The organism is Sphingomonas sp. 67-41, assembly GCF_001899725.1.
Taxonomy (GTDB): Bacteria; Pseudomonadota; Alphaproteobacteria; order Sphingomonadales; family Sphingomonadaceae; genus Sphingomonas; species Sphingomonas leidyi.
In genome coordinates this window covers 113,301-166,928 of record NZ_MKWJ01000022.1, presented here as the reverse complement: position 1 = coordinate 166,928, position 53,628 = coordinate 113,301, and the positions used below count along the sequence as shown (strand labels likewise).

Sequence of the window (53,628 nt, the reverse complement as noted above, 5' to 3'; positions counted from 1 at the left end):
GCGAGGAAGGCCGCCAGCGCAGTCGCCGGGACGAGCAGCGAATGCGTGCCGTCGGCACGGCTCCGCCAGGCCAGGCCGAACACCGCGGCTGCAGCCGCCAGCTCGATCCATCCCCATTGCATGGCGGATAGCAGCTCCGGCGCGCGCAAATGGCCGATGAGGAGCGGACCGGCGGTGCCGAGCAGCGCGATCCCCGCCCAGAGCGGATGGCGCCGTGCCAGTGCATGGCCGGGCATGGCGAACAGCCCGGTGGCGAGAATGGCGGCGACCGGCGTGAAATTGGGCGCGCGCAGGTCGATCGCGAGCATTTCCAGCACGAGCAGCAAGGCACAGGCGGCGAGCGCGCCGGGAAGATAGACCGTATCGCGCCAGGCGAGGAAAAGCGCGGCGGCGGCGAGAGTGAGGTAGAGGCTCCAGGCGAGCCAGCCGAAATCGAGCGCGGGGGCGAGTATGGCGAGTTGCAGGCATCCTGCCACCAACGGGGCCAGACGAAGCCAGCGATTGCCCGCGCCGGTCGCCGGCAGCGCCGCGCTGGCGCCGATCGCGAGCAGCATGGTGAAGGCGCCGACGGCGGAAAGATCGCCTTCGCGCGCCACCAGCATCGTGATCAGGAAGTTGACCCAGGCAAAGCCCGACGCACAGGCGGCCAGCGCCAGCCAGACCCAGCCGCGATGGATGGCCAGGCCGAACAGGGCGGCAGTGAACAGCGCGAGATAGACGAGCAACGGGCCGATCCCCGCGGCGTCGAACCCGGCGACCAGGGGTGCGGCGAACCCGCCGATCAGCGCCATCGCCGCGGTGGGCGGTCCGTGGCGCAGCGCCAGGGCGAGCGCGCCGCCGGTGATCAGCAGCACGAACAGGAAAGCGGCGGGCGGTGCGATCAGATGGTAGAGCGCCGCCGCCATGTAGAGCGTGCCGTAGAGGCTCGCGATGCCCGCCCCGGCCAGTGTCTGGGCCACGCGTGGATCGTCGGCGGTGGCGCGCAGGCGCCGCACGACCTCGCTGCCCGCGATCAGTGCCGCGCCGAACAGCGCTGCGAGCACGGTTCGCGTTCCCGGCCCGAGCAATCCGCTCTCGATGGAATAGCGGACGAGGAAGAAGCCGGCGAGCACCAGGGCGGCGCCGCCGATCCAGATCGGCAATCGCCCGCCGATCAGCGTCTCGAGGCTGAACTGGGGCAGGGGGCGCGGCTCGACTCCCGTCCGTGCGGGCTCGTGCTCCGGCTGGGCTTCGGCGACCCGGCTCGGCGCTTCGATCGCAGGGGCGGGCGGCGTCGAGAATTCAGGCCGGCGCGCCGGTGTCTCGGGCGCGGCATGGTCGCGCGCGGCGATCAGCGATTCGACACGGCGCAGTTCTTCCTCCAGAAAGGCGATGCGCCGCAGCACGACATAAAAGGCCGCAGCCGCGCCCAATATGAGGAAGAGAGTGAGAGCAATCACGCATCCCCTCTTCGCATAGTGGAGCGCACCTGTCGCGCATTAACCAGTTGCAAATGGCAACTGATTTGATAGCCTGATGCCCAAGCCGAGGAGAGGTTGGCATGATCGTGTTTGGTTCGACGCTTTCGCCCTATGTGCGCAAGGTAATGGTGTTCGGTGCCGAGAAGGGGCTGGATCTCGAGCTGCAGGCCGCCGGCATGGGCCGGGGCGGGCCGGAATTCATGGCGGCGAGCCCGTTCGGCAAGATGCCGGGCTTCAAGGACGGCGATTTCCTGATCTCGGACAGTTCGGCGATCGTCGCCTATCTCGATGCCAAATATCCCGAGCCGAGCCTGATCCCGGCCGAGCCCCGCGCGCGCGCGCGGGCGATCTGGTTCGACGAGCTTGCCGACACGATCATGATGGCAGCCGGCGGCGCGATCTTCGGCCAGCGCTTCGTGCGCCCGCGGGTGCTCAAGATGGAGTGCGACCATGCCGCGGCGGACGCCGCCGAGCGCGATCTGATGCCGCCGATCCTCGCCTATCTGGAAACCGCGATCCCCGAGAGCGGCTTCCTTGTCGAAGATCGGCTGACCCTGGCGGACATCGCGGTGGCGAGCCCGCTCGCGACGCTGGGCTGCATCGGCGTGACCGTGGATGCCACGATCTATCCGCGACTGGCGGAATGGGTTGCGGCGATGCACGCGCGGCCGAGCTTCGCCGCCATCATCACCCGCGACCGCGCGATGATCGATGCGATGGGTGGCCCGGTGCAGCGCGAGGTGCTTGCCGGCTAGCCAGCGCGGCCCGGCGTGCCTAGATGGGCGCCATGCGGCTCGCCTTCATCAAATGTCACGGCTCGGGGAATGATTTTCCCCTGATCGACGCGCGTGCGCTCGATCTGCCCGATGCGGATTGGGCGGGTGTGGCGCGCGCGCTCGCCGATCGTGCCGGGCCGGTCGGTGGCGACGGCCTGTTGCTGCTCACCGCGGGGGACGATGCGGGCCATGATTTCGGCATGCGCATGTTCAATTCGGACGGTTCGGAAGCGGAGACCTGCCTCAATGGCTTGCGCTGCGTCGCGCGGCTGGGATTCGAACTGCTCGGCGTCGATGCGGCGCGGGTGCGGCTGAAGACGAGCAGTGCCGAAGTGGCCCGTGCCGAACCGCTCGCGCCGGGCGTGGTGACCATTTGCGAGACTGCCGGCCCGGCTTCCACCCGCACCGGTGCCGTCGGCCTGCGCATCGCGGCGGAGACGGTGATCGATGCAGCCATCCCCGGCCTGCCCAGCACGCGGGCCTTCACGGCGGTCGCGATGCCCAACCCGCATCTCGTCGCGTTCGTGGACGCGGTGGACGAAGCCGAGCTGACAGCGCTGGGCGACTGGTGCGAGGCCGGGCCCGGCCTGATCCCGGCGCGCGCCAATGTCTCCTTCGTCGAGCTGCGCGGGCAGGATTTGTTCGTGCGCACCTATGAACGCGGCGTCGGCCTGACCGACAGTTGCGGCAGCGCCATGGCCTCGGCGGTCTATGCCGCCGGCCGCACGGGCCGCGTGCCGTTCGGCACGACGATGAAGGTGTTCAACAAGGGCGGGCTGGTGATGGGATCGTCGGACGCTGCCGGCATGGTCACGATCCTCGGCAACGCGACCTTCCTCTACGATGCGAGCATCGAAGTCGACCCGGCATTGGCGACGGCCGAGCCACCGCTCGTGCATGCCCGGCGCGAGGACGAAGCCGCCGCCTGGGCCGCCGCCATCCCGGCCTAGCCGCCCCGGCTATCCGCCAACGAACGCCGCAAGATTGGCGAGCGACGACTTCAATCCCTGGAGGTGATCCTGCTTGCGGATGCCCTGCGGCACGTCCTCGCAGGTGATCGCGACGCGCGTGCCGCCTTCGGCCGGCTCGAAGGTCCAGGTCATCCGCATCGTCCCGGCAAAGGCCGGATCCTCCGAATCGAACACCGCCGACTGGACGATGCCCCTGCCCGGGTTCAGCGAGACGAAGCGCGTCTCGACGACATCGCTATGCTCGGAAGTCTTGCCCGGCGTCGCATGTTCGGCGTCCTCATGGTGCAGCGCCATCCGATAGCCGCCGCCCGGTCGCGCGTCGAACGCTAGCATCTCGCCGGTCATCCCCTCCGGGGGCAGCCAGCGCACCAGCGCCGCGGGATCGATAAAGGCGCGATAGACCTGGCTCGCCGGCGCCTTGATCAGCCGCGACGCGCGATCGGTGCGGGAGACTGTCCTCACCCGAACTCGACTGCCTCGAAGCGGACCGGCCTGCCGATCGCCTGGTTGGCCAGTTCGGCTTCCCACATGACCCGGTTGCCGCGCACGATCGTGCCGATGGGCCTGCCGGTCAGCTGCATTCCGGTGAAGGGCGACCAGCCGCACCGCGAGGCGAGCCAGCTCTCCTCCACCGTCCAGCGTGCCTTGAGGTCCACCACGGTGAAGTCCGCGTCATAGCCCACGGCGATCCGGCCCTTGCCGGCGATGCCGAAGATGCGCTGCGGACCCGCGCTGGTCAGGTCGATCACGCGCTGCAGCGTCGTCCGCCCCTCGGCGACATGGTTGAGCATCAGCGGCAACAGGGTCTGCACGCCCGGCATGCCGCTGGGGCTGTCGGGATAGGGCCTGGCCTTTTCCTCGCGCGTGTGCGGCGCATGGTCGGAGCCCAGCACATCGGGCACGCCCTGGTTGAGCCAGTGCCACAGCCCGGCGCGGTGCGCGGCCGAACGGATTGGCGGGTTCATTTGCGCGAAGGTGCCGATCCTGGGATAGGCTTCCTCGCCGGCCAGCGTCAGGTGCTGCGGGGTGACCTCGCAGGTCGCGATGTCCTTGTGCCGGCCGAGCAGTTCCAGCTCGGCCGGAGTCGTCACATGGAGGACGTGGATCCGCCGCCGCGCCGCGCGCGCCAGGCCCAGGATACGGCGCGTCGCCAGCATCGCGCTCTCGTCGTCGCGCCAGACCGGGTGGCTGGACGGGTCGCCCGGCACGCGCTCGCCGAGCCGATCCTGCATGCGGAACTCGTCCTCGGCATGGATCGCGACGCGGCGATGGCCCGAAGCGAGCACGCGCGCCAGATTCGCGTCATCGGAGACCAGCAGGTCGCCGGTGGAGGCACCCATGAAGATCTTCACGCCTGCCGTGCCCGGCAGGCGTTCCAGCTCGGCAAGATGCTCGGCATTGTGATTGGTCGCGCCGACATAGAAGGCGTGGTCGCACCACATCCGGTCGCGCGCGCGGGCGAGCTTGTCCTGTACGGCTTCGGCCGAATCGGTGTTGGGCTTGGTGTTCGGCATCTCGAACACCGCGGTCACCCCGCCGAGCACCGCGGCACGGGCGCCGCTCTCCAGGTCCTCCTTGGCTTCCAGCCCGGGCTCGCGGAAATGGACCTGGCTGTCGATCACGCCGGGCAGCACGTCCAGCCCGGTGCAGTCGATCGTCTCGCCCGCTTCCAGCGCGCCGCCGATCGCGACGATGCGCCCATCGGCGACGCCGATATCCGTTTCGGCCGGACCGCCGGGCAGATGCACGCGCCCGCCCTTGAGCTTCAGATCGACATTCATATCCGCGCCTCTTCCGTCGCCCCCGGCTACCCCCTACCTGTTCGGCATGACCGATACCAGCACCGCGCTAGCCGACCGCGCCTTGATCCGCATTGCGGGAGACGATGTTCGCGGATTTCTTCAGGGATTGGTGACGCAGGATATGGGCCTTGTCACGCCCGCATCCCCGCAATGGGCAGCGCTGCTGACGCCGCAGGGCAAGGTGCTGTTCGATTTCATCCTGTGGGATGACGGCAAGGATATCCTGATCGACGGTGAGGAGGCGCAGGCAGGGGCGCTGATGCGTCGCCTCATGCTGTATCGCCTGCGTCGGCAGATTCATATCGGCCTGGAGCCTGGTGTCGCTGTACACTGGTCGCCTGTATCGCGCGCGCATGCAGTTGCCGATCCGCGTCTCGCCGCGCTTGGCTGGCGGTGGCTCAGTGAAGATTCCGGCGGCGATGCCAGCACGGCCTGGCGTGCCCATCGCCTGTCGCTCGGCGTCACCGAAGGCACGGCCGAGCTCGGCCAGGACAAGACATTGTGGCTGGAATGCAACGCCGCCGAGCTGAACGGCGTCAGCTTCGCCAAGGGCTGCTATGTCGGCCAGGAGAATACGGCGCGCATGCACTACCGGGCCAAGGTCAATCGCCGGCTGGTGGTGGCGCCGATCGGCGAGGCGGGCGATCGCACCCGCGCCAGCTATCCGGAACTGGGCCTGATGGTGGAGCTGCGCCGCGTGGAGGCGCTGGGCGATGCGCTGGTGCCGGAATGGATGCAAAGCTTGTCGTGAACCTTCACCGCCGATGGCGCCCAAGGGGCGTGCTCGCGGGGAAGAGCATGCGATCGCTGATTTCGGAATTCTCCCTTGGATTCGCGCTGACGAGAGCGTTGGCGGACAGTCTGGGAAGCCTGTCGGCCGCGCGATATCGGTGCCGTTGGCGACGACAAGGCCCATCATGTCTCCTTCGATGGCGCGACATATTGCGGAATGTCGGAACCGGAGGAGATCGAAGGACTGGGGCTATCCGAACTGGAAGCCATGCTGAGCCGGCGGTCGCGGCAGGAAGGGCGCCGCTGCGCGCCACGCGACCCGAGGCATTGACAGAGGCGGAGGCCGGCAATTGCACGAGCGCGGGGGGTGACGCCCCTCAGATCGATCTGCCTCATATCCTCCAGGGGCTGGTGTCCCGAGAAATGACGTCCATCGAGGAATTTCGCCGCCGCCAGAGCGCGGCATTGCCTTCCTTGCCGGAATCGAAGCCGGATTCCGATCCGGCGCTGGGGGAGTCGCCGCGCCTGGAGGATATCGGGATTCGCGATTTCAGCTCCCAGCTGTTTGTCGTGCAAGCGGGCGACATTTGGCCTTAGCCCGCTGCGCGAAGGCTCCGCAGCCGAGGGAAAGGGCGATTGTGTGGATTGCCAGCTCCGGCGATCTACCCCGTTCGGCCTTTACCTGGGACAGGCCCGGGGTGAGGATGGCATTGCGGCAAACGCTGCCATAATCGGCGGGCGCGTTCGCAATCGAGATTATCATCAAGGAAAAGGCCCAAAGAAAAAGGGAGGCCGGTTTCCCGACCTCCCCAATTGTCAGTCCTTGCGGACGGGTCTGGCTTAGTTGCCCGAACCCGGACCGTAGGTGACTTCCACGCGACGGTTCTGCAGCTCGCGAACGCCGTCGGCGGTTTCGACGCGCGGCTTGCTCTCGCCGAAGGCCTCGGTCGAGATCACACCGGCGGCGATGCCACGGGCAGTCATATAGGCCTTCACCGAGTCAGCACGACGCTGCGAGAGGCCGACATTGTAGCTGGCCGAACCCGAGCGATCGGCGTGGCCAGCCAGCATCACCTGCGCGTTACCGCAGTTCTGATAGTTGCTGATGGCGTTGTCGAGGATGCTCGCGGCTTCCGGCGTGATGTCCGACTTATCCCAGTCGAAGAACACGATGTACGGTCCCGGGGTGCAGACGACGGTCGGCGTCGGGGTCGGCTCCGGAGTCGGCGTCCAGGTCGGCGTCGGAGTGGGCTCCGGCGTCGGAACCGGCGTCGGGGCCGGGGCCGGGGCGCCGAAGTTGAAGATCAGGCCGCCCAGGATCGAGTGCGAACGGAAGCGACCGTCCCACACGCGACCCGAAACGTCGGTGATCTTCACATTGTCGGCGTTGAAGAAGCGATACTTCAGCGAGACGTCGATCGAGTCCGTCAGCGGCGCGCGGATGCCCGCGATCGCCTGCCAGGCGAACACCGTGTCCGAATCGTCGATCGCATCCTGATAGGTGTTCAGGCCGAGCTTCGTCTTAACGCGCGCCACGCCGACGCCGCCGCCGACAAAGCCCTGCACGCCGGTGTCTTCACCGAAGTCGAGCAGGCCATTGACCATGAAGCTCAGCGCCGAGGAACGACCGCCGGCATAGCCATAGCTGCCGGGAGGTGCATTGAACGCGGCACCGGCCGAATTGCGGTACGGCATGGTGACCGTGCTGGTGAGCCGGTTGATCGAAGCCTGACGATAGCCGACTTCGGCTTCCGCGCGGAACGGACCGAAATCGTAACCGACCACAGCGTCGGCATCCCAGCCGGCCTTGTGATGCACGGTCGCGGCGTCCTTAGCCGCGCCAATGTCAAACTTGATGTCCTCGACGAGCATCGCGCCGCCTTCGACACCCACGTACCACGCATCGTCGCGGGCGAGGGCGGGCGTGCTGAGCGCGGTCGTCGCGAGTGCCAGAGTAACGGCAAGCTTCCGCATCTTAATCCCCTTTCATGATTGTCACTACGGACAGCGAAAAACTCAGTACCGAAACGAAAGTTTCTGCGCAAGCGCACAAATCCGGGTACTGTTGCATGAACGTCACAGTCCGCCTTCTTCGATCAGACCATGGGCGCGCAACGCAACCAGTACCGCGGAGATTGCGGCCCGCGCTGCGGCATCAACCACCGTCCCGCCTTCTGGTTCCGGGATCGCGGTGGCGCGAGCGCCGATGACCTGTTGCCCCTCGACGATCAGCCGCCCATGGACCTCGCCCGCACGCCAGCCGCCGTTGGTGAAGAGGGCATGGCCCGCGCCCCGGCCGAGCCACAGGCGCATGCCCTCGAGCGGAGTCACGAAGCGCCAGCCGCCTTCGGTCCAGCCGGCCACCTCGCCGGCACGCCCCCGCCAGGCGCCTTCGGGCGCATCGCCGATGATCCAGCAGCGGCCGGGCTGCGGATCGATGGGAGGGGTGTTCGCGCCGACCCCCTCGGCAGCGGCCTGGGTGAGCAAGTCGAGCCGCACCAGCGCTTCATTGTGGTACATTTCCTTCTGCGCCTGGGCCGCGTTCAACAGCGGCAGGGCGAGTCGATCGGTCGTCTCGGTCATGCTTCCTCTCCACGAATCGGCAGGGTCAGGGTCGCGGCGGGCGAAAGGCCCGCGGCGGTGACCTGGCGGACTTCGATCTCCAGCCCGCTGGCGGCGATAGCGGTGCCGAGCCGCATTCCCGGCGCGAGCATGTCCACCGTCCAGGCGGGGCCGGCGGCGGGTTTCAGCATTATGCGATAGCGCTCGCCCCCGGGCTCGGGCGCCACGTCCGCGCCATCGCGCCATCGCGAGTCGTGCCGGCCGCGCCGTGCCCAGCGCAGGTGGACGTCCCCATCGGGGAGCGGCTGCGCGGCGAGGTGCACCGGCGCCAATGGCAGCAGCGAAATGCCGCGCATCGGGGCGCGGGCCTCGGCGGGGCCACCCGTGTCGCCGGCCCCTTCGGCCAGCAGTCGCACTTCGGTGCCCAGTGCCGTTCGAGGCAGATCGATCAGCGTTAGCGCATCCGCGTCGAGCAGCACGAAGCGGTCGCCGGACCGCTGGGTGCCGATGGCCCGCTCGGTGCCGTGCCGTCCGCGCCACAGTCCGGAAAGGCGCCAGCGGCCGCCGCCCAGCGATTGTGCATGCGCGAACTGGATGAGTTCGTCGCCCAGCATCGCGAGGTTGGCGCCTTGGTCGAGTGCCGTCGCATCGGCCTGGTCGAGCTGCATGGCGGCGTGGGCGAGCGCCACTTCGGTCCAGTTGCGCCGATCGTCGATCTGCGGCGGGGCGGAGCCCGGGGGAATGCGGATGTCGCCGAGCACCGCGATGCCGCGGGTGCCGCCGCTCGGCCGCCATGCCGCGCCATCGTCGGTACTGAGCAGCAGCGCGGCGCGGCGCCATCCGGCGGCGTCGCCCGCCGCCGCCACGGCGAGGCGGGGCACGGCGGCCACGCCATCGTCGACCGGCGGCAGTTCGAACGCGTGCAATATCGTCCGGCCGATCGCGGTATCGGGCGCGTGGTTCACGCGTCCGCCGCTCGCGGCGATCGGCGTCACTGCCGGGGCCAGCGCAACGCAGTCGAGCGATATCGTCATCGCCTCGAGTTTCCAGCCGTCGACGCGCCAGATCCCGGGCGTTCCGGCGATCCGCACGCGCGCGCCAGGGGGGATGGCAAGCGCTTCCCAGCCGACATGGACGCTTCGCCGGGTCCGCTCGATATCGGCCCGGAGCAATGCCGCCTCCGCCAGCGTCCGCGCGGTGCCGGCATCCATCGCGGCGGGCAGCTCGATCCGCGCCTCGCTCAGGCCTGCCCCGGGCGCGGCGGCACGGCGCACGCCGATCTGATAGTCGCGGGCGGGGTCATAATGGCTGAGCGTCAGCGCCCGTGGCGCGCGCGTCGCGGGCGCGACCGACCGGTTCGCGCGTCCCCGGCCGCCGGCGCCTTCGTCCTGGATGACGATCGCGTCCCCTGGCCCGCAGAGCAGCGTCGGGCCCGGGCCGAACCAGCCGCCCGCGGCTTCCGCCAGCAGCTCCGCCACGGCGGCCAGGCTCGTGCCCTGCGCCGCGAAGCCGGCCAGCGCCAGGGTCGGGCCGCTCGCCGCCACTGCGCCGAGTGCGACGGCGATGTCGCCGGCGGCAACCGGCCCCGAATCCGCCTGCACTTCGAACGTCAGCGACGGGATTCGATTGCCCCAGGGCCCCAGCTCCAGATTCTCGAACACGGCATAGGCGATGCCGCGATGCGCCGGGGCGAGCCCGATGCCCTCCGCAGCCGCGATCAGCGGATCGGCTGGCTGGTCCTCGCCGCCCAGATACAGGCGAAAGCCGGTGCGTGCCTTGAAGTCGCCGGCGCCGCCGCGCAGCAGCTGCCCGTCCGCCCAGATCCGCCCCACCCCCAGGATCGGCCGCGCCGAGAGTGCCACCGCCAGGCTGGCCGTATAGCTGTAGGTCGTGCTGCCAGGCTGCCCCTTGCCGCCCGATCGGCTGTCGCGATGCTCGACAAGGTCGGTGGCCCAGATCACCGATCCCGCCACCCGCATCGTGCCGAACAAGCTGGGAAGCTGGGTGCCATAGGAGGAAGTCTGCACCTTTAGGTCGCTCAGCCGCGGCCCCTCGCGGCGCTTGCCGGCGGGCAGGATGGCGTGATCGACGGCATTGCCGATCAGCCCGCCGATCGCCGCGCCCCACGGGCCGCCGATCAAGCCGCCGGCCATGGTCAGCACCATCGTCGCCATGTCAGTCCTCCTTTCGTCGCCAGCGGCCGATCACCGGCCAGGGCAGCGGATCGGGCCGCTCCACCACCCGGCGCAGCATCGCGTCGGCATGGACCAGGCCTGACCCGCTATCGATGCCCAGGTGCATTTGCCTCGCGCCGCTCGCGAGCAGCACCAGGTCTCCCGCGCGCCGCCCTTCCGCCGGAACCAGCCCCGCGGCCTCCGCCACCGCCGCCACCCGCGCCGCATCGGCGCTGCGCATCGCATAGCCGGCGGGCACCGCCCTTCGGTGCGCCCATCCGGCCAGCCCGACACAGTCGAACCCGCTCTCCGGCGTCCGCCCTCGCGGCCGGAAGCGCGTGCCGATCGCCGCCCGCGCGCGGGCGAGCACCAGGTCGCCGCTCATCCGCCCGGATAGCGGGTCAGCAGGTCGATGCCCGGCAGATAGGGCTCGCCGCGGAAGTTGAGGGCATTGCCGAAGCGCGCCGCGCACATGGCCAGCGTCTTGTCGCATCCTTCGATCAGCAGCACCCTGCCCGGGGCATCGAAGCGCGGCGGCCGGCGCAGTGTCACGGTCGCGCCGTCGGAGCGGAGGATCGCATCGTCCAGCCCGGAATTGGCCCCGCCGATCCAGCGCAGCCGGCCCTGGCCATAGGCGTTGGGCAGAGGTTCCATGGCATCGAGCATGAGCACCGCATCCTCGATCGCGGTCACCAGGGCGAAGCGCTTCCGCCCGGCCATCGCCACCCGGCAGCGCCGGTCCCCCAGCGCGGCGCGGCATTCGGGCGAAGTCTCCTCCGCCACCGGCCGCTCGAGCGCCGCCATCGCGCCGCGCAATTCGGCGGTCAGCACGCCGTCGCGAGTCTCGATCGCGCCGATCGTTCCTTCGCCCAGCGCGACCTGGCTCGCCGGGTCGGTCCAGTCGCAGGCAAAGATCGTCACCCGTGCCCCGTCCCAGCGCCCCGCGAGCAGATCGGCCTCGCTGATCGCCGCGCTGGTCAGCGCGCCGGTCACGTCCATGCCGCCGGGATCGAGCCCCGCCCCGCGGGTGATCGCGCTCGGCACCATGCCGGGGGCCGCGCGATGCACCAGCCCGTTCCACTCCAGGTCGCGGTCATGCGCGGTCAGCCCGATCGTCACGCCGTCGCACCGCTCGATCCGCCAGCACAGGGCCAGCGTGGTGAGCGCCCCTTCCAGCCAGCTCATTCGCGGATCTCGACCAGCGGCACCGAGGCGAGCGCGCCGGCCAGGAAGGTCGCGCGGCTCACCTGCAGCCGGTCGTCGGCGAAGCGCACCGGCACGTCGAACACGAAACTAGCGCGCACCGCCGCTCCCGCGGCCGGTGCCCGGCCCAGCGTCACCATCCCGCCCGCCCCGAGCGCGAAATCCCCGGTCTCCGCCCCGTCGATCGCGATCCGTACCGTCGCGGCGATCGGCCGGGTGATCCGCCGCGCCACATCGCCGTAGCGCCGCACCGGCGCGAACCGCGCGGTCGTGCCGTCGCCCGTGCCGATCAATTCGTCCAACGCCTCGCAATCGAAGGGGTCGCGCAGGCGGAAGCCACGCGCCGGCCCCATGCGCGCCCTGAAAAAGGCGAGCAGCTCGGCGATGTCGTCCTCGGAGCGCAATCCGGGCCCGACATCATAATGGGTCCGCGCCTCGGCCCATTCGGCGTTGCGCTTCTCCTGCCCGCCGGCACTGGTCACGATCGAAGTCGAGACCTCCGGCGCCACTTCCGCCTCGCGCCCCAGCGCGAGCGGGAACAGCACGTCGTCGAACGCGTCCATCGCTTCCTCCTGATCGAAATGCACGAAGCCGTCGCGCAGCACCTGGGGCAGCGCCCACAGGAAGGTGCGGGCCACGCCGCGCCGCCGTGCCCGCGCCGCCGCGGCTTCGATGTGCCGCCACTGCCGGCGATCCTCGGGCCGCAGCACGAAGCCGGCGAGATAGTGCTGATCCGTCACGGAGTAGCCGAGCCGCGCCTCCACCGCTGCGATCCCGCGCACGCTCGCCGCTTCATGGCCCGTAGCGGCCCAGTCATAATCCTCCAGCTGCAGCACGTCGAAGGCCGGTGCCGCCCAGCCGATCGGCACGTTCGCCGCCGGGGCGGTCAGCGCGGTCGGCGTATAGACCAGCAGCAGCACCTCCGCCCCGGCATCCACCGCGCGCACCGCGTCGCGCAGCGCCAGCGTCGATGCGGCGAGCAGCGCCCCCGCTGCCGCCGGCACGTCGCTTGCCCCGGCCAGCGCCGCCCGGGCCGCCGCGTCGTGGATGCACAGGCTCCCGTCGGGCAGCGTCCACCACCAGGGCTCGCCGATCTGGAAGCGCACCCTGAGGCCCGCTTCCTTCGCGATCCCGGCGAATTCGCGCGCCACCGCCTGCAGATAGGCCATTGCTCCCGCATGAGCGGGCGAGAGCAGGGTGGAGGGAGGCTCCCAGCCGGTCAGCGCCGGCGATCCGTCGGCCGCGCGCTGTTTCCAGTCGCCCCAGCAATGCCGGTCGAACAGTTCGTAGGACAGCGACAGGATCAGCGCATAGCCCAAAGCCCTGGCCCGCCGCGCATAGTCCGCGTGCCAGGCCCGGCACGCCACGTTGAGCGCCGTCGCGCCCAGGCTCGCATAATGGCCGCCCGAACTGGCCTCGAGCCGGAAATAATGGCTCATCCCCACATAGTGCAGGATCGCCCCGCGCCAGCCGAGCTGCATCATGTTGCGCAGCAGCCGCTCGGGGGTCAGGTGATAATTGTCGTCATAGCCATTGGCGATCTCCAGCCCATGCTCGGGCACGATCACGTCGCCGATCGCCAGCACCGAGCCCGGGCCCTCGCAGGCGATCTGGCTTAGCTCGACCCAGCCCTCGGCCGGTGCCGCCAGGTCGGCATCCGCCCCGCTATGGCCGGGTGCGACCAGCGAGACGAACATCCGGTCGACATCGCCGGCCCATACCGGATCGGCCTCGCCCGGCAGTAGGAAGCCGCCCTGCACGGTGGCGAAGTCGATCGAGACCAGCGCATCCTCCGCCGTCCCCTCGGCATAGTTCCACAGCCGGACGTACCAGGCGCGCGGATCGCCGGCGGCGTCGCGCCCCTCGATCGTCAGCACCGGGCCGTTGACCGCGTCGAGCGGCTTCACGCCCGACGCGCGCCAGCGGAAGCGCAGCCGGCAGTCGCGAAAGTCCCGCGCGGTCTCGTAGCGTAGCAGCGGATGATCGTGCCGGTCCTCGGCCTCCCAGATCAGCCCGGCAAGGTCGTCCTGGCGATAGAAGACCGCGTCCACCCGCAGCGCATCGGGCGCGGTGGTCACCACCGAAGCCATCATCGGCCGCGGAAAATTGACCGTCCAGTAAGCGGGATCGAAGCGCGAGAGCACGCCCTCGGCCTGCCCGCGACGCGCATCGGCGAGCCAGTAGGCCATCTACGATTTCCCTCGGATAAGGGGCAGCCGGGTGCGAAAGCCCGGCTGCCCAAGTCGATATGCCCTAGGTCTGCGAGCCCACGACCTGGCCATCGGTATCGCTGGCCGGCGTCCCGGACTTGATGCGCAGCGTTCCGCTGCCATCCACCCACAGCGCATAGCTGCCAAGCCACACCGGATGCGCATAGCCGGTCGTGCCGCCAGACTGGGGAAAGCGCACGCCGCCCGGGTAGGAGAGGTTGAAATGACTGCCGTCATTCTCGAGGACGGCGTCGGCGGTGCCTGAATTGTCGCCGATCACGAACTTGCCGTTTCCGGCGGCCGCGCCGCCGAGCATCAGCTGCTTGACCGCGAACTGATATTCGGAACCGCTACTATCGGCCGACCGCGAGCCCGCGACGATCCGGCGCCCCTTGGTGGCATCGGCAAAGGTCTCGAAGCCTTCGATGTAGAGCTGCTTGGGCCAAGCGCCCAACACCTTCCGGCCCGGAAGAAACACGCTGCCGCTATCCCCTCGGATCAACAGATTCGGCGGCGGCGAGACGACGACATTCTCCAGCGCTGCCGATGTCCCGAGCTCGAAGAGATAGCTGCCGTCGATGAGCATCTCATATCGGCCGCCACGAATGTTGAGATTGCCCACCGGTCCGGTCAGGACGAAGCCTCGCGCGTCCGCGACTTTCGTTTCGACCGATGCCTCCACCGACCAGGTCGAGATCATGTCCAGATCGAAGGCGCGCCGGCAGTCGATGATCCAGGTGCTCGAGAAATTCTGCTCGTTCACGCCGTTACGCGCCCAGACAGCGGTCTCGAAGGAGCGGATTTCCAGATTGCGATGGTCGCCGACGAACACCGGACCTACTTGGCCTGGACCGCCGTCGAAAGCGATTGCGACGGTGCCGGGCGGCACCGAATAGGGCTCGCCGACCAGCGTTTCGGCGTGCTGGTTCGCGATCCGGAGATTCTCGGTGGTCAGCATCGACGCGCACGAACCGGGTCCGATGCCAATGGTCGTGCCCGCGAGCGGCGACGCCTCGATACCCAGGTCGCGAAAGCCGAACGCGCCTTCGCTGATGTCGTTGACCGGCACCGCGGGCGGCGGGCCGCCAAGATCCTCGACCACCCGCAGAGCATAGCCCATGGCGGTCGGAAGCTGGCGCAGCACCGAAGCCCGCGGCCCGTCGCCATGCAGCCGCGTCCGGGTCTTCAGGATGAGGTTGCTGAACTTGTAGAGCCGACCCTGGCGCGAACCCGGGAAATAGACGTTGTTCGATGCATCGATCGCCGCCTGGATCGCGGCGGTATCGTCGGTGCCGCCGCCGCTGCGGTCGGCATCGCCCTTGGCGCCGAAATCGGTGACCGAAACCCATTCCGTCAGCTTGGCGGCCGCCGATCGGCGCACCGCGCCCGGCGCGAAATGCGCGTGCGTGATCGCGTCGGTCGTCTGGCGCACCCAGGCACCATCGGCGATCGGCACGTCATCGCTTTCGATGATATTGTCGGTGTCGGCAGCCTGGGTGGTAAAATCGCCTTCGGTCCAGAAAAACAGACCTTCGAGACCCGCCGCGTCGAGAATGACCGACAGGTCGGCAACGTCCATAGCCTTGACGCCGGCCACGGAATTTACAGCAATTACCATGCGTTACTCCTCCACTTGAACGAATTTCGGCCCAGGCCGGAAGCCTTCGCACGCGCCTAGTCCGCCCCCGCCAGCGCCGCCTTCACCGCCCGCGCCACTTGCCGGCTCGATTGCGCCAGCGCCCGCGGGGCCGTGTCTGCCGCGGCATTCACCGTGATCGCCACGCGCACCTCGCGCGGGCCGGCAGCGGCCGGCGTGGCGGCGACGCTGCCCGCGCTTGCCGGCACGAACAGTTCGGGGCCGCGCTCGCCCACGAGATAGGGACGGCCCGGGCTCACCGGCCCGCCGGTCGCCCGGCCGGGCGCGCCGAACAGCGACATCGCCAGGCCGGTCAGCGCGGCAAGCCCGCCGCCACCGGAGCCGCCGCCGCCCAGCGAAGCGATGCCGTCGCGCAGCGCCGATCGCGCGATCTCGTCCATCACTCCCAGCGCCACGCGCTTCAGGTCCTCGAACCCGAAGGTGCCGGTGCGCACCGCGCGCAGCAGCGCATTCTCGATCGCGCGGCCGGCGCGGTCCGCGCCCGCGCCCAGCGGCCCCTCCAGCCCCTGGCGCATCTCCTCCACGTCGCGGGCAAAGGCGCGCGTGTCGGCGCGCACGCTCACGATCAGCCGTTCGATCTCTTCCTCATCCATCGGGAAATCGCTCCTTGAGCCTGGCCAGGGTGCCCGCGTCGGGCGGCAGCGCCGCTTCGCCGCGGATCGCGTCGAGCAGCGCGCCCAGCTCGGCCGGAGTCGCCGCCCAGAAGGCGTCGGGCGGCCAGCCGAACATCGCGCCAGCCGCCCCGGCCAGCCGCCGGGCATTCTCGGCGAACCGCTTCACCGGCCCGCCAGTATTTGTCCGATCAGCATGCGCAGCGCCGGCGCCAGTGCCTTGAGGCCGGCAGCGGCCAGCGCGTCGCCGAACGCCGCGCGATCCATCGCCGGGGGATCCTTCAGGCAATGCCAGAACAGCCCGGCGATCTCGGCGATGCCAAGCTTGCCCGATGCCGCGCGCTCCACGAACTCGAACAGCGGCCCGAGCTCGCCTTCCGCCGCCACGAGTGCCTGGAAGCTGGGCCGGAGCACATGGGAGACGCCGCCCAGCACCAGCGCCACCTCGCCGCGCGCCGGGTTCGCCGCGCCGCTCATGCCGACACCACCGGGCCGGAGCTTTCGAGGCTCAGCGTGTAGCTGCGCTCGCCGTTGAAGTCGCCGGCATAGTCCAGGCGCGTGGCCAGGAAGCGGCCGGTCATCGTCTCGCCGCTCTCGAAGCTGAGCCGATAGTCGTCGAGCATGCCCGAAAGCGCATTGGCCTTCACGCGCGCCTCCGCGGCCGATCCGGTGAACACGCCCGCGCCCGACACGCTCACCGAGCGCACCCCGGCGCCGGAGAGCAGCTCGCGCCAGCCGCCGGAATCCTTGCTGGTGATCGCCACCATCTCGCCGTTCACGCTCAGCTGGGTGGTGCGCAGTCCCGCCACGGTCGCATAGACCGCCGGCGTCGCGCCATTCCCCACCTTGAGCAGGAACGCGCTGCCTCTTTCCGCCGCCATTTCGCTTCCTTTCAATATTCGCTGCGGAGCATCCGCACGCGGAATTCGCTAATCGCCGTCCAGCGCGCATCGCCGTCGCGGGCGATGCGGCTGCGCAGCAGCGTCAGGCTGGCGATCGCCCAGCCTTCCCCCAGCACCCGGGGCATCGCCTCGATCGCCGCCTCCGCCGCTCCGGCGAGCGCGCGCAGGCGGGCCGGCCGCTCGCCCGTGTCGAACAGTGCGACGGCGAACCGGCCCTCGCGCCCGGCCATGTCCTTGGTGCTCCAGTCGGCGAGCCATGCCTCCTCGACCAGGGCATAGGGCCGGGCGGCGCGCACCGGCGGCGCGTCGAACACGCGCGTCACCGCCAGCCCGGCCAGCGCCTCGACCAGTGCGGCCTGCAGCACTTCCTGCACGCTCATCGTACCAGCCCTCCGATCCAGCGCAGCCGCGCGCGCAGGCGGCGGCCTTCGATCGCGATGCCGTCGTCGCGAACCTCGACGCGCGCGTCGGGCGCCGCCACGCGCACCGCCGCCGCCACGCGGCCGATCGCGCGCCTCACCGCGCCGCTCATGCCGCTGCCAGCCGCATACGCCGCCACGGCCGCCACAGCGCGGTCACTGCGGCCGGCGGCGCCGACTCGCCCCCGCGATGGTCGAACAGGTGCGCGGTCAGCAGCACCACCCCCGTGGCGATGGGCGGCGGCAGGTCGCCCCAGCCCGCCGCCGCCCCGGCGCGATAGGCGACGCGCGCCCGTGCCGCCGTGCGCACCCGGCCCACCCCCTGGGCGTCGATGTCGATCGCCGCGTCGAGCCCGGCCTCGATCTCCGTCACCGGCACCGCACCCAGCGCCTGCCAATGCCGCGCCGGCTCGAGCGCCTCCGCGAAGTCGCGCGCGATCAGCACGGTGCCGGTGAAGCGCTCGGCCAGCGCCAGCGCCGTCGCGGCCAACCCGTCGATCAGCGCGTCCTCGCTCGCCCCGGCGATCCGCAGATGCGCCTTGGCGGCTTCGCGCGCGGCCGCGATCGCCGCCGCGGGAAAAGGCGGAGAATCCATGTCACCTCCCATCGGTGTGGAGAAACGGGCGCCGCCCTCCCCGAACGGCGCCCCGGCAAGGGTCAGGCTGCCGAGAATCGCAGCAGCTTGATCGCTTCCGAATTGCTCACCATCCCGCCCACGCGCTTGGTCGCGTAGAAATGGACGAACGGCTTGTTGCTGTAGGGGTCGCGCAGCACCTGCGTCTCCCCGCGTTCGACGACGAGATAGCCCGCCCGGAAATTGCCGAAGGCGATCGCCAAGCTGTTCGCCGCGATGTCGGGCATGTCCTCGGCCTCGACCACCGGATAGCCCAGCAGCGTCGCCGGCTGCCCCGCGGCGAGCCCCGGCTGCCAGAGCAGGGCGCCGTCGCTCGTCCGGAACTTCCGCACCCGGGCCAGCGTCGCCGAGTTCATCACCCAGCTCGCCCCCTGGCGATAGGGCGGGCGCAGCGCCTGGACCAAGTCGATCAGCTTCTCCTCGGGATTGGCCGCGAACGCCCCCGCCGCGCCGCTGGCGATATATTGCAGCGTGCCGAACGCGCGCGTCACATCGCCGGCCGCGGCATTGGGCGCCGCCAGGAAGCCGCGCGGCTTGTTGACGCCGTTGCCGCCGACGAACGCCGCGCCCTCGGCCGCCGCGAACTCGCGCGCGATCTCGTCGCCCAGCCAGGCTTCGACGTCAAACGCGGCATCGTCGAGCATCGCCTGGCTCGCCGCCGGATTGGCGTAGAGATCGCCCATCGGCGGCGCGACTTCGTTGAACACCGGCGTGTCGGTCTCGTCGCGGGCCGCGGTTTCCGCCGCCCAGCCGCTCTCGAAGCCGCCGCTCGCCACCAGCTTGCGATAGCCGCTCGACCCCACCTGCACCACGCTGGCGATCGCGCGGATCGGCGACACGCTCTTCAGCGTCGCATCGATCCGGGCGTCGAGTTCGTCCGGCACGGCATGGGCGCCCGCGCCGTCGCTCGCGCCGCTCATCGCCTTGGCCTCGATCCCGCCGCCCGCGCGCAGGAACTGCTCGAACGCCGCGCCCGTCATGGGCCGCGCTCCGGCGAGCATCGGCCGTTCGGGCGGCAGCCCCGCCTTCTCCATCGCCTCGAAGCTTGCCTCGAGCGCGTCCGCCTTCACTTCGATCATCCTCGTCTCCCGTCCATGCCAAGGGACCCGGGCGGGAGCGTCCCGCCGGGCAGAAATCCGGTCCTTCGAAAATGTCAGTCCAGCGCGTGCACCCGCGCCAGCGGCTGCATCGGACTGGCGACCAGGCTCACTTCGATCAGGTCGAGCGCAGTGATCTCGCGCGGCGTGCCGCGGCTCGCCTGCTTCACCCGATAGCCGAAGGAGAGCCCGGTCACCGCGCCGCGCCGCAGCCGCTCGGCCAGCTCCGGCGCCTCGACGCATCCGATCACGCGCAGGCCCCGCCTGTCCTCGCCGATCGCCTCGATCTCGCCCACCGGCGCGCCCCGGTGCTGCCAGAGCAGCGGCACCCGGCGCGCGCCGGCAAAGGCGCCCCGGCGCACCACGTCGCCGCCACGGTCCACCGCGTCGAACACCGCGGCATAGCCGGCGAAGCGCACGCTCACCTGAGCCAGCCCGGAAAGCCGAGCTTCACCGCCAGCCCTACCAGCACCAGCGCCGCCACCATCCGGCCGGCCCATTGAAAGGCCGCCTTGAACGCCGATCGCTTGGCATCGCGCCATGCGCCCAGCAATTCGCGCAGCTCGCTCATGTCCTTGGCGGCGCCGGCATCCTCGAGCCCCAGCCGTGCCAGCGCCCGCTGGGCGCCCAGCGTTCCCGCTTCCTCGGCGATCGCGCGCAGCGTCACCAGCTCGGCGCCTTCGCTCTCGGCCTGGCCGATCAGCTGCGCCAGCATCTCCTCGCTCATCTCTCGTTCCTTTCCGTGCCGGCCCGCTCCCCATCCGCGGGCCAATCAGGGGCGCATGCCCACCATCTCGCGTTTCTCGTCGTCGGAGAGGAAGCCGGCGGCGCTCACCTGCGCCCAGAGCCGCTCGCGATCCTCGGCCAGCGCGGTCACCCGATCCAGGTCCACCGCCAGCGCCGCTTCCGGAAACCAGCCCGCCAGCCCCTCGGCGATCCCGCGCAATAGCTTGCCGGCCAGCGGCAGGATGGCGAGGCGCCACAATGCGCGATTGGCCTCGCGGTAATTGGCATAGGCGGCGTCGCCCGGCAGCCCGAGCAGCATCGGCGGCACCCCAAAGGCCAGCGCGATGTCGCGCGCCGCCGCTGCCTTCAGCCCCACGAAATCCATGTCGGCCGGAGTAAGGCTCAGTGCCTGCCATTTCAGCCCGCCTTCGAGCAGCATCGGCCGGCCGGCATTGGCCGCGCCGGCGAATCCGGCCTCCATCTCGCGCTTCAGCCGCTCGAACTGGTCGGGTGCCAGCGCGCTGCCGTCGCCGGGATCATGGACGAGCGCGCCCGATGGCCGCGCCGCATTGTCGAGCAGCGCCTTGTTCCAGCGCGCCGCGGCATTGTGGATCGCCACCGCGCCCGCTGCCGCGCCCAGGCAGCCCAGGCCATAGTGATCGTCGACCGGCGAGAAGCTGCGCAGATGGATCACCGCCGGGCGCCCGGACGCATCCTCCGCCGCCAGCCGTGCGACATTCTCTCCCACCCGGTAGCGATAGGCGACCGGCCAGCCGCGCGCATCGGGTTCCACCGTCACGCGTTCGGGCCGCAGCGCATAGAGCTCGCGCACCGCGCCGCCCTCGTCGGCCAGCACCTGCACATAGCCGTTGCCGTGCAGCAGCAGGTGCGCCGCCAGCGTCTCGATCAGCGGCTGGCCGCCGGAGCGCGCCGTCACCAGCGCGAGCAGCGCGGGGTCGCTTGCAGACAGCACCGCGCTGCCTGCGCCTTCGGCGATCAGCTTCACCGCGCGCTGCGCCACCGGATTGTGGCAATAGGCTTCACGTACCTGGGCTTCGTAGCTGCGCGGCCATTCGCCGATCGCGCCCATCTGGGTTCCCGCGCGCGACAATGCCGGCCGCGCGCCTTCGCGTGCGGACTTCCGCCCGAACCATTTCATGCATCGTCTCCTGAAACCCGGGTGGTCCGCCCCCCGCCGGGAAGCGGCGTGGGTTGAGAACGCAAACACGTCCTCGAGATTGTTTCCGTCCCGATACTATCCGGAATCCCCGCCTTCGCGGGGAGGGCGATGGAGACGGTTATGACGGAGAAGGATGGAGGCCGGGGTCAGCCGCCCATCCTCTTCCACAATGCCTCTCCCGACATGAAAAGGGCCGGAGGGCGTTGCCGCCCCGGCCCGACTCGCAATTCTTCAGCGTGCGTTGCTTGTGCCATATCAGCGTTACGATGTCAATCGAAAAGTACCTATCTGGTTCGTTGCAAGATAGGCGAAATGGCCGGCGCGGAACGGTCGGCGCCGGCGGGTTCGCATGGTCTGCTCCGGGGTCGGCGCCCTAGAAGGGCAGCCAGCGCTTCTTCTCGCTGAACTTCATGTAGCCGGCGTTCACGCCCAGCCGCCAGCCCACGCCCAGGCGGACGGGGATCAGCACCACGTCGCCGCGCCGCAGATAGGATGCGGAGAGGCCGCCGACGAAATAGGCGCGGCCTTCGCCCTGGGGGAAGCGCTTGTACAGCTCCTGGCTGTCGTAGAGATTGTAGACGAGGACGAACACCTTGTTGGCATCGCCGCCCAGGTCGAAGCCGATCGACGGGCCGGTCCAATAGACTTTCCGCTGGCCTTCGACCTTGTGGAACATCATGCCGGATCCGTAGCGCAGGCCCACGCCCACCGCGCCCGCGGCTTCGCTGCCGGCGATATAGGCGTTGGGCTGGCCCTGGTCCTTGAGAATGTCCTCGATCAGCTTGCCCAGGCCCGATGCGCCCTTGCCGAACACGCCCTCGGCCGCGCCGACCAACTCGTCGCGCTGATAGGTGGTGGCCTGCTGGCGGGCGCTGCCGCCGGGATTGTACGGGGCCTGGCCGGCGGGCCCCTGGGGCGGTTGCTGGGCCGGATAGGGATCGTCCTGCGCGGGCGGCGCATCCTGGCGCTGCTGCGCGGGGGCGGCATAGGGGTCCTGCGCGGGCGGCGGGGTGTGCAGGTCCGAATCGATCGCGGTGTTGGGGTCGATCGTGGTCATCTGCTGCTGCGCCGCGACGGGCGGGGCGCCCATCGCGAGCGCGGCCGTCGCCGCCGTCAACACCAGATCACGAACGCGCATGGTCGAATTACCCCAGCCCAGCAGATGCCCGATCTATAGAGGGCGCGGCTGTCCCGGCAATGAACGAGCGGCGGATTGAGTCGATTTCACGTCAAGCTGGGCGTTGATTGCCTGGAAACCCCTCGCTATAGCGCTCGCCTTCGAGCCGTTATCCGGAGACGTGGGTGAGTGGCTGAAACCAACGCTTTGCTAAAGCGTCATACGGGAAACCGTATCGAGGGTTCGAATCCCTCCGTCTCCGCCACTCCTTTAAGCTCTTGATTTCCCCCGGTTTCTCCCGGACACCCCACCGAAGCGGACGCTTGGGCGGGCAGGGTATTTCCGACTCTTCCGGCGATTCGCACGGCTCTTGGCAGTGGGATGCAAAGGGCCTAGGGGTTCGAACCATGCCCAGCTGGCAGACGAAACCTCCCGTCTTCGCCGTCGCCTAGGAAATTCGATGCGAGGCGCTTCCTCCACGCTCACCGAAAAAAAGCCCCGTTCGCGCAAGCCCCGGCCGCGCTCCCTGCGCCTGCACGGCACCGTCGCCCGGACGCTCGGCGTCCGCATCGTCTCGGGCGAGATCGCGCCGGGCGCGATCCTCGACGGCGAGATCGCCGCGAGCGAGCAGTTCAAGGTTTCCCGCACCGCCTATCGCGAGGCGATCCGCATTCTGGCCGCCAAGGGCCTTGTCCATTCCCGGCCCAAGATCGGCACCCAGGTGAGCCCGCGCCGCGAATGGCATCTGCTCGATCCCGACGTGCTCAGCTGGATCTTTGCCGGAGCGCCCGACGATGCGCTGATCGAGAGCCTGTTCGAACTGCGCCGCATCGTCGAGCCCGACGCCGCCCGCCTCGCCGCGCTCCGCCGCACGCCCGAGCAGCTCGCCCGCATGCAGGAAGGGCTCGCAGGCGTCGATCGCCACGGCTTCGATTCCGAGGAGGGGCGATGCTGCGACGAAGCGTTCCACTCGGCGCTGCTCGAAGCTTCGGGCAATGATTTCATCATGTCGCTCACCAGCGGCGTCGCGGCGGCGATCGAACTGACTACCGCGTTCAAGCAGCGGCACCTGCCCGCCCCGCACGACGCGCTGCCGGTCCATCTCGCCGTGCTCGAGGCGATCGAAGCGCAGGATGCCGAACGCGCGCACGATGCGATGGCGCGGCTGGTCGAGCGCGGCTTCCAGGACACCATGGAAGCGCGCAAACCCGCGAACGGCGCCGGCGATCGGCGCCTCGCCCGCTGAGCGCCGTTCCGATCGTCCCGCCGCGCAACTTCGCAGGTGCGCCCGATTGCATTTTGCTATGGCGCTGCCTAAGTCCCGCAAGGGCAATGTTATCGCTAACGTATATCGGAAAGACAGGAGAGCAGGCATGGCGCTGACCGGCGAATTGTTCATTGCATCGAAGCGGGTGCGGCGCGACGGACCGGGCTTCCAGGCGGTTGCCGCTTCGACCGGCACGCCGCTGGAGCCGAGCTTCAGCATGGCAGTGCGAGAAGATGTCGAGGCCGCCGCCGCCGCCGCCGAAGCTGCCTTTCCCGTCTATGCCAACCTGCCGCGCGAGAAGCGCGCCGCGTTCCTCGAGGCGATCGCCGACGAGATCGACGCATTGGGCGAGACGCTGACCGAGCGCGCGATGCAGGAAAGCGGCCTGCCGCACGCGCGCCTCACCGGCGAGCGTGGCCGTACCTCGGGCCAGCTGCGCCTGTTCGCCCGGGAACTGCGCCTCGGCGAGTATCTGCGCGCACGCATCGATCATGCGATCCCCGATCGCCAGCCTGCTCCCAAGCCGGACCTGCGCCTGCGCATGATCCCGCTGGGCCCGGTCGTCGTCTTCGGGGCCTCCAACTTCCCGCTCGCCTTTTCGGTCGCCGGCGGCGACACCGCTTCGGCGCTTGCCGCGGGCTGCCCGGTGATCGTGAAGGGGCACTCCGCGCATCCCGGCACTTCGGAGCTGGTTGCCGGCGCGATCGCGCGGGCCGTGGAGAAGACCGGCATGCCCGCGGGCGTGTTCTCGCTGATCAACGGCGCCGGCAACGAGGTCGGCTCGGCGCTGGTCTCCGATCCGCGCGTGAAGGCGGTTGGCTTCACCGGCTCGCGCGGCGGCGGCACGGCGCTGATGAAGCTCGCCGCGAGCCGCCCGGTGCCGATCCCCGTCTATGCGGAGATGAGCAGCATCAACCCGGTGTTCCTGTTGCCGCACGCCCTGGAAGCGCGGGCCGAGGCGCTGGGCAAGGCATATATCGCCAGCCTGACCATGGGCGCCGGCCAGTTCTGCACCAATCCCGGCCTCGTCCTCGCGCTGGAGAGCCCGGCGCTCGACCGCTTCCTGGCAGCGGCGACCGAAGCCGTGTCCGGCGTGACGGCGCAGACCATGCTCACCCCCGGCATCCTCAAGGCCTATGAGAACGGCGTCGCGCGCTGGGCCTCGGCACCGGGGCTGACTCGGGTTGCCCAGGGCCAGGAAGGTGCGGCCAGCTGCGGTCGCGCCGCGCTGTTCACGATGACCGGCGCGGATTTCATCGCCGATCCCAGCCATGCCGAGGAAGTGTTCGGCGCGGCCTCGCTGCTCGTGCGCTGCGCCAGCCTGGACGAACTGCTCGCGGTCGTCTCGTTGCTCGAAGGCCAGCTTACCGCGACGCTGCACCTCGACGATGCCGATACCGAGACCGCGGCCCGGCTGTTGCCGATCCTCGAGCGGCTGGCCGGCCGCATCCTCGCCAATGGCTGGCCCACCGGCGTCGAAGTCACCGACGCGCAGGTCCATGGCGGCCCGTTCCCGTCGACGGCGGACGGCCGCAGCACCTCGGTAGGCACGCTGGCGATCGATCGCTTCCTGCGCCCGGTCGCCTATCAGGACCTGCCGGCGGCGCTGCTTCCCGCCGAACTGCGCGACGGCGATGCGGGCGTGCCGCGCCGCATCGACGGCAAGCCGACGCTATAGCCTGCTGACCTTCATCCCGCCGGTCGTTCGGCCCGGGCCGCGTGCCGGGCCGCCGCGAAATGCCTCAGGCTGGAGACCTCCCTGCAACCGGAGGTCTCCATGCACTGCCGGATCCTCGCCGCCGGTAGGGAATCAGATGCGGAAGGCCGCTTCCACGCCATCCGCCGTCCGGAAGCGGAAGGCGATGTCGTGACGGTAGACCTTGCCGGGATCCAGCCGCGCTGAGGGGAAGTCCGGCCGGTTCGGGCTGTCCGGAAACTTCTGCGGCTCCAGGCACAGCCCGCCGCGCGCCGCGTACCCGCGCCCGCTCGTCCCGGGCGCGCCGCCGGCGAGGTGGTTGCCCGAATAGAATTGCAGACCCGGCTCGCCCGAATGGAGGTCGAGCACGCGGCCGGAGCCCGGATCGAACAGAGTCGCCACGCGGCGAAGCTCTCCGTTCGCAGCGTCGATCACGAAATTATGGTCATAGCCCTGGCCATGCCGGAGCTGTTCGTCGTCCGCATCGATCTCCGTGCCGATTCGCCTGGGCATGCGGAAATCGAAGGGCGTGCCGGCCACGTCGGCCAGCGCACCCGTCGGGATCAGCCCGGCGTCGGTTGGCGTGGTCCGGCCTGCGGGAATGCGCAGCAGGTGGTCGAGGATCGTCGTCCCGCTGGCTTCGCCGGCCAGGTTGAAATAGGCGTGATGGGTGAGGTTCACCACTGTCGGCGCATCGGTGAACGCGGTCAGGCGGATCGCAAGCCCGTCCGCTTCGATCGCATAGTGCGCCTCGACCGTCAGCGTGCCGGGGAAGCCGTTATGCCCGGCGGGGCTGATATGGCGGAACCTGACCGATTCCTCCGATCGCGCCGCCACTTCCCAGAATTGCTGGTCGAGCCCGAGCGGTCCGGCATGGAGGCTGTTCGCGCCGTCATTCGCCGCGATGCGATGCTCGGTGCCGTCGAGCGTGAAACGCGCCCTGCCGATCCGGTTGGCATAGCGGCCGGTCACTGCGCCGTAGAAGCGCGGCGGCCCGCGATAGTCCTCGAGGTCCGCGAAGCCGAGCACCACGTTCGCCGGCTTCCCCTGGCGATCCGGCACTTCGAGCAGGCGGAGCGCCGCGCCGAGCGGGATCAGTTCGGCGCGATAGGGGCCGCGGGCGATCGCGACCGTTTCGATCGGATCGCCTGCCATCAGGGTCACTTCGCGCCGGGGCAGATCGAGTTGGCGGGATCCGACACGATCCGCGCATCGGACAGGCTGAACGCCAGCGGCCCCGCGGCGCCGATCACCACCGGGGCCGAAACGGCGTTCATGTCGGTGCCGCTGGCCTGGTAGCATTTGAGCAGGATCTTCACCGTGCGCCATTTGCCGGTCTCGCCGGTGAACAGGCCGGTCGCATCGAAGCCCTTGCCTTCGCCCATGGCGAGCGTCACCGGGCCGGTGGCCGCGCGATCGAGGCGATAGGTGAGGGCAAGCGACAGGTCGCCATTGGCCTCTCGCCCCAGGTTGATCGGCTTGCCGCCGATGCGAAGCGTCGCCGGGCCCTCGGGCCAGGACAGCTGCTGTGCGCCTTCCTGCGTCTGCGGCCCGTCGATCGGTGCGCGGGTCACCTTCGAATCGGCGGCGAACGCGAAGGGGGCCGGCGTCACGCCCTTGGCGAAATAGACACCGGTGTTGCGCGCCGAGGCATCGAAGCCCGGGGCCTCGCCGAGCGTACCGACCTTGCCGGGCTTGGCGTAGCTGAGGCCGTAGCCGAGCGCGAATTGCGGATCATAGCCCGGCTTGCCCTTGTTGAGCGTGAACTGACCGGCGGTCTTGGGCCAGCTGAACGAGAGCGTGCCGTGGAAGTCCCTGCGCGGCTTGCCCGCCTTGTCGCCGATGATCACATCGGCCACGCCCGCGCCTTCGCTTCCCGGCAGCCAGGCCGCGACGAACGCATCGGAGGCGTTGATCTCGGGATTCACCCAGAGCGGCCGGCCCGAGAGGAACACCGAGACGGTGGGCACGCCCGCGGCCCTGAGCTTCCCGAGCAGCGCCAGCGCCTGCTTGTCGCCCGGCTGGAACTCGAGAGTGGGGATGTCGCCGCGCATCTCGGCATAGGGCTGCTCGCCGAATATCACGATCGCCACGTCGGGCTTGGCCGAGAAGCTGCCGTTGGGCGAGAGCGTCGCGGTGCCGCCACCGGCCTGCACCGCCTCGGCGATGCCCGAGAAGATCGTCTGGCCGTTGGGGAACATCGAATTGTCGTTGCCGTCGCCTTGCCAGCTCAGCGTCCAGCCGCCCGTCTGCTGCGCCATCGAATCGGCGCCCGGGCCAGCGACCAATATGTTCGCCGAGGCCTTCACCGGCAGCACGCCCTGGTTCTTGAGCAGCACCAGCGACTGGGCCACCGCTTCGCGCGCGATCGCGCGGTGCTCGGCGCTGCCCAGCACGCCGGCCTTGCCTTCGATCGGACGGGCGGGGTCGAACAGGCCGAGCTTCGCCTTCACGCGCAGGATGCGGCGCACGGCGTCGTCGATGCGGGCCATCGGGATGGTGCCGTCCCGGGCGTGGCGGACGGTGCTTTCGAACAGGCCCTTCCAGCTGTCCGGCGCCATCGCCATGTCGAGCCCGGCGTTGAAGGTGGCGGCGCAATCCTCCTTGGTGCAGCCCGGCACCTGGCCATGGCCGTTCCAGTCGCCGACGACGAAGCCCTGAAAGCCCATCCGGCCCTTCAGCACATCGGTGAGCAGCGACTTGCTCCCGTGCATCTTGGCGCCGTTCCAGCTCGAATAGCTGGCCATCACGGTGAGCGCGCCGGCCTGGATCGCCGGGACATAGCCCTGGGCGTGGACCCTGATCAGTTCGTCCTCGGAGACGCGGGTATCGCCCTGGTCGACACCTTCGAACGTGCCGCCGTCGCCCAGGAAATGCTTTGCCGATGCCGCGACATAGCCCTGCTGGATCCGGTTCTTCGTGCCGGGCTCGCCCTGCAGCCCGCGGATCATCGCGCCGGCATAGGAGCGGACCACCGCCGGGTCCTCCGAATAGCCCTCATAGCTGCGGCCCCAGCGATCGTCCTGCGGCGCGGCGAGGGTGGGGCCGAACGCCCAGTCGGGGCCGGTCGCGGCGGTCTCGACGGCGGTCGCCCTGCCGATCCGGCGGATCAACGCGGGATCATGCATCGCGCCCAGGCCGATATTGTGCGGGAAGATCGTCGCGCCGATCACGTTGTTGTTGCCGTGCACCGCGTCGATGCCGAAGAGCAGCGGGATCGGCCTGTGCTTGCCGTGCGGCTCCATCGCCACCTTGCGAAAGGCCTGGGCGGTCGCGACCCAGGGGGCAGCAGGCGAGCGGTCCGGCGCGCCCAGCGGCGGCGAGCTTCCGCCCGCCAGGATCGAGCCCAGCGGATATCGGCGCAGCTCCTCGGGCTTCATCGCGCCGATGTCCGCCTGGATCATCTGGCCGACCTTCTCCTCCAGCGTCATCTGCGCCATCAGATCGGTGACGAACTTCTCGGTCGCGGGATCGACCAGGCCCTGCGAGCCGGCCGTCGGCCATTTGCCGGGGTGCGCCGTGCTCGCATCCGACAGCGCTGTCGGCGCATGCTGCGCAAAAGCCGGCGATGCGGCCCAGATGATGGTGGTCGACAGCAGAAGCTTCAGGCCGGGCCGCATTTCACTCTCCTCCTCTTCTTATATTCTGGTAGCGATAACAGGAATTCATCGGGCGAGTCCACGCTCCAGCCAGCGCGCTGCTTGGTCGGGGCTTGCCTTGTCGCTGTCGCGATCGACCATGTAGTTGGCCTGGCGCATCCGCTCGACCGGGATCGCGCCGACGAGCGGCTTGAGGGCCGCCTGGAAGCGCAGGTCGTCGGCACGGCCGGGGGCGAGCAGCAGTATCGCGTCGTAGCCGGGGATCGCGCCCTTGGGATCGGCCAGTACGACGAGCCCGTCCGCCGCGATCCTGCCATCCGAGGAGAAAGCGGGAATCACGTCCGCGGTGCCGGAGGCGAGCGCGCGATACATGAAGGTCGGCTGATAGGGGTGGGCGGACTTGAAGCTCAGGCCATATGCCTTCCGCACCGCCGCCCATTCGGGGCGTTCGAGGAACTCGACATCGGTGGCGAGGTTGAGGCTGCCGGCGACCGGCGCCAGGTCGGCGATGCTGGCGATGCCGCGCTTCCGGGCGTCGTCCCCCCGCATCGCAAAGGCATAGGCGTTCTCGAAGCCCAGCGAGCCCAGCAGCGTCACCTTGTGCCGGTCGCGGGCCCAGTCGGCCACGCCGCGCACGATGGCGTCGCGCGGCGGCACGTCGCTGCGCCGCATCTGGTTGGTCCAGATCGTGCCCGAATAGTCGACATAGACGTCGACATCGCCGCTCGCGAGCGCGCTGAAGGCGACCGCGGAACCGAGCCCCTCGCGATAGCGGACCTTGTATCCCGCCGCTTCCAGCCGGTGCCCGATCAGCCGGGCGAGGATATATTGCTCGGAAAAGCCCTTGGCCCCGATGGTTACGGTGCCGCGCGCCGCCGGCAGCGCGGGGACGAGCGCCAGCGCGACGACGACCAGCAACGTGCCGAGGCTGCCCCAGATCAGCCCGCGCTTCCGCTTCGCAATGCCATGCTCGGCCAGTCCCAGCAGCCCGTCCACCGCCAGCGCGAGCGCGGCGGCGGCGATGCAGCCGGTCAGCACCAGCGACCAGTTCTGCGTCTGGAGGCCGGCGAAGATCAGGTCGCCCAGGCTGGGCTGGCCCACCGTGGTCGACAGCGTCGCCGCGCCGATCGTCCACACCGCGGCGGTGCGGATACCGGCCATCAGCACCGGCAGTATCAGCGGAGCCTCGACCAGCCGGAGCTTCTGCGTCGCCGTCATTCCCACGCCGTCCGCCGCCTCGATCACCGCAGGGTCGATGTTCGCCAGCCCGGTCACGCCGTTCCGCAGGATCGGCAGCAGCGCGTACAGCGACAATGCGAGCAACGAAGGCAGGAAGCCCAGCGCCGGAATGCCGCCGCCGACCAGGGCCGAAAGCGAGAGCAGGATCGGATAGAAGAGCGCGAGCAGGGCGAGGCTCGGGATGGTCTGGACAAGGCTGGCGAAGCCCAGCGCGATGCGCCCGACCAGCCGGTTGCGCGCCGAGAACACCGCCAGCGGTAGCGCGATCGCCAGCCCGAGCAGCAGCGCGGCCAGCGCCAGCAGCAGATGCTGCGCGAGCAGGTCGGGCACGCGGGCCAGCGCGTTCATTTCTCCAGCTCCGCCAGCCGGTGCGCCTGTTCGCGCGGCACGGCGACCAATGCGTCCGCCACCGCGCCGCCCTTGCCGGCGAGCAGTTCGCGCGGCGTGGCATCGGCGACGATCCGGCCCCGCTCCATCACCAGCACGCGGTCGGCCAGCAACAGCGCCTCCGCCATGTCGTGCGTGACGAGGATGGTGGTGAGCTCCATCCGGTCGTGCAGCGCGCGGATCGCCCTGCCCAGTCCGTCGCGGGTGACGGGATCGAGCGCGCCGAAGGGCTCGTCCATCAGCAATATGCCGGGGCCCGTCGCCAGCGCCCGCGCCACGCCCACGCGCTGGCGCTGTCCGCCCGAAAGCGCGTCCGGCATGCGTCCGGCCATCTCGGGCGAAAGTTCGACCAGCTCCAGCAGCATGGCGACCCGCGCAGCCATGTCCTTCTCGCCCGCCAGCCGCAGCCCGATCGCGATATTCTCGCCCACCCGCATGTGCGGGAACAGGCCGACATTCTGGAAGACATAGCCGATCCGCCGCCGCAGCGCAGGCGCGGGGCCGGCATCCACCGGGGCGTCGCCTACCAGCACCGCCCCTTCGCTCGGGGTGATCAGCCGGTTGACCATCTTGAGCAGCGTCGACTTGCCCGATCCCGAAGCGCCGACCAGCGCCACGAAGCTGCCCGCGGCCACGTCCAGCGACACGCCGTCCACGGCTCTCACGCCCCCCGGCCAGACCTTGCTGACATTTTTGAAGGTAACGGAGCGGCTTTGCTCTGGCATCGCGGCGCTTTGTGCGGGATGAAATGGCAAAGGTCAAAAGAGGAGAGGCGAGGCAATGGCCAAGGCGGCATTCATCACGGGCGGCGCATCGGGTATCGGTTTCGCCGTCGCGAAGAGCCTGGCGGCGGACGGCTGGCTGGTCGGCCTGGCCGATGTCAACGCGGCGGGGCTGGAAGCGGCGAGGGCCGCGATCCCGGGTGCCGAAACCTATGCGATGGACGTGCGCGACCGTGGCGCATGGCAGGCCGCGCTCGCCGATTTCGCGGGCAAGAGCGGCGGCCGGCTCGACTTCCTGTTCAACAATGCCGGGATCGCGGTGGGCGGCCAGCTCGAGACCATGTCCGACGCGGACATCGACCGCGGCCTTTCGATCAACATCAACGGCGTCGTCCACGGTGCGCGCGCCGCGCACGACCTGCTCAAGGCGACGCCGGGATCGGCGATGATCGTCACCAGCTCGGCGGCCGGCATCTCGGGCAATGCGGGCATGTCGATCTACAGCGCCGGCAAGTTCGCGATGCGCGGCTTTGCCGAGGCGCTCAACGCCGAATGGGGGCAGGAGGGCATCTATGTCGGCTCGCTGATGCCGAGCTTCATCGAGACGCCGCTGCTCAACCACGTAACCCAGGATTCGAACCGCAACGTGCGCGAATCGGTGCGCGCCGCCGGACTCGAGATCACACCGGTCGAAGAAGTGGTGAAGACCGTCCGCCACATGCTCGACATCCGCCGCGACGTGCACACCCGCGTAGGCAAGACCGCGCACCGCCTCTGGTTCATGGCGCGCTGGATGCCCAGCACCCTGCGCAAGCTCCAGCGCCGGGCATTCAAGTGAGCAGCCGGGAGGGCCCGGCCTCCCGGCGCCCGATCTTCCACCGGGACCGGATGGAATATTGGGCGTTCGTCGGGCAGATCGTCAGCGCGCTCGCGGTGGTGCTCTCGCTCGTCTTCGTCGGGATCCAGCTCTACGAGAGCAACCGGGTGGCGGCGCGCAGCGAAGCGAACGACACCCAGGCGCAATGGGCGTCCTTCCGCGCCTCGATCTACGGCTCGCGCGACATCGCCGAGATGTTCCGGGCGGGGATGGACGGCAGCCGGCCGCTCGATCCCGCCGACAAGCTGCGCTTCGACTATCTCATGCGCGAGCATGGCTGGGCGACCTATCAGGTCTGGCAGCGCGTCCAGGAGGGGCTGATGCCCAGGGCGCATTACGAGCAGGGCCAGGGCCTGGATTTCGTGCGGGTGATCTGCACGCCCGGCGGCGCTGCCGTCTGGGCCCGGATCAAGGCCGAGCTGCCCAGGCCCTATGCCGCCGACACGGACCGGCTGGCGGCGGACTATGCGCGCGCCGGCAAGCTGCGCTGCGGATCCTAGGCCGATCGCGTCGAGCCGGCCCATCCCGCCGCGGTCCTACAGCAGCGCGTCGATTGCCTGCGCCATCTGGATATCGCGGGTGGAGAGGCCGCCGGCGTCGTGCGTGGTCAGCAGGATGTCGACCTTGTTCCACACGTTCGACCATTCGGGATGATGGTCTGCCTTCTCGGCGAGCAACGCCACGCGGGCCATGAAGCCGAAGGCCTGGTTGAAGTCCTTGAACGCGAAATGCCGGGTGATCGCGTCACGCGCCGGATCCCATTGCCAATCGGGCAGCGCCGCGAGCGATTCCGCGCGAAGTCCATCCGTCAGACGCGCCACCATCATTGCCTCCCTTGCCGTAGCTCCATTGTCCGGCCTATTCCCCCCGGAATGACCGGGCAAGCCCCAGACGCCGCAGCGATCGAGCGCCTCGCCCGCGCCGCCCTCGCACGCATTCCCGAACCGTTCCAGGCGCATCTTGCCGACATCGTGCTCGTGATCGAGGATTTCGCCGATGACGAGACGCTCGACGCCATGGGTATCGAGGATCCGTTCGACCTGACCGGCCTGTATCGCGGCCGGCCGGTGGGCGAGAAATCGGCCTGGGACGGCGTGACCATGCCCGACGAGATCCATCTGTATCGTCGCCCGCTGCTCGACGAATGGGTGCACACCGGCGTGACGCTCGAGGCGCTGATCACGCATGTGGTAGTGCACGAAGTCGGCCATCATTTCGGCCTTTCCGACGACGACATGCACGCGCTGGAAGACTCGGCCGAGTGAGCGCCCTCGCCCTTCGCGGCGTCGCGTGCCTGCGCGGAGGCAGGCTCTTGTTCGAAGGGCTCGACCTTGCGCTCGCGCCGGGCGAGGCGGCGCTGGTCACCGGCCCGAACGGCGCCGGCAAGTCGAGCCTGATCCGCATCGCAGCCGGGCTGCTGGCGCCCGCGGCCGGCAGCGTGACAGGCGAGGGCGCCCGTGCGCTGATGGCCGAAGTGCCGGCGCTCGATCCCGAGCTGTCGCTCGGCGCAGCGCTGCGCTTCTGGAGCGGGATCGATGGCCGGCGCATGGCGGTGGGCGAGGCGCTGGCGGCCGTGAATCTCGCCGATCTCGCCCCGGTTCCCGTCCGCATGCTCTCCACTGGCCAGCGCCGCCGTGCCGCGCTGGCGCGGGTGGTGGCGAGCGCCGCGCCGGTCTGGCTGCTCGACGAGCCGGCCAACGGACTCGACACCGGCTCGGTCGCCCTGCTCGAGGGCCTGATCGCGCGGCATCGTGCCGCCGGAGGCATTGCGCTGGTGGCCACGCATCTGCCCATCGCGCTCCCGCAAGCCCGGATGGTGGCGCTGTGAGCGTCTATGCCGCGATCGTCCTGCGCGAGCTGCGGCGCGCCTGGAGTACCGGCGGGCTGGCGCTGCCGGTCGTCTTCTTCCTGCTCGTCGCGATTCTCTTCCCCTTTGCAGTGGGCCCCGATGCGGCGTTGCTCGGGCGCATCGCGCCGGGAGTGATCTGGGCGGCGGCATTGCTGGCGGCGCTGCTGCCGGTCGAGCGGCTGGTAGCGCCGGACCTGGAGAGCGGCGTGCTCGATCAGCTGGCGGTGCGCGGGCTGCCCGATGCCGGTGTCGCTGCCGCCAAGGTGGCGGGCCATTGGCTGGGCTTCGCACCGGCGCTGCTCGCCGCCACGGTGATCGCCTCGGGCCTGCTCCAGCTTCCCGGCGGGGCACTGGCTCCGCTGCTGATCGCGTTGCTGATCGGCACGCCGGGGCTTGCCGCACTGGGCGTCGCTACCGCCGCCTTGGTCGCGGGATTGCGCGGGGCAGGGGCGCTGGCGGGGCTGGTGATGCTGCCTTTTGCCGTGCCGCTGCTGATCTTCGGCGCCACCGCCGGGCAGCCGGGCGCGCTCAAGCTGCTCGGCGCGGTGAGCCTGTTGCTGGTGGCGGGCTGCCCGTTCGTGGCGGGCGCGGCGGTACGGATGGGGCGGGGCTGAGACGATGCGGCGTTCGTTCCTTGGCGGTCTGGGGGATTTGCTTGGCGCCGCGCGGGTCAAGGCGCGGGAGCAGGACAAGGCGCCCCTCCCACCTGTTCCAGCTTGGCATCCTTCCTTCGCTACGCCGCTCGATCGCATCGCCGATCGCGTCCGCTATTACCTGGACGGCAAGCGTGATTTCGCGCTGTTCCGTCACGGCACCTTCGCGATCCTTGCGGACGGGCTGTCCGACGAGGCTGCGCGTGCAGCAGCGCGCACTGCGCTGGCGGGCGTGTTCTGCGCGCATCCCGACATGAACCCGCTGCCGATGGACGACGGCAACATCCTGGTCCGCTACGGCCATGACACCGGCAACATCGTGCTAAGCGAAATCGCCGAGGCGCATCGGGCAGAGATCGAGGCGAAGCACCTCCAGGGCCTCACCACCGGCGAAGTGCTCATCACGCCGCTTGGCCCGAACAAGTTCGACGATTTCGGCAAGCAGGCACTGCTCGGCCGCGCCTATATGTTCCTCGATGCGCAGGCGCCGGAGGTGGTGGCGATCCACCGGCGCGGCTGAGCTTACGCCTCCGGCGGCAGCTCGTCGCCATACACTACCATCGCCGAGCCCTCGGCCAGCGCATCCATGGCGGCGGCGCGCAGCACGGGGTCTTCGCTCGCACCCGGGTCGGCGACTTCCATGCCCTTTTCCAGCCGCACCAGCATCCAGCCCGTGCCAAGCGCGACACCGGCGGCCTTGGCCTGCGCTTCCTCGAAGCTGTCGGCCGAGACATAGATCAGCATCGCATGCCGACCGCCCGGCCGGCGGCCCTCGACGGTGTCCGCCACCGCAGTGGCGAGGAAGACCGAGAGGCCCATCAGCGGCGCCAGCGCGCGAAGATCGCGGTCGGCAGTTCCAGCCCGCGCGCTTCCTCGCGCACGGCCAGCTCGCCGCACTCCACTCTGCCGGGCAGGTGCGAGAGGTGCTGGCGCAGCAACTCGCCGATCGCCAGCGCCGACATGCGCACGGCATAGACCGTCAGGAACAGGAAGCGCGAATCCCGGTCGAGCAGCTTCGTCGCGTCGGCGATCAGCCCGGGCAGGCCTTCCTCCAGCTTCCACACTTCGCCATTGGGGCCGCGGCCCCATTTGGGCGGATCGAGGATGATCCCGTCATAGCGCCGCCCGCGCCGCACCTCGCGCGCGGTGAACTTGGCGGCATCGTCGATCATCCAGCGGATCGGCAAATCCTCCATGCCCGAAAGCGCGGCATTGGCCTTGCCTTCCGCGACCGATTTCTTCGAGGCATCGACATGCGTCACCCTGGCACCCTTGGCGGCCAAGGCGAGCGAGCCGACGCCGGTATAGCCGAACAGGTTCATGCATTCGGGCGCGTCCATCCCTTCGATTTGCGCGCGCATCCAGTGCCAGACCGGCGCCATGTCGGGGAAGAAGGCAAGGTGGCGAAAGGGCGTGTTCTGCGCCGTGAAGCGCACCTCCTCCCAGGCGAGCGGCCAGCCGTCCTGCGGCACGGATCCGGTGAAGTTCCAGCGACCGCCGCCATCCTAGTCCGCGCCGGGCACGAACTCGCCATGTGCCTCCCAATTGCCGGAGGCGGGCGCCCACATCGCCTGGGGCTCGGGGCGGATGAAGCGATATTTGCCATAGCGCTCGAGCTTGCGGCCATGGCCGCTGTCGACGAGCCCGTAATCGGCCCAGGGCTCGCCGGTGAGAGTGATCAGGTCCATCGGCGAGTCTTTAGAGCCGAGTCCTCACCTCGTCATCCCCGCGCGGGATGGACGACGGATGTCGGGCTGGAGGAATGTCGCGCGAACGCCAGGCCGCTCCCCGGCCTTTGCCGGGGAACAGCCTCACCAGTTGCCGATCCGCTTGAGGTTCAGGCGCGCGGCTTGGCCAGCCCGGCGATGTAATCGCGGACCGCGTCGAGCGTGCCCGGCAGCACGTCGTAGCGCTCCTGCCGGTCGAACAGGTCGCCCACACGTGCGGGCAGCGACGGCCGCACGCCGGTGGCGCGCTCGACTGCGTCGGCGAACTTGGCCGGGTGCGCGGTCGCCAGCGTCACTACCGGCACGCCGGCGGGAACCTCCGCCCGGCGCGCGGCGGCAAGCCCGATCGCGCTGTGCGGGTCGATCACCTGCGCCGCTTCGGCAGAGGCCCAGCGCATCGTCGCGTTCATCTCGTCCGGGGTGATCCGGTCGCTCGCGAAGATCTTCGCTGCTCCCTCGGTTTGCGCGTTGGTGAGACGCATCGCCCGCGAAGTCTCGAAGCCGCGCATCTGCTCCGCCACGCTGGTCCCGGCGAGGTCGAACAGCAGCCGCTCGAAATTCGAGCTCACCTGGATGTCCATGCTCGGCGCCGCGGTCGGCGTGACCGTGCCCGCCGAATAGTCGCCGCTGGAAAGCGCCCGGTGAAGGATGTCGTTGACGTTGGTCGCGACGATCAGCCGCTCCACCGGCAGCCCCATCCGCGCCGCGACATAGCCGGCGAACACGTCGCCGAAATTGCCCGTCGGCACCGCGAAGGCGACCTTCTGTGCGGGCGCGCCGAGGCGGACCGCAGCGTAGAAATAATAGACCACCTGCGCCATCAGCCGGGCCCAGTTGATCGAGTTGACCGCACTGAGGCGGAAACGGCCGGAGAAGGCGGCGTCGTTGAACAGTGCCTTCACCATCGCCTGGGCGTCGTCGAAGCTGCCCTCGATCGCGATGTTGTGGACATTGGGCGCCAGCACCGTGGTCATCTGGCGGCGCTGCACGTCGGACACGCGGCCCCTGGGGTGCAGCATGAAGATGTCTACGCCGTGCCGGCCAGCAACCGCGTCGATCGCGGCGCTGCCGGTGTCGCCCGACGTCGCGCCGACGATGGTCAGCGGCTCGCTGCTGCCGGTCAGGAACTTCTCGAAGAGCAGGCCGAGCAGCTGGAGCGCCACGTCCTTGAACGCCAGCGTCGGGCCGTGGAACAGCTCGAGCAGGAAGTGGCGATGGTCGAGCTGGACGAGCGGGGTCACCGCGGCCTGGGAGAAGCGGCCATAGGCCTGCTCGCAGAGCGCGCGCAGCGCGTCCTCGCGCAGATCCTCGCCGGTGAAGGGCGCCATCACCCGGACGGCGGTCTCGACATAGGACAGGCCCTTGAGCCCTTCGATATCCTCGCGGCTGAAGCTCGGCCATGTGGTCGGGACATAGAGTCCGCCGTCGCTCGCCAGGCCGGCAAGGGTCACGTCGCGGAAGCCAAGCAGCGGCGCACTGCCTCGGGTGCTCTGATATTGCATGAGGGCGGGGCCTAGCCGCGTGGAGGGAACTGAACAAGATAGGCTATGTTTAGACCGGCCTCGTCATTCCGGCGAACGCCGGGACGGCGGCTATGGCTTGGGCTTCTGCCGCCATTTGAGCGCCAGCAGATAGATCACCGAAGCGACCAGCGCGAACAGAAACCATTGCACCGCATAGGAGAGATGGTTGTTCGGCACGCTCGACAGGTCGGGCTTCGCCGTCGGCGCCAGGCCTGGTGCGGCATTTGCCGAGATCAGCATCAGATGCTTGGGCTCGCCGTCGAACAGCCCGGCGAGGAGCGGGCGGTGATCGGGGGCATGGGTGATCGTTCCGGTCACTTGCCCGCCCTGCCAAACCGGCTGGAACTTGGGGTCGGGCGCCACGCCCATGTCGACCAGCAGCACCGGCCCCTCGGCGCCGGTGCGGCACTGCGCGACATGGCGATAGCCGTTGGTGCCATTGGCCGCGCGTCCGCCCTGACTCTGCCAGCCCACCACCTGGAGGCAGAAGGCGCTGGCGCGGCGGAACAGATACCGGTCACCCACCGGCAGGCGCGGGAACGCCATTTCGGGCTTGTCGAAATTGGCGGCATATAGCTTCAGCGCATCCAGCTTCTCCGCGCGGCGCTGGAGCTGCCAGATGCCGAGCCCGATCATCGCGGCGACCGATAGGGCGACGACGATCGTCGGGATCAGGGGGAAACGTGGCATCATTCGCTCCGAACCCGCCCTTCGCCCGCGCGGTTGCGATATTCGAGCGCGAGCAGCAGGCCCTTGGAAAGGCGCAGCGCCAGGATCACCAGCGCCGTGGTGACCGGGATCCAGAGCAGCGCATGGATCAGCAGGCCCGGATGGAAGCCGAACTCCACCCATAGCGCCAGCGCCGTGACCAGCGCGCCGATGCCGAGGGTGAGGAACACCACCGGCCCGTCGCCGACGTTGAACCGGGTGAAGTCGAGCCCGCAGGCGGTGCACCGGTCGGCAAAGCCCGCGAAGCTCCGGAACAGGGTGGATGCGCCGCAGCACGGGCAGGCGCCCCTGGTTCCCGAAAGGATCGGGGGAGGCGATGCTGGACCGCCTCCCCCGGAAATGTCGTTCGCGTTGTCGGTCACGTCAGCCGTGGACCGGCGCGCCCCAGCCGCCCCAGACATAGATGGAGGCGAAGAGGAACAGCCACACCACGTCGACGAAGTGCCAGTACCAGGCGGCCGCCTCGAAGCCGAAATGCTGCTTGGGAGTGAAGTCGCCCCGATAGGCGCGGACCAGGTTCACGATCAGGAAGATCGTGCCCACGATCACGTGGAAGCCGTGGAAGCCGGTTGCCATGAAGAACGCGCCGCCATAGCTCGATCCGCCTTCGGATGCGGCATGGAAGGGGAAGGGCGCCTCGCTATACTCATAGGCCTGGAGGCAGCTGAAGGTGATGCCGAGGATCACGGTGAGCCACAGGCCCTTCTTGACCGTGTCGTTCTCGCCCACGCCGATCAGGCCCCACAGGCCCTTCTTCTCGCCGCCGCGCTCATTGTGGATCAGCCCGTGATGCGCCCAGGTGACGGTGCAGCCCGAGAGCAGCAGGATCAGCGTGTTGAGCAGCGGGAACTTCCAGGCATCGAGCACTTCCATGCCCTTGGGCGGCCATTGCCCGCCCACCGCCTCGACGTGCGAGGGGAAGAGCGAGAAGTCGAACCAGGCCCAGAACCAGCCGACGAAGAACATCACTTCGGAAGCGATGAACAGGATCATGCCGTAGCGCAGGTGGAGCTGCACGATCGGCGTGTGATCGCCGGCATGCGCCTCCTCGATCACCTTGCCCCACCAGCCGAACATGGTGAACGCCACGCCGACCAGGCCGGCCAGGAACACCCAGCCGCCGCCATTGTCCTTTTCCGGGGAGATGTGCGCGCCGTGCATCCACATGATCGCGCCCGACGCGAGAACCAGCGCCGAGAACGAGCCGAACAGCGGCCAGACGCTAGGCGGAAGGATATGGTACTGGTGATTCTTTGCCCCGGCCATCGAACTTCCCTGCTCCTGTTTTGCGGCAAGCTTTACGGTGCGAAATCGCTTCCCGCAACAATAGTCGCGCGCGGGCGGCTACGGCGTCAATGGGCCTTGGCGGCCGCTTCCTTCACTGCCGGCGATTCGGCGGGATAGAAGGTGTAGGAGAGGGTGATCTCCTGCACGTCGCGCGCATCGGGATCGTCGAGGATCTTGGGGTCGACATAGAAGATCACCGGCATGCGCACCGTCTCGCCCGGCTTCAGCGTCTGCTGGGTGAAGCAGAAGCACTGGATCTTGGTGAAATATTTGCCGACGAAGACCGGCGTGACGTTGAACGTCGCCGTGCCCGTCACTTCATGGTCGGACGTGTTGGTGGCGGTGAAGAACGCCATGTCGCGCCCGCCGATGTCGATCGTGTCCGATCGCCGCTCGGGCTGGAACTTCCAGGGAATGCCCTTGGCGACGTTGCTGTCGAAGGCAATGGTGATCTTCTGGCCCACGCTGCCCGGGGCGCGGGCCCCGCGCTGGGTGGTGCCGTTCAGCCCGGTCGCCTCGCAGAACATCCGGTAGAGCGGCACCGCCGCAAAGCCCAGCCCGGTCATCGAGCACACGCCGATCCCGGCAAGGATCGCGACGCGCAGGTTCCGGCCGATGCGGATCATCCCGCATGGCCCAGCTGGATCTTCACGATCGAGATCGCGAAGACGAGTACCACGAACAGGCCCAGCAGCACTGCCATCACGGTGGCGCGGCTGCGCTGGCGGGCGCGGATCAGCTCGGCTTCCTCGGCGGGGCCGGGCGGCGGAGGCGGGGCCTGGATCAGATCATCGGTCATGTGAACCACCTGTCGACGACGAGCGCGCCGAAAACAATGAACAGATAGAGGATCGAGAATTTGAACAGCCGCTTCTCCGGCACCATCATGTCCTCGGGCTCGGACCGGCGGATCGCCACCTGCACCGCCATGGCGAGGAACAGGCCGGACATCACCGCGGCGACGATCCCGTAGATCGGGCCGGTAAAGCCCAGCGGCCAGGGCGCCGCGGCGCACAGGATCATGGGCAGGGTATAGAGGCCGATCTGGATCCGCGTCGACCTTTCGCCGGCCACCACCGGCAGCATCGGCACGCCGGCATTGGCATAGTCGGTCTTCACGAACAGCGCGAGCGCCCAGAAATGCGGCGGCGTCCACAGGAAGATCAGCGCGAACAGCAACACCGGCATCAGCGTCACGTCGCCCGTCGCCGCGGCCCAGCCGATCATCGGCGGAAAGGCCCCGGCCGCGCCGCCGATCACGATGTTCTGCGGAGTGCGGCGCTTGAGCCAGATCGTGTAGACGAACACGTAGAACAGGATCGAGGCGGCGAGGATGATCGTCGCCGCCAGGTTGATCGCGAAATACATCAGCACCAGCGAGAAGCCCGCCAGCCCCACGCCGAAGTGCAGCGCCGACTGGCGGTCCATCCGCCCGGCCGGGAGGGGGCGCTTCTGCGTCCGCTTCATCTTGGCGTCGAGATCGGCCTCGTACCATTGGTTGAGCGCCCCCGCCGCGCCCGCGCCCAGCGCGATGCACAGGATGGCGGTGAAGCCCAGCACGGGATGGATCGGCACCGGCGCGGCCAGCATGCCGCACAGCCCGGTGAAGACGACGAGGGTCATCACCCGCGGCTTGGTGAGCGCGAGGAAGTCGCGCCAGTCGGCGGGCAGGGTGACGGTGGCGGAAGCGGTGCTCATGGTCGTGCGTCGGCTATAGGGGCGTGGGGGGCGGGGGGGAAGGGGTGGCCGTTCGCGGCCCAAGCGAAAGCGCCCCGGGGAGTTGTGTCCCCGGGGCGCCGCTTCGTCAGGCAATGTAGCCGGTGACGCCAAGTACGATAGCCTTGCCCGAGGGAAGCGCGGTCAGATTGTACGGCGTGCCCGATGCCGAATCGAAGAACTGCACCATCAGGCGCGGCCGGGTCACGCCATTTACGTTCAGCGACAGGATCGTCGCCCAGGCCGTAAGCGCGGTCCCCGACTGGTTGTACAGCAGCTGCGCCGTCGCCAGCTGGTCGGCGGCTGGCTGGCTGGCGGTGTCGAGGACGAACATCGAGGGATAGGTGCTGCTGATCTTCCCGCCAGCGGCAAAGCCCGTCGAAGCGTCCGCTCCCGTCGGTGTCGCGGTCAGCGTGCCGGTCGCACCGTTGACCCGGGTCAGGAAGTTGCAGGCCAGCGACGCATCGGCGAGCGCTCCCATGCGGTGCCTGATCGTGCCGCCATCGTTGACGATCTGCACGGTGAAGGCCTGGATCTTCTGATGCTTGACCGCGAAGTCGCTCGAATAGAGGGCAAGGTTGCGCTGGTAGCTCGAGCCGTTGAATCCCGTGGCCGACGTGCCGCCGTAATAGGAGGAGCCGATTTTCAGGATGCCGTTGGTGGCGGGGAAGGGCTCTTCGAGTAGCGTGACTCGGCCGAGCGCCCATTCATCATAATTGGTTGTGTCGACTTCGATCAGGTGGCTGTAGTGGGTGCCGCTGTCAGTCGAGATGAACAGGCCGTCCACGCTCACGTCGCCATTGATGCGCAGCGGCAGCCCGCTTGCCCCGGTCGCCTCGATCTCCATCCGGTTCACCACGGCGCCGTAGATGTCCGCGCCCACCGCCGAGGCCTGCATAGAGACGATGCCCGAAAGCAGATTGGCATTGCCGAAGACCTGAAGATTGGTGGCGCAGCCTTGCACGGTGACGTTGTCGATGATGCCGACATTGCCGAGCACCTGCAGCGCGACCGCATTGGGCGCCTCGCGCAACCAGAGGCCCTCGAGCAGGCCCTCGGTGCCGAACGGCGTTTCCTGAAGTGTCGGATCGTTGAATTTGGGGTTGTTGCCAAGCTCGAGGATATGGGTGACGCCGGCCTGGCAGCGGCCGTACCATGCGATGCCCGACAGCATCACTTTCTGCGCGCCATGCCCGTTGCTGCTCCACCATTTGCCGGTGGTCCCGGCCTTGCACCAGAAGGCCGAGGTCTGGCGGCCGGTGCCGATGATCGTAGTGAATTCATAGGTGGTGATCGCGCCGCACAGGAAATTGCGGGCGGTCATCAGGACGGCGCCGCCGGTGTCGTGCGCCCAATCGAGTGCCGCCTGGATCGCGGCGGTGTCGTCGGTGCCGGTTTGAGTCGCGGGGTCATAATCGCCCGCCGCGCCGAAATCCTCGAACGTCGCGAACTCGCGCAGCTTGTCGAGCGCAGTCCGGGCCGCGGCGGAAAGATTGTCCTGCGCGAAGCCGACCAGCGCGGCGCCCTTGCCCGCCGCGATCGAGGCCAAATCGGTGTCGGTAACGAAAGCCATCTCGGTTCTCCTTGTTTGGAACAAAGATAGAACATTCGCGATCCTACATTGCAACGATCCTGAGAAACCCCGCGGCGCCCCCCCAATGAAAGCACCCGGAAGTTTCCCTCCGGGTGCTTCGCGCTTCAGCCCTTCGGCTCGGCCCGATGGGGCTAGTCGTCCGCGACGGCCGGTCGCGCTTAGTGCTTCGCCGCTTCGTCGAGCGGGATCGCCGCCTTGGGCGGCACGGGCGGCTTGCCGATCCAGGCAAGGCCGCGGGCAAGGTCGATCGTCACCACCCAGTTGCGCAGGAACGGCATGCCGAGATTGCCGTCCATGATCATGTCCGGCGTGAAGGCGTCGGCGGTGGTCGCGCGGATATCGCCCAGCACTTCGAAATCGGCCGGCTGCTTGCCTTCCTGCTTCGGGTCCATCCCCACCAGCTCGGCGATGGGCTTGGAGACGAGCACGGTGCCGCCATTGCCCGAATCGAGCTCGAACCACAGGCTGCCCTTCTTGCTCGGCACCGCGGCCATCACCGCCAGCGCGCCGCCATCGATCTCGCGCTTCAGCCGGATGCGCAGCGGCCGCATGCCGGCGACGCGCACGGCCCGGCTCGCTTCGGATTCGAGCGTCATCGTGCCGGCCGCGAAGTCGAAGGTCACCGTGCGGCCCTCGAACAGGTTGAGCCCGATGATCCCGTCCAGCGCGGCGTTCTTCGGATTGTCCGCCGCCATGTTTATCAGCCCGGTGATCGGCGGCCTGGCAGCGATCCCGCCCACCGTGATCGCGATATTCTCGCCGCAATGGGGGCCGTCGAAGCGCTTGCCCATCATGTTGTAGCCGGTAAGGCGCCCCCAGGGCTCGCAGCCGGCCCGGGTGGCCGTCTCGCGCGAGACGAGCGTGATGCCGGCGCCGGTGTCGAGCAGGTACAGCCCCTTCTTGCCGGCGATCTCGGCTTCCATGGCCCAGCGGGTGCGCCACGGCTTCATCTGGATCACCGCCTCGGGCGCGGCGGGCGGTGCCGTCTGCGCCTCGGCGGCGGGCATGGCGGCGAACAGCAGCGCAAAGGCGCAGGGCAGGAACTTCATCACCGGGTCTCCCTGAAAATGTTCCGGCGTTCGTTCCGCCTGCGCATCTTTCTGCACGATGAACCGCGGATGTCATGCGACGAATATCGCTTCCGGCGCGACGAAACCGGGCGATCCGGCGGCGGCCCAACGAGAACGCCCCGGAAGTTTCCTCCCGGGGCGCTTCTCGTTTCAGCCTGTCGGCGCAAGCATCAGTGGTGATGCCCGTCCTCGATGACCGGCAGCGTCTCGAACTGGTGGAACGGCGGCGGGCTCGACAGCGTCCATTCGAGCGTCGTCGCGCCTTCGCCCCAGGGATTGCCCTCCGCCTTGCGGCCGGCGACCAGCGCCCAGATCACATTGACGAAGAAGATCACCATCGAGAGCGCCATGATGAAATAGCCCATGGTGGCGACATGGTTCCACAGCGCATAGGCATCCGGATAGTCCGGATAGCGGCGCGGCATGCCCTGCAGGCCCAGGAAGTGCATCGGGAAGAACAGAATGTTCACGCCGATGAAGAAGATCCAGAAGTGCAGCTGGCCGAGCAGCTCGCTGTACATGCGGCCGCTCATCTTCGGGAACCAATAGTAGAAGCCGGCGAACAGCGAGAACACCGCGCCGAGCGACAGCACGTAATGGAAGTGCGCGACGACGTAATAGGTGTCCTGCATATAGTCGTCGACGCCGCCGTTCGCGAGCACGACGCCGGTCACGCCGCCCACGGTGAACATGAAGATGAAGCCGATCGCCCAGACCATCGGGGTCTTGAAGCTGATCGAGCCGCCCCACATGGTGGCGATCCACGAGAAGATCTTCACGCCCGTCGGCACCGCGATCACCATGGTGGCGGCGGTGAAGTACATCTTGATCGTCACCGACATGCCGGTGGTGAACATGTGGTGCGCCCACACGACGAAGCCGACCAGGCCGATCGCGACCATGGCATAGGCCATGCCGAGATAGCCGAACACCGGCTTGCGGCTGAAAGTGGCGATGATCTGGCTGACGATGCCGAAGCCCGGCAGGATCATGATGTACACTTCGGGGTGTCCGAAGAACCAGAACAGGTGCTGGTAGAGGATCGGGTCGCCGCCATATTGCGGGTCGTAGAAGGCGGTGCCGAAGTTGCGGTCGGTCAGCAGCATGGTGATCGCGGCGGCGAGCACCGGCAGCGCCAGCAGCAGCAGGAAGGCGGTGATCAGCACCGACCACACGAACAGCGGCATCTTGTGCAGGGTCATGCCCGGCGCGCGCATGTTGAAGATCGTCGTGATGAAGTTGATCGCGCCCAGGATCGAGCTGGCGCCCGCCAGGTGGAGCGACAGGATCGCCATGTCGACCGACGGCCCCGGCTCGCCATAGGTGGAGAGCGGAGCATAGACCGTCCAGCCGGTGCCGGCGCCGACGCCGGCGAAGGGCGAGGCGAGCAGCAGCAGGAAGGCCGGGATCAGCAGCCAGAACGAGATGTTGTTCATGCGCGGGAACGCCATGTCCGGCGCACCGATCATGATCGGGACGAACCAGTTGCCGAAGCCGCCGATCATCGCGGGCATGACCATGAAGAACACCATGATCAGGCCGTGCGCGGTGATCAGCACGTTCCAGAAGTGCATGGCGTCGTCGAACTTGGTCTCGTTGCCGTGCAGGTAGCTCAGCCAGGTCGGCAGATACTGGATGCCCGGCTCCATCAGCTCGACGCGCATCAGGCCCGAGATCGCGCCGCCGATGATGCCGGCGACGATCGCGAAGATCAGGTAGAGCGTGCCGATGTCCTTGTGGTTCGTCGACATGAACCAGCGGGCGAAGAAGCCCGGCTTGTGATCGGCATCGTGGTGATCATGCGCATGGTCATGCGCGTGGAGGGCGATATCGGTCATGGTCTCACTTGCCCGTCGTGTTGCCGGCGGCGGCGTTGGCGGCCGGCGCGGTCTCGTTGGTGGCGGCCGGTTCGGCGGCGGCATTGGTCTCGGCGGCCGGCGCGGCGGCGTTCTGCGCGGCCGTCGCTGCCGCGGCAGCGGCGACCTCGGCCGGCATGGTGCCGCCCTTCGACTTCACCCACTGGGCGAACTCGGCCGGCGACACGGCCTCGACCGCGATCGGCATGTACGCGTGGCGCGCACCGCACAGTTCGGAGCACTGGCCGAAATACAGGCCCGGCTTCTCGATGGTGAAGCTCGTCTCGTTGAGCTTGCCCGGCACCGCGTCGAGCTTGATCCAGAAGGCGGGGACGGCCCAGCTGTGGATCACGTCCTGCGCGGTGGTGATCAGGCGGATCGGCACGCCGACCGGCAGCACGACGCGCTGGTCGGTCGCGAGCAGGCGCGGGCCGTCGGCATCGGTGCGGTAGCGCGTGCCGGCCGGGACCTGGCTCTGCTCCTTGAGCATGTTGGCGGTCAGCTGGATGCCGCCATTGTCCGGATATTCATAGCTCCAGAACCACTGGTTGCCGATCGCCTTCAAGGTGATCGCATCCTTGGGCGCGGGCTTGAACTGCGCGGCGAGCAGCTTGATCGACGGCACCGCGATGGCGACCAGGATCAGCACCGGCACCAGCGTCCAGATGATCTCGATCGCGGTGTTGTGCGCGGTGCGGCTCGGCTCCGGATTGGCGGCGCGGCGATAGCGGAAGATCACCCACACCAGCAGGATCAGCACGAAGATCGAGATGAAGGTGATCAGCGGCAGCAGGATGTAGTTGTGGAAATCATGCGCCTCGCGGCCGGTGGCGGTCACCTGCGGCTGGAGCGTGATCGCGTCGGCCGTCGGCTGGCCGATGCCCGGTGCCGCCTTGGTCAACGGCTTGCCCGAAGCATCGAGCGTGGGATCGGCGACTGCCGGCGTGGCGGCCGCGGCCGGAGCGGCGGCGTTCGCGACCGGCGCCGCGGTGTTTGCAACAGGCTCCTGGGCCGAGGCGGGCGTGGCGAACGCCATCCCCGCCGCCAGGAGGATCGAAGTCAACCCAAGCATGCGCATCGTCTATCTTCACCCTGTTCCGCAAGAGCCCCGGGCTGGGAAAGGATTACCCCCAGTGCAACTGGCGTATACGAGCCACGCATCCATTCTCAACCCTTTTTGATCGCCCGTTGCGGTCGTTGGAGGGTGGTCCTAAGGGAAATCGACAATCCCGGTGGCGATGGAGCGAGCATTGGAAGGCAACGCAATTCTGGACGAGTTTCGTGCTGCAGGTGCGTTGCTCGAGGGCCATTTCATTCTTTCCTCGGGCCTTCGTTCACCCATCTTCTTGCAAAAGATGCGTATTTTCGAGGACCCCGTTCGCACCGGGCGTGTGTGCGGTGCACTAGGAAAGCTGATCCGCGAATCGTTCGGACAGGTCGACATGGTCGTCTCGCCGGCGATCGGCGGAATCATCCCGGGCTATGAGACGGCCCGGGCGCTGGGCTGCAAGGCGGTGTTCGTCGAGCGCGAGGACGGCGAATTCCAGCTGCGCCGCGGCTTCGAGATTCCCGAAGGCGCCCGCATCGTGATGGTCGAGGACATCGTCACCACCGGGCTTTCGTCGCGCGAGTGCATCGCCGCGATCCGCAAGCATCCGGGCGTGCTGCTCGGCGCCGCCTGCATTGTCGACCGTTCGAACGGCAGCGCAGACGTCGGCGTGCCGCTCGTCTCGCTGCTCAAGATGGACGTGCCCGCCTATCCGGCGGACCAGCTGCCCCCCGAACTCGCGGCGATTCCCGCGATCAAGCCCGGCAGTCGGGCGATCACGGCATAAGGAGGCGCCGAGGGTGAACGGAAAGCTCCGCCTGGGCGTCAACATCGATCACGTCGCCACCGTGCGCAATGCGCGCGGCTCGGGCTATCCCGATCCGGTGCGCGCGGCCCTGCTCGCGGCCGAGGCCGGCGCGGACGGCATCACCGCGCATCTGCGCGAGGATCGCCGGCACATCACCGACGACGACATCGCCCGGCTCTCCGCCGAGCTGACGGTGCCGCTCAACCTCGAGATGGCGGCGACCGGCGAGATGCTCGCGATCGCGCTGCGCCATCGCCCGCATGCGGTGTGCATCGTCCCCGAGAAGCGCGAGGAGCGCACCACCGAGGGCGGGCTGGATGTCGCGGGGCATTTCGACCATCTCGCACCGATGGTGGCGAGGTTGCGCGAGAATGGCAGTCGCGTGTCGCTGTTCATCGAGCCCGACGCGCGCCAGATCGACGCGGCGCTGCGGCTGGGCGCGCCGGTCGTCGAATTCCACACCGGCCGCTATTGCGAGCTGGCCGAGACGAACCGCGCCGCCGAGCTGCGCCGAATCGCCGATGCCGCCGCCCTCGCCGCCAAGGCGGGGATCGAGCCGCATGCCGGCCACGGCCTGACCTTCGACAATGTGATCCCGATCGCGGCGATCCCGCAGGTCATGGAGCTGAACATCGGCCATTTCCTGATCGGCGAGGCGATCTTCGACGGCCTCGTTCCGGTGATTCGGCGGATGCGCGCGCTGATGGACGCGGCGCGGTGAGGGTTGCGCCGTCATGATCCTCGGCCTGGGCTCCGACCTCTGCAATATCGAGCGGATCCGGAAGTCGCTGGACCGTTTCGGCACACGTTTCGAGCAGCGCAGCTTCACCGATCTGGAGATCGCCAAGGCGAAGACCCGCCCGCACAACTATGCCGCCACGCTCGCCAAGCGCTTCGCCGCGAAGGAGGCTTTCTCCAAGGCCGTGGGAACCGGGTTCAAGGCGGGCGTGTTCATGAAGGACATCGGTGTCGTCAACGCGCCCTCCGGCGCGCCTGCGCTGGCATTGACCGGAGGCGCGAAGGCGAGGCTTGACGCCATCACCCCCGCGGGTCACGTCGCCAAGGTGCATCTGACGCTGACGGACGATCATCCCTGGGCGTTCGCCATGGTCATGATCGAGGCGGTGAAGGAAGATTGATGGGGGCGGACGAGCTCGCGTTGAGTCACGAAGCGTTCGAGGAAGAGGCCGAAGCCCGGACGCGCACCGACTGGTGGGCGGAAGCGCGCGGCATCCTGTGGCTGGTGCTCGCGGTGCTCGGCTTTCACAGCCTGATCGCCAAGCCCTTCTTCATCCCCAGCGAATCGATGCTGCCCGGCCTGCTCGTCGGCGATCGGCTGGTGGTGACCAAATATCCCTATGGCTATAGCTGGGTGACGCCGACTTTCCATGTGCTGCCCTTCATGCACGGCCGTATCCTGGGCAGGCTGCCCGAGCGCGGCGACGTGGTGATCGTCACGCCGCCCGGCACCAACACCGACTATATCAAGCGCGTGATCGGCCTGCCCGGCGACACGATCGCCGTCAGGGGCGGTATCGTCTATCTGAACGGCAAGGCGGTCCCGCGTCGCGCGATGGGCGATCGCTACATTCCCGTCGATCCCAATACGCGCTGCAGCGAGGACCAATATCCCGGCTTCCTCGTCACGCGGGCCGGCCGGCAATATTGCCGCCTGCCGATCTTCCGCGAGACGCTGCCCAACGGCCGCTCCTACGACACGGTCGACCTTGGCTTCCGTCCCGGCCGCGCGGACAATTATCCCGAGATCCGCGTGCCCCGGGACAAGGTGTTCCTGATGGGCGACAATCGCGACAATTCGGCCGACAGCCGCTTCCCGCTCGCGCAGGGCGGGCTGGGCGGCCCGGTGCCGTGGGAGAATATCGGCGGCCGCGCCGAGTTCATCACCTTCAGCCTCGACGGCAGCGCCAGCTGGAATCCGCTGACCTGGCCCCGATCCTTCCGCCCCGGCCGCGCCGGCACCTCGCTTCACCCGCAACGGGACAGTCAATGATGAGCGATCCGCTAGCCTCCCCGCACGTCCATGTCGTCCAGGAGCCGGGGCCCAACGAACTGCGCGACCCGCTGGTCCGCGCCGAACTGAAGAAGGCGAGCGTCTGGTTCGGCCTCGGTATCGCGGTCGCCCTGTTCGTGCTGCTGATCCAGCCGATCCTGATCATCTTCGGCGGGCTGGTCTTCGCATCGATGCTGGATGGCGGCGCGCGGCTGCTCGGCCGCATCCTGCCGATCCCGCGCGCGCTGCGGATCGTGATCGTCGTCCTGCTGGTGATCGCCTTCTTCGCCGGCATCTTCTACCTGACCGGCGTCCAGATCGCCGCCCAGGCGGAACAGCTGCGCACCACGCTGGAAGTGCAGGCGAACAAGGTCGCCCAATGGGTGGCCGATCTGGGCCTGATGCCGGGCCGCTCCGATCTCACCGGCCTCGCCCAGCAGGCGCTGGGCAGCGTCGGGCGGCTCACTTCGGCGGTGGGCTCGGTGTTCGGCGCGGTCTCGTCGCTGCTGATGATCGTGGTCATCGGCCTGTTCGTGGCGCTGGAGCCGCGCATCTACGAGCGCGGCCTGCAATGGATGGTGCCGAGGGACGCACGCGATTCGTTCGCGCTCACCATCAGCCGCATGGCGACGACGATGCGGCGGCTGCTTGCCGGGCGCCTGTTCGGCATGCTCTTCGAAGGCGTGGTCACCGCCTTCTTCCTGTGGCTGGCCGGCGTGCCGATGGCGCTGCTGCTCGGGATCATCACCGGCGTGCTCGCCTTCATCCCCAATATCGGTGCCTTCATCTCCGGCGTGATGATGATCTCGGTGGGCTTCAGCGCCGGCACCGAGACCGGCATCTGGGCGATCATCATCTATTTCGGCGTGCAGAATTTCGACGGCTATGTGGTGATCCCGATGGTCGCGCGGCGCACGGTAGACATGCCGCCGGCGCTCACCCTCTCGTCGCAGATCCTCGCCAGCACGCTGTTCGGCGTGCTCGGCCTGGCGCTGGCCGATCCGATCGTGGCGATGATCAAGGTCGCGCTGGAGAGCGAGGCGGAGCGCGCCGCCCGCGCCGCCGACGAGGAGAGCCCGCGACTCAAATGGCGCGTCCGCCTGCGCCGGGGCTATGAGGAAGAGGCGGCCACGCCGCTCGATCCGCCGGCAGGTGCGCCATGATCCTCTACGACTATTTCCGCTCCTCGGCCGCCTATCGCGTCCGCATCGCGCTGAACCTGAAGGGCCTGGCCTATGCGCGGCGCGACGTCATGCTGCTCGAGGACCAGCAGCGCTCGCCGGAGCATCTCGCCCGCAACCCCCAGGGCTTCGTCCCCGCGCTGGAAGCCGATGGCAAGGTGATCACCCAGAGCCTGGCGATCATCGAATGGCTCGATGCGCGCCATCCCGAGCCGCGGCTGATCCCCGCCGATCCCGATGCCCGCGCCGGGGCGATGGCCCGGGCGCTCGTCATCGCGGCGGACACGCATCCGCTCAACAATCTGCGCGTGATGCGGCGCCTGAAGGCGATGGGCGTGGACGAGGAGGAGCGGAACGCCTGGACCCGCCACTGGATCGCCGAGGGCTTCGCCGCGCTGGAAGCGATGGCGGGGGGCGGGCGCTTCCTCGGCGGCGATGCGCCGGGGATCGCCGATCTCTGCCTGGTGCCCCAGATGTACAATGCCCGGCGCTTCGAGACGCCGCTCGACGCCTTCCCCCGGCTGGTCGCGATCGACGCCGCCGCCACCGCGCTGCCCGCCTTCGCCGCCGCCCATCCCGACGCGGTGGCGCCCAAGTGAGGGCCGCCGGGCTGGCGGCGGGCCTGCTGCTCGCCGCCCCCGCTCTGGCGCAGGAACAGGAGCCCGACGCGATCGTCGTCACCGGCCGCGGGCTTGCGGCGCCGCCGGGCGATGCCGCCTATGACGTGGTGACGATCGCGCGCGACCGCATCGCCGGCACCGCCAGCGGCCGGCTGGAGGATGCGCTGCGCGATGCCGCCGGCCTCGCCCAGTTCCGCCGCTCCGATTCGCGCTCGGCCCATCCGACTTCGCAGGGAGTCACGCTGCGGGGCCTGGGCGGCAATGCGTCGAGCCGCGCGCTGCTGCTGCTCGACGGCGTGCCCCAGGCCGATCCCTTCGGCGGCTGGATCGCCTTTCCCGCCTATCTTCCCGTGCGCCTTGCCGGTGCGCGAATCGTGCGGGGCGGGGGCAGCGGCTATGCCGGGCCGGGTGCGCTCGCCGGCACGATCGAGCTGGAGAGTGGCAGCCCGTCGCAGCTTGGCCGGCTTTCGCTCGACGCGCTCGGCGGCAGCCGCGACAGCCTCGATCTCTCGGGCGTCGGCGCGGTCGAGCTCGGGCGCGGCTTCGCCACCATTGCCGGGCAATATGCGCGCGGCGACGGCTTCACGCCGATCGTCGCGGCGGATCGCGGGCCGGTCGACCGGCCGGCGCCCTATGAACAGGCCGCCATCGCCCTGCGCGCCGTCACCGGCATCGGCGCCGATACCGAGCTCCAGGCCAATCTCTCGGCCTTCACCGACCGCCGCGACCGCGGCATGGATTTCACGCGGGCGAAGAGCGAAGGCGCCGATGCCAGCCTTCGCCTCGTGGGGCGCGGCGCCTGGGGCTGGTCGGCGCTTGCCTGGCTCCAGGCGCGCGATTTCGCCTCGGGCTTCGCGGCGGTCAACGATGCGCGTACCGCCGTCACGCCGGCGCTCGAGCAATATGCCGTGCCCGCCACCGGCCTGGGCGCGCGGCTGGAGGTCGCTCCGCCCGTCGGCGGGGGCGTGACGCTTCGCCTCGGTGCGGACCTGCGCCGCGTCTCGGGCCGGACCGAGGAACTCTATACCTATGTCGCCGGCCGCCCGACTCGCCGCCGCGTCGCGGGAGGCGAGAGCCTGACCGTCGGCGGTTTCGCCGATGCCAGCTACGAAAGCGGGCCGCTCACGCTCAGCCTGGGCGGGCGCCTCGATCATTGGGACATCGCCGACGGTACGCTGCTCGAGACGTCGCTCGCACCCGGCCCGGTGATCGCGAGCAGCCGCTTCCCCGATCGCCGGGGCTGGGAAGCCACCGGCCGCGCGGGCGCCGCCTATCGGCTGGGCGCCGTTACGCTGCGCACGGCCGCATATCGGGGCTGGCGTCTGCCGACGCTCAACGAGCTCTACCGCCCCTTCCGCGCGGGTGCCGACGCCACCGCCGCCAATGCAGCGCTCGATCCCGAGCGGCTGGTCGGGGCGGAGATCGGGGTGGACTGGCGCCCCGTCGCGGCACTGACCATCCGTGCCACCGGCTATTGGAACCGCCTCGACGGCGCGATCGCGAACGTCACGCTGGCGCAGGGGCCGGGCAGCTTTCCCGGCGTGGGCTTCGTCTCCGCGGCGGGCTTCTATCGCCAACGCCGGAACCTCGATGCAGTCACCGCCAGGGGGGTGGAGCTCGACGGGCGCTGGGTGGCCGGTGCCTTCAGCCTGGCCGCATCCTATGCCTTCACCGATTCGCGCGTGGCCGCATCGGGCGTCGCGGCTTCGCTCGATGGCATGCGCCCGGCCCAAACCGCGCGGCATCAGGCGAGCGCGACGCTCGGCTGGGCGCGGGGCGAGGCCGGGGTGTCGCTCACCGCCCGCTATGCGGGGCCGCAGTTCGAGGACGACCAGAACCGCCGCACGCTGAAGGGCGCCTTCACGCTCGATGCCGCAGCCACGCTGCCGCTCGCGCACGATTTCGCGCTCCAGGCGCGGGCGGAGAATATCTTCGA

58 protein-coding genes, 1 tRNA gene and 1 pseudogene (2 of these 60 running past the window's edge) are annotated in these 53,628 nt (G+C 69.0%); 20 read left to right on the top strand and 40 right to left on the bottom strand.

Annotated elements, in window-relative coordinates:
* A protein-coding gene (locus tag BGP17_RS11775; protein ID WP_286712051.1) for a DUF2339 domain-containing protein crosses the window boundary here: on the bottom strand, positions 1–1,439 show its 5' portion. Its footprint begins 1,042 nt before the window's first position; the window shows 1,439 of its 2,481 coding nt (coding positions 1–1,439); it begins with the start codon at positions 1,437–1,439; its stop codon lies off the left edge, out of view.
* Between the two features lie 101 nt (positions 1,440–1,540).
* Between BGP17_RS11775 and BGP17_RS11770 the strand changes: the two genes are divergently transcribed.
* Positions 1,541–2,215, top strand: a complete 675-nt coding sequence (locus BGP17_RS11770) for a glutathione S-transferase family protein (RefSeq protein ID WP_167300320.1) — start codon at positions 1,541–1,543, stop codon at positions 2,213–2,215.
* A 32-nt stretch (positions 2,216–2,247) separates the two neighbouring features.
* Positions 2,248–3,186 carry a diaminopimelate epimerase gene (gene dapF / locus BGP17_RS11765; protein WP_208413595.1) on the top strand — a complete coding sequence of 313 codons (939 nt, stop codon included), beginning with the start codon at positions 2,248–2,250 and terminating at the stop codon, positions 3,184–3,186.
* A 9-nt stretch (positions 3,187–3,195) separates the two neighbouring features.
* Here dapF and BGP17_RS11760 read toward each other — a convergent pair whose 3' ends face one another.
* Both BGP17_RS11760 and BGP17_RS11755 read right to left on the bottom strand, forming a co-directional pair.
* Positions 3,196–3,669, bottom strand: a complete 474-nt coding sequence (locus BGP17_RS11760; RefSeq protein WP_167300322.1) for an SRPBCC family protein — start codon at positions 3,667–3,669, stop codon at positions 3,196–3,198.
* A complete protein-coding gene (locus BGP17_RS11755) occupies positions 3,666–4,988 on the bottom strand; it encodes a dihydroorotase (protein ID WP_286712050.1) in 1,323 nt (440 codons plus the stop codon). The genes BGP17_RS11760 and BGP17_RS11755 overlap by 4 nt, the downstream gene beginning before the upstream one ends.
* 46 nt (positions 4,989–5,034) lie before the next feature.
* Between BGP17_RS11755 and ygfZ the strand changes: the two genes are divergently transcribed.
* Both ygfZ and BGP17_RS11745 read left to right on the top strand, forming a co-directional pair.
* A complete protein-coding gene (gene ygfZ, locus BGP17_RS11750; RefSeq protein WP_286712049.1) occupies positions 5,035–5,760 on the top strand; it encodes a CAF17-like 4Fe-4S cluster assembly/insertion protein YgfZ in 726 nt (241 codons plus the stop codon).
* Between the two features lie 404 nt (positions 5,761–6,164).
* The gene (locus tag BGP17_RS11745) at positions 6,165–6,338 is read left to right on the top strand and encodes a hypothetical protein (protein ID WP_286712048.1); all 174 of its coding nucleotides are present in this window, start codon (positions 6,165–6,167) and stop codon (positions 6,336–6,338) included.
* A gap of 243 nt (positions 6,339–6,581) precedes the next feature.
* Here the strand turns inward: BGP17_RS11745 and BGP17_RS11740 are convergent, their stop codons facing one another.
* The 19 genes from BGP17_RS11740 to BGP17_RS11650 all read right to left on the bottom strand — a co-directional run bounded on the left by BGP17_RS11740 (position 6,582) and on the right by BGP17_RS11650 (position 22,254).
* Complete coding sequence (locus BGP17_RS11740) at positions 6,582–7,715, bottom strand: OmpA family protein (protein WP_286712047.1); 1,134 nt, start codon at positions 7,713–7,715, stop codon at positions 6,582–6,584.
* 102 nt (positions 7,716–7,817) lie between these two features.
* A complete protein-coding gene (locus tag BGP17_RS11735; protein WP_286712046.1) occupies positions 7,818–8,324 on the bottom strand; it encodes a DUF2793 domain-containing protein in 507 nt (168 codons plus the stop codon).
* Entirely contained in the window at positions 8,321–10,477 is a 2,157-nt protein-coding gene (locus BGP17_RS11730) for a phage tail protein (protein WP_286712045.1), read from the bottom strand. Before BGP17_RS11730 ends, BGP17_RS11735 begins: the two co-directional genes overlap by 4 nt.
* 1 nt (position 10,478) lies before the next feature.
* Entirely contained in the window at positions 10,479–10,862 is a 384-nt protein-coding gene (locus tag BGP17_RS11725) for an NlpC/P60 family protein (protein ID WP_286712044.1), read from the bottom strand.
* Positions 10,859–11,662 carry a phage/gene transfer agent baseplate hub protein gene (locus BGP17_RS11720; RefSeq protein ID WP_286712043.1) on the bottom strand — a complete coding sequence of 268 codons (804 nt, stop codon included), beginning with the start codon at positions 11,660–11,662 and terminating at the stop codon, positions 10,859–10,861. The genes BGP17_RS11725 and BGP17_RS11720 overlap by 4 nt, the downstream gene beginning before the upstream one ends.
* Entirely contained in the window at positions 11,659–13,869 is a 2,211-nt protein-coding gene (locus BGP17_RS11715; RefSeq protein ID WP_286712042.1) for a DUF2460 domain-containing protein, read from the bottom strand. The genes BGP17_RS11720 and BGP17_RS11715 overlap by 4 nt, the downstream gene beginning before the upstream one ends.
* Positions 13,870–13,933: 64 nt before the next feature.
* Entirely contained in the window at positions 13,934–15,508 is a 1,575-nt protein-coding gene (locus BGP17_RS11710) for a glycosyl hydrolase family 28-related protein (protein ID WP_286712041.1), read from the bottom strand.
* Positions 15,509–15,564: 56 nt separating this feature from the next.
* Positions 15,565–16,140: a tail tape measure protein gene (locus tag BGP17_RS11705; RefSeq protein WP_286712040.1), complete on the bottom strand. Its 576-nt coding sequence runs from the start codon at positions 16,138–16,140 to the stop codon at positions 15,565–15,567.
* The gene (locus BGP17_RS11700) at positions 16,133–16,327 is read right to left on the bottom strand and encodes a phage tail assembly chaperone (protein WP_286712039.1); all 195 of its coding nucleotides are present in this window, start codon (positions 16,325–16,327) and stop codon (positions 16,133–16,135) included. The genes BGP17_RS11705 and BGP17_RS11700 overlap by 8 nt, the downstream gene beginning before the upstream one ends.
* Positions 16,324–16,635: a GTA-gp10 family protein gene (locus BGP17_RS11695; protein WP_286712038.1), complete on the bottom strand. Its 312-nt coding sequence runs from the start codon at positions 16,633–16,635 to the stop codon at positions 16,324–16,326. Before BGP17_RS11695 ends, BGP17_RS11700 begins: the two co-directional genes overlap by 4 nt.
* Positions 16,632–17,039 carry a phage major tail protein, TP901-1 family gene (locus BGP17_RS11690; RefSeq protein ID WP_286712037.1) on the bottom strand — a complete coding sequence of 136 codons (408 nt, stop codon included), beginning with the start codon at positions 17,037–17,039 and terminating at the stop codon, positions 16,632–16,634. Before BGP17_RS11690 ends, BGP17_RS11695 begins: the two co-directional genes overlap by 4 nt.
* Positions 17,040–17,050: 11 nt before the next feature.
* Positions 17,051–17,440: a tail completion protein gp17 gene (gene gp17 / locus BGP17_RS11685; RefSeq protein WP_286712036.1), complete on the bottom strand. Its 390-nt coding sequence runs from the start codon at positions 17,438–17,440 to the stop codon at positions 17,051–17,053.
* A complete protein-coding gene (locus tag BGP17_RS11680) occupies positions 17,437–17,592 on the bottom strand; it encodes a hypothetical protein (protein WP_167300338.1) in 156 nt (51 codons plus the stop codon). Before BGP17_RS11680 ends, gp17 begins: the two co-directional genes overlap by 4 nt.
* Positions 17,589–18,074: a head-tail connector protein gene (locus tag BGP17_RS11675; protein WP_286712035.1), complete on the bottom strand. Its 486-nt coding sequence runs from the start codon at positions 18,072–18,074 to the stop codon at positions 17,589–17,591. The genes BGP17_RS11680 and BGP17_RS11675 overlap by 4 nt, the downstream gene beginning before the upstream one ends.
* A gap of 62 nt (positions 18,075–18,136) precedes the next feature.
* Entirely contained in the window at positions 18,137–19,192 is a 1,056-nt protein-coding gene (locus BGP17_RS11670) for a phage major capsid protein (protein WP_286712034.1), read from the bottom strand.
* Positions 19,193–19,266: 74 nt separating this feature from the next.
* Positions 19,267–19,635 carry an HK97 family phage prohead protease gene (locus BGP17_RS11665; protein ID WP_286712033.1) on the bottom strand — a complete coding sequence of 123 codons (369 nt, stop codon included), beginning with the start codon at positions 19,633–19,635 and terminating at the stop codon, positions 19,267–19,269.
* Positions 19,632–19,937, bottom strand: coding sequence for a DUF6127 family protein (locus tag BGP17_RS11660; protein WP_086127504.1), 306 nt, complete (start codon positions 19,935–19,937; stop codon positions 19,632–19,634). Before BGP17_RS11660 ends, BGP17_RS11665 begins: the two co-directional genes overlap by 4 nt.
* Before the next feature lie 45 nt (positions 19,938–19,982).
* The gene (locus BGP17_RS11655; protein WP_286712032.1) at positions 19,983–21,095 is read right to left on the bottom strand and encodes a phage portal protein; all 1,113 of its coding nucleotides are present in this window, start codon (positions 21,093–21,095) and stop codon (positions 19,983–19,985) included.
* A 394-nt stretch (positions 21,096–21,489) separates the two neighbouring features.
* Positions 21,490–22,254: a DUF1134 domain-containing protein gene (locus BGP17_RS11650; RefSeq protein ID WP_286712031.1), complete on the bottom strand. Its 765-nt coding sequence runs from the start codon at positions 22,252–22,254 to the stop codon at positions 21,490–21,492.
* 154 nt (positions 22,255–22,408) lie between these two features.
* Here BGP17_RS11650 and BGP17_RS11645 point away from each other — a divergent pair.
* From BGP17_RS11645 to BGP17_RS11635, 3 genes are all read left to right on the top strand, one after another.
* Positions 22,409–22,498, top strand: a tRNA-Ser gene (locus BGP17_RS11645).
* Between the two features lie 195 nt (positions 22,499–22,693).
* Entirely contained in the window at positions 22,694–23,479 is a 786-nt protein-coding gene (locus BGP17_RS11640) for a FadR/GntR family transcriptional regulator (RefSeq protein ID WP_167300345.1), read from the top strand.
* A 127-nt stretch (positions 23,480–23,606) separates the two neighbouring features.
* Entirely contained in the window at positions 23,607–25,178 is a 1,572-nt protein-coding gene (locus BGP17_RS11635; RefSeq protein WP_286712030.1) for an aldehyde dehydrogenase (NADP(+)), read from the top strand.
* Between the two features lie 132 nt (positions 25,179–25,310).
* On the opposite strand, the gene BGP17_RS11630 is transcribed toward BGP17_RS11635, so the two are convergent.
* The 4 genes from BGP17_RS11630 to BGP17_RS11615 are packed head-to-tail and all read right to left on the bottom strand — an operon-like array spanning position 25,311 to position 31,146.
* A complete protein-coding gene (locus BGP17_RS11630; RefSeq protein ID WP_286712029.1) occupies positions 25,311–26,351 on the bottom strand; it encodes an aldose epimerase family protein in 1,041 nt (346 codons plus the stop codon).
* Positions 26,352–26,356: 5 nt separating this feature from the next.
* Positions 26,357–28,816, bottom strand: coding sequence for a glycoside hydrolase family 3 protein (locus BGP17_RS11625; RefSeq protein WP_286712028.1), 2,460 nt, complete (start codon positions 28,814–28,816; stop codon positions 26,357–26,359).
* 45 nt (positions 28,817–28,861) lie between these two features.
* Positions 28,862–30,382, bottom strand: a complete 1,521-nt coding sequence (locus tag BGP17_RS11620) for an ABC transporter permease/substrate-binding protein (RefSeq protein WP_286712027.1) — start codon at positions 30,380–30,382, stop codon at positions 28,862–28,864.
* Entirely contained in the window at positions 30,379–31,146 is a 768-nt protein-coding gene (locus BGP17_RS11615) for an ATP-binding cassette domain-containing protein (protein ID WP_167300350.1), read from the bottom strand. The genes BGP17_RS11620 and BGP17_RS11615 overlap by 4 nt, the downstream gene beginning before the upstream one ends.
* A 55-nt stretch (positions 31,147–31,201) precedes the next feature.
* Between BGP17_RS11615 and BGP17_RS11610 the strand changes: the two genes are divergently transcribed.
* Positions 31,202–31,981 carry an SDR family oxidoreductase gene (locus BGP17_RS11610; protein ID WP_286712025.1) on the top strand — a complete coding sequence of 260 codons (780 nt, stop codon included), beginning with the start codon at positions 31,202–31,204 and terminating at the stop codon, positions 31,979–31,981.
* Positions 31,978–32,520 carry a hypothetical protein gene (locus tag BGP17_RS11605; protein WP_167300352.1) on the top strand — a complete coding sequence of 181 codons (543 nt, stop codon included), beginning with the start codon at positions 31,978–31,980 and terminating at the stop codon, positions 32,518–32,520. Before BGP17_RS11610 ends, BGP17_RS11605 begins: the two co-directional genes overlap by 4 nt.
* Positions 32,521–32,556: 36 nt before the next feature.
* Here BGP17_RS11605 and BGP17_RS11600 read toward each other — a convergent pair whose 3' ends face one another.
* Entirely contained in the window at positions 32,557–32,847 is a 291-nt protein-coding gene (locus BGP17_RS11600; protein WP_167300353.1) for a 4a-hydroxytetrahydrobiopterin dehydratase, read from the bottom strand.
* Between the two features lie 45 nt (positions 32,848–32,892).
* Between BGP17_RS11600 and BGP17_RS11595 the strand changes: the two genes are divergently transcribed.
* Genes BGP17_RS11595 through BGP17_RS11580 form a run of 4 tightly spaced genes read left to right on the top strand, consistent with a single transcriptional unit; the run spans position 32,893 to position 35,042 of the window.
* Positions 32,893–33,285: a metallopeptidase family protein gene (locus BGP17_RS11595; protein ID WP_167300354.1), complete on the top strand. Its 393-nt coding sequence runs from the start codon at positions 32,893–32,895 to the stop codon at positions 33,283–33,285.
* Positions 33,282–33,848, top strand: a complete 567-nt coding sequence (gene ccmA, locus BGP17_RS11590; RefSeq protein WP_167299462.1) for a heme ABC exporter ATP-binding protein CcmA — start codon at positions 33,282–33,284, stop codon at positions 33,846–33,848. The genes BGP17_RS11595 and ccmA overlap by 4 nt, the downstream gene beginning before the upstream one ends.
* Positions 33,845–34,483 carry a heme exporter protein CcmB gene (locus tag BGP17_RS11585; protein WP_286712024.1) on the top strand — a complete coding sequence of 213 codons (639 nt, stop codon included), beginning with the start codon at positions 33,845–33,847 and terminating at the stop codon, positions 34,481–34,483. Before ccmA ends, BGP17_RS11585 begins: the two co-directional genes overlap by 4 nt.
* A gap of 4 nt (positions 34,484–34,487) precedes the next feature.
* A complete protein-coding gene (locus BGP17_RS11580) occupies positions 34,488–35,042 on the top strand; it encodes a hypothetical protein (RefSeq protein ID WP_286712023.1) in 555 nt (184 codons plus the stop codon).
* A gap of 2 nt (positions 35,043–35,044) precedes the next feature.
* Here the strand turns inward: BGP17_RS11580 and BGP17_RS11575 are convergent, their stop codons facing one another.
* The 13 genes and pseudogenes from BGP17_RS11575 to coxB all read right to left on the bottom strand — a co-directional run bounded on the left by BGP17_RS11575 (position 35,045) and on the right by coxB (position 47,096).
* Entirely contained in the window at positions 35,045–35,341 is a 297-nt protein-coding gene (locus tag BGP17_RS11575) for a hypothetical protein (RefSeq protein WP_167300357.1), read from the bottom strand.
* A pseudogene (locus BGP17_RS11570) lies at positions 35,341–36,210 on the bottom strand (class I SAM-dependent rRNA methyltransferase). The gene BGP17_RS11575 and the pseudogene BGP17_RS11570 overlap by 1 nt, the downstream one beginning before the upstream one ends.
* A gap of 149 nt (positions 36,211–36,359) precedes the next feature.
* Entirely contained in the window at positions 36,360–37,751 is a 1,392-nt protein-coding gene (gene thrC / locus BGP17_RS11565) for a threonine synthase (RefSeq protein WP_167300359.1), read from the bottom strand.
* Positions 37,752–37,841: 90 nt separating this feature from the next.
* Complete coding sequence (locus BGP17_RS11560) at positions 37,842–38,462, bottom strand: SURF1 family protein (protein WP_167300360.1); 621 nt, start codon at positions 38,460–38,462, stop codon at positions 37,842–37,844.
* On the bottom strand, positions 38,462–38,863 hold the full coding sequence (locus tag BGP17_RS11555; protein WP_286712022.1) for a DUF983 domain-containing protein: 402 nt from the start codon (positions 38,861–38,863) through the stop codon (positions 38,462–38,464). Before BGP17_RS11555 ends, BGP17_RS11560 begins: the two co-directional genes overlap by 1 nt.
* Position 38,864: 1 nt before the next feature.
* On the bottom strand, positions 38,865–39,767 hold the full coding sequence (locus tag BGP17_RS11550; RefSeq protein WP_086127484.1) for a cytochrome c oxidase subunit 3: 903 nt from the start codon (positions 39,765–39,767) through the stop codon (positions 38,865–38,867).
* 86 nt (positions 39,768–39,853) lie between these two features.
* A complete protein-coding gene (locus BGP17_RS11545) occupies positions 39,854–40,414 on the bottom strand; it encodes a cytochrome c oxidase assembly protein (RefSeq protein WP_086127483.1) in 561 nt (186 codons plus the stop codon).
* Entirely contained in the window at positions 40,411–40,587 is a 177-nt protein-coding gene (locus BGP17_RS11540) for a cytochrome c oxidase system small membrane protein (protein ID WP_286712021.1), read from the bottom strand. The genes BGP17_RS11545 and BGP17_RS11540 overlap by 4 nt, the downstream gene beginning before the upstream one ends.
* Complete coding sequence (locus tag BGP17_RS11535) at positions 40,584–41,486, bottom strand: heme o synthase (protein WP_286712020.1); 903 nt, start codon at positions 41,484–41,486, stop codon at positions 40,584–40,586. The genes BGP17_RS11540 and BGP17_RS11535 overlap by 4 nt, the downstream gene beginning before the upstream one ends.
* 106 nt (positions 41,487–41,592) lie before the next feature.
* Positions 41,593–43,077, bottom strand: a complete 1,485-nt coding sequence (locus BGP17_RS11530; protein WP_167300364.1) for a hypothetical protein — start codon at positions 43,075–43,077, stop codon at positions 41,593–41,595.
* A 179-nt stretch (positions 43,078–43,256) separates the two neighbouring features.
* A complete protein-coding gene (locus BGP17_RS11525; protein ID WP_286712019.1) occupies positions 43,257–44,147 on the bottom strand; it encodes a pepsin/retropepsin-like aspartic protease family protein in 891 nt (296 codons plus the stop codon).
* Between the two features lie 191 nt (positions 44,148–44,338).
* Positions 44,339–46,006 (bottom strand): cytochrome c oxidase subunit I, encoded by a 1,668-nt coding sequence (ctaD, locus tag BGP17_RS11520; protein ID WP_167300366.1) that lies wholly within the window; start codon positions 46,004–46,006, stop codon positions 44,339–44,341.
* A 4-nt stretch (positions 46,007–46,010) separates the two neighbouring features.
* Positions 46,011–47,096 (bottom strand): cytochrome c oxidase subunit II, encoded by a 1,086-nt coding sequence (coxB, locus tag BGP17_RS11515; RefSeq protein ID WP_380925821.1) that lies wholly within the window; start codon positions 47,094–47,096, stop codon positions 46,011–46,013.
* 166 nt (positions 47,097–47,262) lie between these two features.
* On the opposite strand from coxB, the gene pyrE reads away from it, so the two are divergent.
* The 7 genes in view from pyrE to BGP17_RS11480 are tightly spaced (at most 13 nt apart) and all read left to right on the top strand, a layout consistent with a single transcriptional unit that may run on beyond the window.
* Positions 47,263–47,859 (top strand): orotate phosphoribosyltransferase, encoded by a 597-nt coding sequence (pyrE, locus tag BGP17_RS11510; RefSeq protein ID WP_286712018.1) that lies wholly within the window; start codon positions 47,263–47,265, stop codon positions 47,857–47,859.
* 13 nt (positions 47,860–47,872) lie between these two features.
* Positions 47,873–48,601, top strand: a complete 729-nt coding sequence (locus tag BGP17_RS11505) for a pyridoxine 5'-phosphate synthase (RefSeq protein WP_286712017.1) — start codon at positions 47,873–47,875, stop codon at positions 48,599–48,601.
* Between the two features lie 13 nt (positions 48,602–48,614).
* Positions 48,615–49,019 (top strand): holo-ACP synthase, encoded by a 405-nt coding sequence (gene acpS, locus BGP17_RS11500; protein ID WP_167300370.1) that lies wholly within the window; start codon positions 48,615–48,617, stop codon positions 49,017–49,019.
* A complete protein-coding gene (gene lepB, locus BGP17_RS11495; RefSeq protein ID WP_167300371.1) occupies positions 49,019–49,891 on the top strand; it encodes a signal peptidase I in 873 nt (290 codons plus the stop codon). Before acpS ends, lepB begins: the two co-directional genes overlap by 1 nt.
* Positions 49,888–51,054, top strand: a complete 1,167-nt coding sequence (locus BGP17_RS11490; RefSeq protein WP_286712016.1) for an AI-2E family transporter — start codon at positions 49,888–49,890, stop codon at positions 51,052–51,054. Before lepB ends, BGP17_RS11490 begins: the two co-directional genes overlap by 4 nt.
* Positions 51,051–51,671, top strand: coding sequence for a maleylacetoacetate isomerase (gene maiA, locus BGP17_RS11485; protein WP_286712015.1), 621 nt, complete (start codon positions 51,051–51,053; stop codon positions 51,669–51,671). Before BGP17_RS11490 ends, maiA begins: the two co-directional genes overlap by 4 nt.
* Positions 51,668–53,628, top strand: the 5' portion of a protein-coding gene (locus tag BGP17_RS11480) for a TonB-dependent receptor (RefSeq protein WP_286712014.1). Its footprint extends 94 nt past the window's final position; the window shows 1,961 of its 2,055 coding nt (coding positions 1–1,961); it begins with the start codon at positions 51,668–51,670; its stop codon lies beyond the right edge, outside the window. The genes maiA and BGP17_RS11480 overlap by 4 nt, the downstream gene beginning before the upstream one ends.

What these genes read in the sequence shown, in the direction of transcription:
- BGP17_RS11575 (WP_167300357.1), bottom strand. Translation starts at nt 35,341, where the DNA reads ATGGGCCTCTCGGTCTTCCTCGCCACTGCGGTGGCGGACACCGTCGAG.
- BGP17_RS11735 (WP_286712046.1), bottom strand. Translation starts at nt 8,324, where the DNA reads ATGACCGAGACGACCGATCGACTCGCCCTGCCGCTGTTGAACGCGGCC.
- BGP17_RS11745 (WP_286712048.1), top strand. Translation starts at nt 6,165, where the DNA reads ATGACGTCCATCGAGGAATTTCGCCGCCGCCAGAGCGCGGCATTGCCT.
- BGP17_RS11610 (WP_286712025.1), top strand. Translation starts at nt 31,202, where the DNA reads ATGGCCAAGGCGGCATTCATCACGGGCGGCGCATCGGGTATCGGTTTC.
- BGP17_RS11635 (WP_286712030.1), top strand. Translation starts at nt 23,607, where the DNA reads ATGGCGCTGACCGGCGAATTGTTCATTGCATCGAAGCGGGTGCGGCGC.
- BGP17_RS11670 (WP_286712034.1), bottom strand. Translation starts at nt 19,192, where the DNA reads ATGATCGAAGTGAAGGCGGACGCGCTCGAGGCAAGCTTCGAGGCGATG.
- BGP17_RS11615 (WP_167300350.1), bottom strand. Translation starts at nt 31,146, where the DNA reads ATGCCAGAGCAAAGCCGCTCCGTTACCTTCAAAAATGTCAGCAAGGTC.
- BGP17_RS11580 (WP_286712023.1), top strand. Translation starts at nt 34,488, where the DNA reads ATGCGGCGTTCGTTCCTTGGCGGTCTGGGGGATTTGCTTGGCGCCGCG.
- BGP17_RS11620 (WP_286712027.1), bottom strand. Translation starts at nt 30,382, where the DNA reads ATGAACGCGCTGGCCCGCGTGCCCGACCTGCTCGCGCAGCATCTGCTG.
- pyrE (WP_286712018.1), top strand. Translation starts at nt 47,263, where the DNA reads ATGGAGCGAGCATTGGAAGGCAACGCAATTCTGGACGAGTTTCGTGCT.
- BGP17_RS11630 (WP_286712029.1), bottom strand. Translation starts at nt 26,351, where the DNA reads ATGGCAGGCGATCCGATCGAAACGGTCGCGATCGCCCGCGGCCCCTAT.
- acpS (WP_167300370.1), top strand. Translation starts at nt 48,615, where the DNA reads ATGATCCTCGGCCTGGGCTCCGACCTCTGCAATATCGAGCGGATCCGG.
- lepB (WP_167300371.1), top strand. Translation starts at nt 49,019, where the DNA reads ATGGGGGCGGACGAGCTCGCGTTGAGTCACGAAGCGTTCGAGGAAGAG.
- BGP17_RS11530 (WP_167300364.1), bottom strand. Translation starts at nt 43,077, where the DNA reads ATGGCTTTCGTTACCGACACCGATTTGGCCTCGATCGCGGCGGGCAAG.
- BGP17_RS11740 (WP_286712047.1), bottom strand. Translation starts at nt 7,715, where the DNA reads ATGCGGAAGCTTGCCGTTACTCTGGCACTCGCGACGACCGCGCTCAGC.
- BGP17_RS11725 (WP_286712044.1), bottom strand. Translation starts at nt 10,862, where the DNA reads ATGAGCGGCGACCTGGTGCTCGCCCGCGCGCGGGCGGCGATCGGCACG.
- BGP17_RS11720 (WP_286712043.1), bottom strand. Translation starts at nt 11,662, where the DNA reads ATGAGCTGGCTGGAAGGGGCGCTCACCACGCTGGCCCTGTGCTGGCGG.
- dapF (WP_208413595.1), top strand. Translation starts at nt 2,248, where the DNA reads ATGCGGCTCGCCTTCATCAAATGTCACGGCTCGGGGAATGATTTTCCC.
- BGP17_RS11660 (WP_086127504.1), bottom strand. Translation starts at nt 19,937, where the DNA reads ATGAGCGAGGAGATGCTGGCGCAGCTGATCGGCCAGGCCGAGAGCGAA.
- BGP17_RS11710 (WP_286712041.1), bottom strand. Translation starts at nt 15,508, where the DNA reads ATGGTAATTGCTGTAAATTCCGTGGCCGGCGTCAAGGCTATGGACGTT.
- BGP17_RS11705 (WP_286712040.1), bottom strand. Translation starts at nt 16,140, where the DNA reads ATGGATGAGGAAGAGATCGAACGGCTGATCGTGAGCGTGCGCGCCGAC.
- BGP17_RS11560 (WP_167300360.1), bottom strand. Translation starts at nt 38,462, where the DNA reads ATGCCACGTTTCCCCCTGATCCCGACGATCGTCGTCGCCCTATCGGTC.
- BGP17_RS11545 (WP_086127483.1), bottom strand. Translation starts at nt 40,414, where the DNA reads ATGATCCGCATCGGCCGGAACCTGCGCGTCGCGATCCTTGCCGGGATC.
- BGP17_RS11490 (WP_286712016.1), top strand. Translation starts at nt 49,888, where the DNA reads ATGATGAGCGATCCGCTAGCCTCCCCGCACGTCCATGTCGTCCAGGAG.
- BGP17_RS11535 (WP_286712020.1), bottom strand. Translation starts at nt 41,486, where the DNA reads ATGAGCACCGCTTCCGCCACCGTCACCCTGCCCGCCGACTGGCGCGAC.
- BGP17_RS11715 (WP_286712042.1), bottom strand. Translation starts at nt 13,869, where the DNA reads ATGGCCTACTGGCTCGCCGATGCGCGTCGCGGGCAGGCCGAGGGCGTG.
- BGP17_RS11770 (WP_167300320.1), top strand. Translation starts at nt 1,541, where the DNA reads ATGATCGTGTTTGGTTCGACGCTTTCGCCCTATGTGCGCAAGGTAATG.
- BGP17_RS11595 (WP_167300354.1), top strand. Translation starts at nt 32,893, where the DNA reads ATGACCGGGCAAGCCCCAGACGCCGCAGCGATCGAGCGCCTCGCCCGC.
- BGP17_RS11730 (WP_286712045.1), bottom strand. Translation starts at nt 10,477, where the DNA reads ATGGCGACGATGGTGCTGACCATGGCCGGCGGCTTGATCGGCGGCCCG.
- BGP17_RS11640 (WP_167300345.1), top strand. Translation starts at nt 22,694, where the DNA reads ATGCGAGGCGCTTCCTCCACGCTCACCGAAAAAAAGCCCCGTTCGCGC.
- maiA (WP_286712015.1), top strand. Translation starts at nt 51,051, where the DNA reads ATGATCCTCTACGACTATTTCCGCTCCTCGGCCGCCTATCGCGTCCGC.
- ygfZ (WP_286712049.1), top strand. Translation starts at nt 5,035, where the DNA reads ATGACCGATACCAGCACCGCGCTAGCCGACCGCGCCTTGATCCGCATT.
- coxB (WP_380925821.1), bottom strand. Translation starts at nt 47,096, where the DNA reads ATGCTTGGGTTGACTTCGATCCTCCTGGCGGCGGGGATGGCGTTCGCC.
- ctaD (WP_167300366.1), bottom strand. Translation starts at nt 46,006, where the DNA reads ATGACCGATATCGCCCTCCACGCGCATGACCATGCGCATGATCACCAC.
- BGP17_RS11755 (WP_286712050.1), bottom strand. Translation starts at nt 4,988, where the DNA reads ATGAATGTCGATCTGAAGCTCAAGGGCGGGCGCGTGCATCTGCCCGGC.
- BGP17_RS11540 (WP_286712021.1), bottom strand. Translation starts at nt 40,587, where the DNA reads ATGACCGATGATCTGATCCAGGCCCCGCCTCCGCCGCCCGGCCCCGCC.
- BGP17_RS11655 (WP_286712032.1), bottom strand. Translation starts at nt 21,095, where the DNA reads ATGAAATGGTTCGGGCGGAAGTCCGCACGCGAAGGCGCGCGGCCGGCA.
- BGP17_RS11690 (WP_286712037.1), bottom strand. Translation starts at nt 17,039, where the DNA reads ATGGCGGCGGAAAGAGGCAGCGCGTTCCTGCTCAAGGTGGGGAATGGC.
- gp17 (WP_286712036.1), bottom strand. Translation starts at nt 17,440, where the DNA reads ATGAGCGTGCAGGAAGTGCTGCAGGCCGCACTGGTCGAGGCGCTGGCC.
- BGP17_RS11650 (WP_286712031.1), bottom strand. Translation starts at nt 22,254, where the DNA reads ATGCGCGTTCGTGATCTGGTGTTGACGGCGGCGACGGCCGCGCTCGCG.
- BGP17_RS11550 (WP_086127484.1), bottom strand. Translation starts at nt 39,767, where the DNA reads ATGGCCGGGGCAAAGAATCACCAGTACCATATCCTTCCGCCTAGCGTC.
- BGP17_RS11695 (WP_286712038.1), bottom strand. Translation starts at nt 16,635, where the DNA reads ATGAGCGGCGCGGCGAACCCGGCGCGCGGCGAGGTGGCGCTGGTGCTG.
- BGP17_RS11675 (WP_286712035.1), bottom strand. Translation starts at nt 18,074, where the DNA reads ATGGATTCTCCGCCTTTTCCCGCGGCGGCGATCGCGGCCGCGCGCGAA.
- BGP17_RS11625 (WP_286712028.1), bottom strand. Translation starts at nt 28,816, where the DNA reads ATGCGGCCCGGCCTGAAGCTTCTGCTGTCGACCACCATCATCTGGGCC.
- BGP17_RS11525 (WP_286712019.1), bottom strand. Translation starts at nt 44,147, where the DNA reads ATGAAGTTCCTGCCCTGCGCCTTTGCGCTGCTGTTCGCCGCCATGCCC.
- BGP17_RS11680 (WP_167300338.1), bottom strand. Translation starts at nt 17,592, where the DNA reads ATGAGCGGCGCGGTGAGGCGCGCGATCGGCCGCGTGGCGGCGGCGGTG.
- thrC (WP_167300359.1), bottom strand. Translation starts at nt 37,751, where the DNA reads ATGCAATATCAGAGCACCCGAGGCAGTGCGCCGCTGCTTGGCTTCCGC.
- BGP17_RS11600 (WP_167300353.1), bottom strand. Translation starts at nt 32,847, where the DNA reads ATGATGGTGGCGCGTCTGACGGATGGACTTCGCGCGGAATCGCTCGCG.